This is a genomic window from Xenorhabdus innexi (assembly GCF_002632485.1).
In the GTDB taxonomy this organism is placed as follows: domain Bacteria; phylum Pseudomonadota; class Gammaproteobacteria; order Enterobacterales; family Enterobacteriaceae; genus Xenorhabdus; species Xenorhabdus innexi.
On sequence record NZ_NIBU01000003.1, the window covers coordinates 57,672 to 115,342 of the forward strand.

Annotated in this window: 51 protein-coding genes and 8 tRNA genes (2 of these 59 cut by a window edge); 35 read left to right on the top strand and 24 right to left on the bottom strand. The window is 41.4% G+C overall.

The window, feature by feature from the left end; all coding sequences use genetic code 11:
- The 12 genes from Xinn_RS01970 to der all read left to right on the top strand — a co-directional run.
- Positions 1–1,375, top strand: the 3' portion of a protein-coding gene (locus Xinn_RS01970; protein WP_422645985.1) for an alpha-2-macroglobulin family protein. 3,671 nt of this gene lie to the left of the window's left edge; 1,375 of the gene's 5,046 nt are visible here — the last part of the coding sequence; the start codon falls outside the window, past its left edge; it ends in the stop codon at positions 1,373–1,375.
- 80 nt (positions 1,376–1,455) lie between these two features.
- Positions 1,456–3,777 carry a peptidoglycan glycosyltransferase PbpC gene (gene pbpC, locus Xinn_RS01975; protein WP_086956085.1) on the top strand — a complete coding sequence of 774 codons (2,322 nt, stop codon included), beginning with the start codon at positions 1,456–1,458 and terminating at the stop codon, positions 3,775–3,777.
- 183 nt (positions 3,778–3,960) lie between these two features.
- On the top strand, positions 3,961–4,287 hold the full coding sequence (locus tag Xinn_RS22605) for a hypothetical protein (protein WP_244590113.1): 327 nt from the start codon (positions 3,961–3,963) through the stop codon (positions 4,285–4,287).
- A 421-nt stretch (positions 4,288–4,708) separates the two neighbouring features.
- On the top strand, positions 4,709–5,137 hold the full coding sequence (gene ndk, locus Xinn_RS01985) for a nucleoside-diphosphate kinase (RefSeq protein ID WP_086956086.1): 429 nt from the start codon (positions 4,709–4,711) through the stop codon (positions 5,135–5,137).
- Positions 5,138–5,459: 322 nt separating this feature from the next.
- Complete coding sequence (gene rlmN, locus Xinn_RS01990; RefSeq protein WP_086956087.1) at positions 5,460–6,638, top strand: dual-specificity RNA methyltransferase RlmN; 1,179 nt, start codon at positions 5,460–5,462, stop codon at positions 6,636–6,638.
- 71 nt (positions 6,639–6,709) lie between these two features.
- Positions 6,710–7,177 (top strand): fimbrial assembly protein, encoded by a 468-nt coding sequence (locus tag Xinn_RS01995; protein ID WP_244590114.1) that lies wholly within the window; start codon positions 6,710–6,712, stop codon positions 7,175–7,177.
- A 134-nt stretch (positions 7,178–7,311) separates the two neighbouring features.
- On the top strand, positions 7,312–8,379 hold the full coding sequence (gene rodZ, locus Xinn_RS02000) for a cytoskeleton protein RodZ (protein ID WP_086956088.1): 1,068 nt from the start codon (positions 7,312–7,314) through the stop codon (positions 8,377–8,379).
- Positions 8,380–8,559: 180 nt separating this feature from the next.
- Positions 8,560–9,681: a flavodoxin-dependent (E)-4-hydroxy-3-methylbut-2-enyl-diphosphate synthase gene (gene ispG / locus Xinn_RS02005; protein ID WP_086956089.1), complete on the top strand. Its 1,122-nt coding sequence runs from the start codon at positions 8,560–8,562 to the stop codon at positions 9,679–9,681.
- Between the two features lie 116 nt (positions 9,682–9,797).
- Positions 9,798–11,075, top strand: a complete 1,278-nt coding sequence (gene hisS / locus Xinn_RS02010; protein WP_086956090.1) for a histidine--tRNA ligase — start codon at positions 9,798–9,800, stop codon at positions 11,073–11,075.
- An 11-nt stretch (positions 11,076–11,086) separates the two neighbouring features.
- Positions 11,087–11,707: a YfgM family protein gene (locus Xinn_RS02015; RefSeq protein WP_086956091.1), complete on the top strand. Its 621-nt coding sequence runs from the start codon at positions 11,087–11,089 to the stop codon at positions 11,705–11,707.
- 14 nt (positions 11,708–11,721) lie between these two features.
- Positions 11,722–12,894 (top strand): outer membrane protein assembly factor BamB, encoded by a 1,173-nt coding sequence (bamB, locus tag Xinn_RS02020; RefSeq protein ID WP_086956092.1) that lies wholly within the window; start codon positions 11,722–11,724, stop codon positions 12,892–12,894.
- A gap of 179 nt (positions 12,895–13,073) precedes the next feature.
- Positions 13,074–14,564, top strand: coding sequence for a ribosome biogenesis GTPase Der (gene der / locus Xinn_RS02025; protein ID WP_086956093.1), 1,491 nt, complete (start codon positions 13,074–13,076; stop codon positions 14,562–14,564).
- A gap of 123 nt (positions 14,565–14,687) precedes the next feature.
- Here der and Xinn_RS02030 read toward each other — a convergent pair whose 3' ends face one another.
- The 4 genes from Xinn_RS02030 to hemF all read right to left on the bottom strand — a co-directional run bounded on the left by Xinn_RS02030 (position 14,688) and on the right by hemF (position 18,939).
- Entirely contained in the window at positions 14,688–14,885 is a 198-nt protein-coding gene (locus Xinn_RS02030) for a protealysin propeptide domain-containing protein (RefSeq protein ID WP_086956094.1), read from the bottom strand.
- 549 nt (positions 14,886–15,434) lie between these two features.
- A complete protein-coding gene (locus tag Xinn_RS02035) occupies positions 15,435–16,481 on the bottom strand; it encodes a M4 family metallopeptidase (protein WP_086956095.1) in 1,047 nt (348 codons plus the stop codon).
- Positions 16,482–16,679: 198 nt separating this feature from the next.
- The gene (locus Xinn_RS02040) at positions 16,680–17,774 is read right to left on the bottom strand and encodes a M4 family metallopeptidase (RefSeq protein WP_086956096.1); all 1,095 of its coding nucleotides are present in this window, start codon (positions 17,772–17,774) and stop codon (positions 16,680–16,682) included.
- Between the two features lie 256 nt (positions 17,775–18,030).
- Entirely contained in the window at positions 18,031–18,939 is a 909-nt protein-coding gene (hemF, locus tag Xinn_RS02045; protein ID WP_086956614.1) for an oxygen-dependent coproporphyrinogen oxidase, read from the bottom strand.
- 140 nt (positions 18,940–19,079) lie between these two features.
- Here hemF and Xinn_RS02050 point away from each other — a divergent pair, with 140 nt between their 5' ends.
- On the top strand, positions 19,080–19,502 hold the full coding sequence (locus Xinn_RS02050) for a GNAT family acetyltransferase (protein WP_086956097.1): 423 nt from the start codon (positions 19,080–19,082) through the stop codon (positions 19,500–19,502).
- Here the strand turns inward: Xinn_RS02050 and Xinn_RS02055 are convergent.
- Positions 19,492–19,974: a hypothetical protein gene (locus Xinn_RS02055; protein WP_143706546.1), complete on the bottom strand. Its 483-nt coding sequence runs from the start codon at positions 19,972–19,974 to the stop codon at positions 19,492–19,494. The two genes, Xinn_RS02050 and Xinn_RS02055, sit on opposite strands and share 11 nt — an antisense overlap.
- Positions 19,975–20,233: 259 nt before the next feature.
- Between Xinn_RS02055 and Xinn_RS02060 the strand changes: the two genes are divergently transcribed.
- From Xinn_RS02060 to cysM, 5 genes are all read left to right on the top strand, one after another.
- A complete protein-coding gene (locus tag Xinn_RS02060; protein ID WP_244590115.1) occupies positions 20,234–20,812 on the top strand; it encodes an RpoE-regulated lipoprotein in 579 nt (192 codons plus the stop codon).
- Between the two features lie 343 nt (positions 20,813–21,155).
- Positions 21,156–21,989: a sulfate/thiosulfate ABC transporter permease CysT gene (gene cysT / locus Xinn_RS02065; RefSeq protein WP_086956100.1), complete on the top strand. Its 834-nt coding sequence runs from the start codon at positions 21,156–21,158 to the stop codon at positions 21,987–21,989.
- The gene (gene cysW, locus Xinn_RS02070; RefSeq protein ID WP_086956101.1) at positions 21,989–22,825 is read left to right on the top strand and encodes a sulfate/thiosulfate ABC transporter permease CysW; all 837 of its coding nucleotides are present in this window, start codon (positions 21,989–21,991) and stop codon (positions 22,823–22,825) included. The genes cysT and cysW overlap by 1 nt, the downstream gene beginning before the upstream one ends.
- 49 nt (positions 22,826–22,874) lie before the next feature.
- Positions 22,875–23,963, top strand: a complete 1,089-nt coding sequence (cysA, locus tag Xinn_RS02075) for a sulfate/thiosulfate ABC transporter ATP-binding protein CysA (protein WP_086956102.1) — start codon at positions 22,875–22,877, stop codon at positions 23,961–23,963.
- A 135-nt stretch (positions 23,964–24,098) separates the two neighbouring features.
- Complete coding sequence (cysM, locus tag Xinn_RS02080; RefSeq protein ID WP_086956103.1) at positions 24,099–24,980, top strand: cysteine synthase CysM; 882 nt, start codon at positions 24,099–24,101, stop codon at positions 24,978–24,980.
- Positions 24,981–25,130: 150 nt separating this feature from the next.
- Here the strand turns inward: cysM and crr are convergent, their stop codons facing one another.
- The 5 genes from crr to cysZ all read right to left on the bottom strand — a co-directional run bounded on the left by crr (position 25,131) and on the right by cysZ (position 30,108).
- The gene (gene crr, locus Xinn_RS02085) at positions 25,131–25,640 is read right to left on the bottom strand and encodes a PTS glucose transporter subunit IIA (RefSeq protein WP_086956104.1); all 510 of its coding nucleotides are present in this window, start codon (positions 25,638–25,640) and stop codon (positions 25,131–25,133) included.
- Positions 25,641–25,705: 65 nt separating this feature from the next.
- Complete coding sequence (gene ptsI, locus Xinn_RS02090) at positions 25,706–27,433, bottom strand: phosphoenolpyruvate-protein phosphotransferase PtsI (RefSeq protein ID WP_086956105.1); 1,728 nt, start codon at positions 27,431–27,433, stop codon at positions 25,706–25,708.
- Positions 27,434–27,558: 125 nt separating this feature from the next.
- On the bottom strand, positions 27,559–27,816 hold the full coding sequence (ptsH, locus tag Xinn_RS02095; protein ID WP_038262654.1) for a phosphocarrier protein Hpr: 258 nt from the start codon (positions 27,814–27,816) through the stop codon (positions 27,559–27,561).
- A 462-nt stretch (positions 27,817–28,278) separates the two neighbouring features.
- The gene (gene cysK / locus Xinn_RS02100; protein WP_086956106.1) at positions 28,279–29,232 is read right to left on the bottom strand and encodes a cysteine synthase A; all 954 of its coding nucleotides are present in this window, start codon (positions 29,230–29,232) and stop codon (positions 28,279–28,281) included.
- 108 nt (positions 29,233–29,340) lie between these two features.
- A complete protein-coding gene (cysZ, locus tag Xinn_RS02105; protein WP_086956107.1) occupies positions 29,341–30,108 on the bottom strand; it encodes a sulfate transporter CysZ in 768 nt (255 codons plus the stop codon).
- A gap of 219 nt (positions 30,109–30,327) precedes the next feature.
- Here cysZ and zipA point away from each other — a divergent pair, with 219 nt between their 5' ends.
- The 4 genes from zipA to Xinn_RS02125 all read left to right on the top strand — a co-directional run bounded on the left by zipA (position 30,328) and on the right by Xinn_RS02125 (position 35,070).
- Entirely contained in the window at positions 30,328–31,245 is a 918-nt protein-coding gene (gene zipA, locus Xinn_RS02110) for a cell division protein ZipA (protein ID WP_169923516.1), read from the top strand.
- Positions 31,246–31,308: 63 nt separating this feature from the next.
- Entirely contained in the window at positions 31,309–33,342 is a 2,034-nt protein-coding gene (ligA, locus tag Xinn_RS02115; RefSeq protein WP_086956108.1) for an NAD-dependent DNA ligase LigA, read from the top strand.
- Between the two features lie 248 nt (positions 33,343–33,590).
- A complete protein-coding gene (locus Xinn_RS02120; protein WP_086956109.1) occupies positions 33,591–34,781 on the top strand; it encodes a NupC/NupG family nucleoside CNT transporter in 1,191 nt (396 codons plus the stop codon).
- A gap of 73 nt (positions 34,782–34,854) precedes the next feature.
- Positions 34,855–35,070, top strand: a complete 216-nt coding sequence (locus tag Xinn_RS02125; RefSeq protein WP_086956110.1) for a DUF3820 family protein — start codon at positions 34,855–34,857, stop codon at positions 35,068–35,070.
- On the opposite strand, the gene Xinn_RS02130 is transcribed toward Xinn_RS02125, so the two are convergent.
- Both Xinn_RS02130 and Xinn_RS02135 read right to left on the bottom strand, forming a co-directional pair.
- Complete coding sequence (locus tag Xinn_RS02130; protein WP_086956111.1) at positions 35,071–35,448, bottom strand: VOC family protein; 378 nt, start codon at positions 35,446–35,448, stop codon at positions 35,071–35,073. It lies immediately after the preceding gene.
- A 95-nt stretch (positions 35,449–35,543) separates the two neighbouring features.
- Entirely contained in the window at positions 35,544–36,911 is a 1,368-nt protein-coding gene (locus Xinn_RS02135) for an MATE family efflux transporter (protein ID WP_280176126.1), read from the bottom strand.
- Positions 36,912–37,380: 469 nt separating this feature from the next.
- On the opposite strand from Xinn_RS02135, the gene Xinn_RS02140 reads away from it, so the two are divergent.
- Complete coding sequence (locus tag Xinn_RS02140; protein ID WP_086956113.1) at positions 37,381–38,655, top strand: hypothetical protein; 1,275 nt, start codon at positions 37,381–37,383, stop codon at positions 38,653–38,655.
- 104 nt (positions 38,656–38,759) lie between these two features.
- Here Xinn_RS02140 and Xinn_RS02145 read toward each other — a convergent pair.
- From Xinn_RS02145 to gltX, 3 genes are all read right to left on the bottom strand, one after another.
- Positions 38,760–38,835: transfer RNA gene (locus Xinn_RS02145), tRNA-Ala, on the bottom strand.
- Between the two features lie 30 nt (positions 38,836–38,865).
- Positions 38,866–38,941, bottom strand: a tRNA-Ala gene (locus Xinn_RS02150).
- A 164-nt stretch (positions 38,942–39,105) separates the two neighbouring features.
- Positions 39,106–40,521 (bottom strand): glutamate--tRNA ligase, encoded by a 1,416-nt coding sequence (gltX, locus tag Xinn_RS02155; protein ID WP_086956114.1) that lies wholly within the window; start codon positions 40,519–40,521, stop codon positions 39,106–39,108.
- A gap of 281 nt (positions 40,522–40,802) precedes the next feature.
- Between gltX and Xinn_RS02160 the strand changes: the two genes are divergently transcribed.
- The 6 genes from Xinn_RS02160 (at position 40,803) to Xinn_RS02185 (ending at position 41,495) form a co-directional block, all read left to right on the top strand.
- A tRNA-Val gene (locus Xinn_RS02160) sits at positions 40,803–40,878 on the top strand.
- A 58-nt stretch (positions 40,879–40,936) separates the two neighbouring features.
- A tRNA-Val gene (locus Xinn_RS02165) sits at positions 40,937–41,012 on the top strand.
- 77 nt (positions 41,013–41,089) lie between these two features.
- Positions 41,090–41,165: transfer RNA gene (locus tag Xinn_RS02170), tRNA-Val, on the top strand.
- A 54-nt stretch (positions 41,166–41,219) separates the two neighbouring features.
- Positions 41,220–41,295, top strand: a tRNA-Lys gene (locus tag Xinn_RS02175).
- A gap of 30 nt (positions 41,296–41,325) precedes the next feature.
- Positions 41,326–41,401, top strand: a tRNA-Lys gene (locus Xinn_RS02180).
- Positions 41,402–41,419: 18 nt separating this feature from the next.
- Positions 41,420–41,495: transfer RNA gene (locus Xinn_RS02185), tRNA-Val, on the top strand.
- A 165-nt stretch (positions 41,496–41,660) separates the two neighbouring features.
- Here the strand turns inward: Xinn_RS02185 and Xinn_RS02190 are convergent.
- From Xinn_RS02190 to Xinn_RS02220, 7 genes are all read right to left on the bottom strand, one after another.
- Positions 41,661–42,332, bottom strand: coding sequence for an L-fuculose-phosphate aldolase (locus tag Xinn_RS02190; protein WP_086956115.1), 672 nt, complete (start codon positions 42,330–42,332; stop codon positions 41,661–41,663).
- A gap of 12 nt (positions 42,333–42,344) precedes the next feature.
- Positions 42,345–43,448 carry an S-methyl-5-thioribose-1-phosphate isomerase gene (gene mtnA, locus Xinn_RS02195; RefSeq protein ID WP_086956116.1) on the bottom strand — a complete coding sequence of 368 codons (1,104 nt, stop codon included), beginning with the start codon at positions 43,446–43,448 and terminating at the stop codon, positions 42,345–42,347.
- Positions 43,449–43,463: 15 nt separating this feature from the next.
- Positions 43,464–44,723, bottom strand: coding sequence for an S-methyl-5-thioribose kinase (gene mtnK / locus Xinn_RS02200; RefSeq protein WP_086956117.1), 1,260 nt, complete (start codon positions 44,721–44,723; stop codon positions 43,464–43,466).
- A gap of 228 nt (positions 44,724–44,951) precedes the next feature.
- Positions 44,952–45,317: a YkgJ family cysteine cluster protein gene (locus Xinn_RS02205; protein ID WP_086956118.1), complete on the bottom strand. Its 366-nt coding sequence runs from the start codon at positions 45,315–45,317 to the stop codon at positions 44,952–44,954.
- A 231-nt stretch (positions 45,318–45,548) separates the two neighbouring features.
- Entirely contained in the window at positions 45,549–46,586 is a 1,038-nt protein-coding gene (locus Xinn_RS02210; RefSeq protein WP_086956119.1) for an alpha/beta hydrolase family protein, read from the bottom strand.
- 77 nt (positions 46,587–46,663) lie between these two features.
- A complete protein-coding gene (locus Xinn_RS02215) occupies positions 46,664–47,470 on the bottom strand; it encodes an isocitrate lyase/PEP mutase family protein (RefSeq protein WP_169923517.1) in 807 nt (268 codons plus the stop codon).
- A 371-nt stretch (positions 47,471–47,841) separates the two neighbouring features.
- The gene (locus Xinn_RS02220; protein WP_086956121.1) at positions 47,842–48,837 is read right to left on the bottom strand and encodes a glycosyltransferase family 9 protein; all 996 of its coding nucleotides are present in this window, start codon (positions 48,835–48,837) and stop codon (positions 47,842–47,844) included.
- Positions 48,838–48,979: 142 nt separating this feature from the next.
- Here Xinn_RS02220 and Xinn_RS02225 point away from each other — a divergent pair, with 142 nt between their 5' ends.
- Together Xinn_RS02225 and mlaA are read left to right on the top strand one after the other, a co-directional pair.
- Entirely contained in the window at positions 48,980–49,483 is a 504-nt protein-coding gene (locus Xinn_RS02225; RefSeq protein ID WP_086956122.1) for a hypothetical protein, read from the top strand.
- A gap of 218 nt (positions 49,484–49,701) precedes the next feature.
- Entirely contained in the window at positions 49,702–50,454 is a 753-nt protein-coding gene (gene mlaA / locus Xinn_RS02230; RefSeq protein WP_086956123.1) for a phospholipid-binding lipoprotein MlaA, read from the top strand.
- Positions 50,455–50,516: 62 nt separating this feature from the next.
- On the opposite strand, the gene fadL is transcribed toward mlaA, so the two are convergent.
- Positions 50,517–51,851, bottom strand: coding sequence for a long-chain fatty acid transporter FadL (gene fadL / locus Xinn_RS02235; RefSeq protein ID WP_086956124.1), 1,335 nt, complete (start codon positions 51,849–51,851; stop codon positions 50,517–50,519).
- 350 nt (positions 51,852–52,201) lie between these two features.
- Here fadL and Xinn_RS02240 point away from each other — a divergent pair, with 350 nt between their 5' ends.
- The 4 genes from Xinn_RS02240 to sixA all read left to right on the top strand — a co-directional run bounded on the left by Xinn_RS02240 (position 52,202) and on the right by sixA (position 57,141).
- On the top strand, positions 52,202–52,498 hold the full coding sequence (locus Xinn_RS02240) for a YfcZ/YiiS family protein (RefSeq protein ID WP_086956125.1): 297 nt from the start codon (positions 52,202–52,204) through the stop codon (positions 52,496–52,498).
- A gap of 294 nt (positions 52,499–52,792) precedes the next feature.
- Positions 52,793–54,103: an acetyl-CoA C-acyltransferase FadI gene (gene fadI, locus Xinn_RS02245; RefSeq protein WP_086956126.1), complete on the top strand. Its 1,311-nt coding sequence runs from the start codon at positions 52,793–52,795 to the stop codon at positions 54,101–54,103.
- Complete coding sequence (fadJ, locus tag Xinn_RS02250) at positions 54,103–56,277, top strand: fatty acid oxidation complex subunit alpha FadJ (protein ID WP_086956127.1); 2,175 nt, start codon at positions 54,103–54,105, stop codon at positions 56,275–56,277. The genes fadI and fadJ overlap by 1 nt, the downstream gene beginning before the upstream one ends.
- Positions 56,278–56,670: 393 nt before the next feature.
- On the top strand, positions 56,671–57,141 hold the full coding sequence (gene sixA / locus Xinn_RS02255; RefSeq protein WP_086956128.1) for a phosphohistidine phosphatase SixA: 471 nt from the start codon (positions 56,671–56,673) through the stop codon (positions 57,139–57,141).
- Between the two features lie 39 nt (positions 57,142–57,180).
- Here sixA and smrB read toward each other — a convergent pair whose 3' ends face one another.
- Positions 57,181–57,671, bottom strand: the 3' portion of a protein-coding gene (gene smrB, locus Xinn_RS02260) for an endonuclease SmrB (protein WP_086956129.1). 52 nt of this gene lie beyond the right edge of the window; 491 of the gene's 543 nt are visible here — the last part of the coding sequence; its start codon lies beyond the right edge, outside the window; its stop codon occupies positions 57,181–57,183.

Genomic DNA, 57,671 nt, shown 5'->3' on the forward strand with positions numbered 1-57,671 from the left:
TCCGTCGCTCTATTCCAATGAAGCTGAACTGAAAAAACTGGGCATTCATACTCAAACTGATGAAAAACGCCGGGCAGCCATTGAAGCTGGTATCACGCACTTACTCAGTATGCAGCGCTATGATGGCAGTTTTTCTCTGTGGGATCGCAATGGTGACGAAGAGTATTGGTTAACCGCATATGCGGCAGACTTCCTATTCCGTGCCAATCAGCAGGGTTACAGCATTCCGGTTGATGCCCTGAAAGCAGCCAATGAACGGTTGCTGCGTTATTTACAGGATAAAAATATCATCAATGATCGCTACAGTGATTCGCACAATGCAACACAGTTTTCCACACGGGCTTACGCAGGATTGGTTTTAGCCAGCCAGCAGAAAGCGCCACTAAGTAGCCTGAGACAACTCTATGAGCAACGGGAACAGACTCGCAGTGGTCTCTCTCTGGTGCAATTAGGTATCGCATTAAAAATGATGGGAGATAATGATCGCGGAAACGAAGCCATTCACTTGGGTGTGTCTGAATCCCGCCAGTCTGGTTATGGGCTGGATGATTATGGCAGCACGATACGTGATGATGCATGGATTGTCTCTCTGCTGGCGGAAAATAAAATCTTGCCTAAGGAACGGGATGAAAAGCTGCTTAAGTTATCCAATGAAATCTCGTCCCAAAAATACTTTTCAACACAGGAAAGTAATGCGCTTTATCTGGCCGGACGTTATTTTATTGATGCCAGTGAACAACCGTGGCAAGCAGTTATTAGCCGACAAATACCACCGATTAACCGTGATAGTGCATTAAATAATACGTTGGATGCGAAACAGCTTCTGAATGGTGTTGAGATAAGCAATCGGGGAGATAATACCTTGTATTCACGGCTGAATGTGGTGGGTTATCCTCTGCAAAAACCAGAACCTTATTCAAATATTCTGAATATCAAGCGTACCTATCTTGATTTATCGGGTAAACCTTACTCTCCAGAGCGTCTGAGCAGTGGCGAACTACTTCTGGTAAAACTGGAAATCAGAGCTACTCAGTCTGTTTCAGATGCTCTGGTTGTCGATCTCCTGCCTGCCGGACTGGAGCTTGAAAACCAAAACCTGGCATACAGCAGTGCCAGCCTGAGTGAAAGTGCACCTAACTTGTCGGATATGGTTTACAAAATGCAGCAGGCGCATATTCGCCATATGGAATTCAGGGATGATCGTTTTGTTGCCGCAGTTTCTGTTCAACCCTACCAGCCAGTTACCCTGCTATATTTAGCCCGAGCTGTTGCACCGGGAATTTACCAGATCCCGCCTCCACAGGTTGAATCCATGTACGTACCTGACTGGCGCGCAGTGGGTGAAACAGGTGAAAAACTGGAAGTTGTCCGGTAATCGGGACTGATTTTCAATCATGATTTATGAACAGCCCTTATATCTGATGATAAGGGCTGTTTTTTTCGGATTCCGCTTTAATGAAAAGATTTTTCTACCGCATCGGTCTGATCACATCGACGATATTACTAACCTTGTTCGCCACCTTATGGCTGGCCGACAGAATCTGGCCTTTGCCATTAAAAAACGTCACCGCCGCACGGGTTGTGGTGGGGGCAGATGGTTCACCGTTATGGCGTTTTGCTGACAGTGAAGGGATCTGGCGTTATCCCGTTACGTTAGAACAAGTTTCTCCTGAGTATATTCAGGCACTGTTAACTTATGAAGATCGCTGGTTTTATCAACATCCGGGGGTGAACCCGCTCTCATTGTTACGGGCAGCATGGCAGGATATACGTGCCGGAAAAATCGTATCGGGAGGAAGCACGATTTCTATGCAGGTTGCCCGTTTGGTTGATCCTCACTCACGTACTTTTGGTGGGAAGTTCAAACAGCTTTGGCGGACTCTGCAATTAGAGTGGTATTACTCCAAAGATGAAATTCTGGAGATGTATCTGAATCGGGCACCATTTGGCAGTACATTGCAGGGCGTTGGTGCGGCAAGCTGGGCATATCTGGGTAAGCCACCGTCAGATTTGTCATCGGGTGAAGCGGCATTATTGGCAGTATTGCCACAGGCTCCGAGCCGTTTAAGGCCGGATCGTTACCCTGAGCTGGCTCAGGCCGCACGTGATAAAGTATTGCAGCGACTGGCGCAATATGGTGTCTGGTCAGCGGAAAAAGTGGCGGATATAGAGGAAGAAAATTTGTGGCTGGCTCCCCGTCAGGTTCCTCAGCTTGCTCCTCTGCTGGCAAGGAGAATGGCACACAATAACCAGCAGGAAATCATCCGAACAACGATTGATACAGGCTTACAGCGCCAACTGGAAGATATGGTGCTTAACTGGAAACATCAATTGCCGGAAAAAACATCAATGGGTGTGCTGGTGGTTGACCATACAGATATGACGGTGAAGGCTTATATTGGCTCGGCGGATTTTAAGGATAACAGCCGCTTTGGTCATGTTGATATGGTCAGTTCATGGCGATCCCCCGGTTCTACTTTAAAACCTTTTCTGTATGCAATGGCGCTGGATGATGGGCTGATCCACGCTGAATCTCTTTTACAGGATGTTCCCCGCCGTTTTGATAACTATCGACCGGGAAACTTTGACAGTGGGTTTAATGGCCCGGTTAGTGCCAGCGAGGCATTGACGCGCTCATTAAATTTGCCTGTGGTACAGCTTCTGGAAGCCTATGGCGCGAAACGGTTTACTGCTAATTTACGTAATGCAGGAATGGTGCTGCGCTTTCCTCTGGGAAGTGAGCCGAATCTGGCGCTGATTCTGGGAGGGACATCTGTTCGTATGGATCAATTAGTTGCTGTTTATAGCGCGTTTGCCCGTCAGGGCAAAGTTTCTCCGGTACGGTTTACAACAGAGCAGAACCTCAGGGACAGGCAGCTTTTCACAGCGGGAGCTGCCTGGATTGTCAGGCGGATCATGGCAGGAGAAAGCCGCCCGTTGCCGGATAATATTTTACCTGCCGAAGTACCGCTGGCATGGAAAACCGGCACCAGCTATGGCTATCGTGATGCATGGGCAATTGGCCTGAATGCTCGTTATACCATCGGTGTATGGGTCGGAAGGCCGGACGGAACACCGGTTGTGGGGCAATCCGGTTATGCTACTGCGATTCCTGTCATGAACCAGATTAATGGATTATTGATGGCTGGCCTGCACTATGGTTCGCAGCATATTCCTGTTGATCCGAGACCGGAGAGTGTCAGTCAGGCAGTTATCTGCTGGCCGGGCGGTACAGCATTCCGGGCAGAAGACAAGAACTGCCGTCAGCGACGTTTGAGCTGGATTCTGGACAATACGATCCCGCCGACACTGCCTTCTGTGGGGCAGGAATCAGTTTCAGGTATCAATGAAAAGATATGGGTAGATAAAAATGGTTTGCGTGTAGCCGCAGATTGCCCTGATGTCAGACCGGAAACAATCGCTCTGTGGCCAATTACGCTGGAAGCGTGGTTACCAGAGAAAGAGCGCCGTGCGAATCGTCTGCCTGCTATTAATCCTCAATGCCCGCCAATGAAAACAGATGAGGCACCATTATTGATCACAGGTATTCGGGAAGGAGATATTCTGACACGCTTGCCCGGTAAACGGACGTTAGATCTACGAATAGCAACACAGGGTGGTTATGGTCAGCAATGGTGGTTTTTGAATGGTGAGCAGATTACCGTGACTGAAAATAACCAGTCGTGGACTAAAACATTATCGCAGTCGGGAAAATACCAGATCAGTGTTTTGGATATGAGTGGGCAAATCAGCATAATCAATTTTGTATTAAAATGATTCAATTACGATTTGTGAGATGGACGAGCATTTTGCCATAAAAAGAAAACTCATCCGGTTTTTTGTTTTAAAGTAAATTTATTACTGTTTTAGACAGATCGCATTGATATTTTAATATGTTAAGTCAGTAAGTTGCAATTTATCTAATAGATGTATGTTAATTAAACCAGTGAGGAAATAAAGATGAAAGTTGTTTCATATGCGTTGTTACTGGGCTTATTTTATGTACCAATTTCTTTAGCAGACACACCGGCAGAAGGTGTTGACACTCAAATAGTAACTAAAGAAGTCATTAAGCAGGGAGCATTGAAAAAATGCACACATCTATTACCTGAAGGACACAAATATACTATTAGTATTATCGGCACTTCTGATAAGACAACTAAAGACAATAGTAAGCAGTTTACCGGGCAATTTGACGTGTCTGATGAAACCCAAAAACCATTGGATGAGAAAAGAAAAGAGCAGGTTAAGCCCTTTATAGAGTGTGTAAAAAACACGGTTTTGTAACTGATACTGCTTAAATAATGATATAAAACATTAAGTCAATGATCTTGATCAGAATGCCTATGCGGGAAATCATCGCCTGCATAGGCATTATTTTATAACATGAACCAATAAGACAGATCATATCGATAGAAAAGTAAGATATTTGAAATAGGGGTTATTACTGAAAATACGTTTGACCCGCAGTGTCTTTAATTGGTTTTTACTGTAAAAATGTGATTTATGCTAAAAAATTATCATTTTCGCTAAGAATGTTTTAATAAAATGTTGTGTTTTTTGTAGGCAAGCTGAAAGTCTCCTCCTATAATCAACGCCTATTTTTATTCCTGTCAGGAAAACAGGATAAATTCTGTCCTTCTGTTTTATCAGGGGGGAACAAAAAATTAAAATGAATCATCGCTGAAAGTGCCAAAGGGGTTATCCAATGACGATTGAACGTACTTTTTCCATTATTAAACCTAATGCTGTGAAGAAAGATGTGATCGGTTCCATCTATGCTCGTTTTGAAAGTGCCGGTTTTAAAATCATCGCCGCTAAAATGCTGCATTTAACTCGTGAACAGGCTGAAGGTTTTTATGCTGAGCACAAAGGCCGTCCTTTCTTTGATGGTCTGGTAGAGTTCATGACATCCGGCCCAATCATGGTACAGGTTCTGGAAGGTGAAAATGCAGTTCAGCGTCACCGTGATCTGATGGGTGCAACTAACCCGGACAACGCGCTGGCAGGTACTCTGCGAGCTGATTATGCAGACAGCTTTACTGAAAATGCGGTACATGGTTCAGATTCCATTGAATCTGCAAACCGTGAAATTGCTTACTTTTTCAGTGATGATGAAGTTTTCTCTCGTAGCTGATATTCAATAAGTTTCGAGCCACTTCAAAAAGACTGCCTGAAAGATGGCCGGGATGTGTAGTTCTCGTAGCATCTGAACAGTAAAGTTTGTACAATGTCGCGCCCCACTGATTTGATTTAGTGGGGCGTTTATTATTTCATTTCAATAGACAATTAACGCTGGATGTGTTTTCGCAAAAGGACACATTTATTGAGCTATGTTCATTGAATATGAAGTCTGTTTACTGAATCAGTAGCCACCGCATGAAAACTTAGTGCTGAAATGAAATCAGCACAGAGCCGAAAGTGTAACAACGAGGCGATGTAACAATATGTCCCAGACAATGTCCCAACTTAACTCAGCCGAACCATCTTCAACTTCTGTCACTTCTTTCACACCTGATAAGACAAGCGGCAAAATTAATCTGCTTGATCTTAACCGCAAACAAATGCGCCAGTTTTTCATTGAAATGGGGGAAAAACCGTTTCGTGCCGATCAGGTCATGAAATGGATGTACCACTATTGCTATGACGATTTTGAGCAAATGACTGACATCAATAAAGTGCTCAGATCAAAACTACAACAGGTTGCTGAAATCAGAGCACCCGAAGTTGCAGAAGAACAGCGTTCTTCGGATGGCACTATCAAGTGGGCAATTACTGTAGGAGATCAACAGGTTGAAACGGTTTATATTCCCGAAGATGACCGTGCGACGCTGTGTGTCTCATCTCAGGTTGGGTGTGCTTTAGAATGTAAGTTCTGTTCTACTGCCCAGCAGGGGTTTAACCGCAACCTGCGGGTTTCTGAAATTATTGGTCAGGTCTGGCGTGCGGCTAAAATTATTGGCTCGCTGAAATCCAGCGGTCGCCGCCCAATCACCAATGTGGTGATGATGGGGATGGGTGAGCCATTACTGAACCTGAACAATGTGGTGCCAGCCATGGAAATCATGATGGATGATTTTGGCTTTGGCCTGTCAAAACGGCGCGTAACCCTGTCAACATCCGGCGTAGTGCCTGCTCTGGATAAACTGGGCGATATGATCGACGTTGCACTGGCAATTTCCCTCCATGCTCCGACTGACGATATCCGTGATGAAATTGTACCGATTAACCGCAAGTACAATATTGAAGAGTTTCTGGCTGGTGTCCGTCGTTATCTGACGAAATCCAACGCTAATCAGGGGCGTGTCACAGTAGAGTACGTGATGCTTGATCATGTGAATGACAGCGTTGAGCAGGCTCACCAATTAGCCGAATGTCTGAAAGATACGCCAAGCAAAATCAACCTGATCCCTTGGAATCCGTTCCCCGGCGCACCGTACGGGCGCAGCTCCAACAGCCGGATTGACCGTTTTTCCAAAGTTCTGATGGGATATGGCTTTACCACTATTGTGCGTAAAACCAGAGGGGATGATATCGATGCAGCCTGTGGGCAATTAGCGGGTGATGTTATCGACAGAACAAAACGAACGATGAGAAAACGTTTAGCAGGTGAACCTATTCAGGTAAAAACAGTCTAATTTTTTGTCCAATTCCGGTAATTGGCTAAAAATCTGGTGAAGTTTGACATATCCTTATAAATGAAAATGATATGATACGGAAATCAATAATTTGGTCTATAGTTTGTCTTAGTCTGATGACAGGTTGTGCGGAATACTCCCAGAACCGGTCTCATCATGCTGTTGCAGTAGATACCCGATTACAGCTAGGGAAAGCATATCTGGCAGAACGGAATTTACCGGCTGCCAGATTTCATTTTCAGAAAATTCTATTAGCTGAACCTCGTCACTCACAAGCACATTTGGGAATGGCGTTACATGAACAATATGCAGATCAGCCTGAATCTGCCGACCGTCATTACAGAATGGCAATGCGGTATGGAGCAGGAGATGATACTGTAAGAGTTCATTATTATGCTTTTCTCTGTGAACAAAAACGGTACAAAGAAGCTAAAAATTTGGTTGCGGATCGCGTGATCACAGATAATTTGCTCACAGAGAGTTTAGCTATAAAAAGTAATACCGGCTCCTATTCCCGTTGTGGTGAATCATCGCAATAAGTAGGAGTTGTAAATGACTACCTGCGTTTGACGCAGGATGAAATGATTTCGCTACATAAGTTAACTAATTGTAATTGATGATTAATTAATTTGTGTGAATATTTTAACCTGAACAGTACCAGTGCCCTTAGATAATGAAGACTGAAACTTACCCAGAAGAAGCTAATCTGACAGCGGGTCAGATCTTGCGTCAGGCTCGTGAAAAACTTGAACTTTCTCAGCAGACTGTGGCAGATCGCTTGTGTCTTAAAGTGTCCACTGTTCGTGATATTGAAGAAGATAATGCTCCTGACAATATCGTACCAACATTCTTTCGCGGTTATATTCGTGCTTATGCGAAACTTGTTCAGGTGCCAGAGGCTGAGATTTTAGCCAAGTTAGATGCACAGATGCCACATAAGGCGCTAAAAACATCTCAGATGCAGAGTTTTTCTGCCCAAAAAATACGTAAAAAGCGTGATGGCTGGCTGATGAAATTCACATGGCTTGTCATTATTGTATTGCTGGGCATGACAGGCGTATGGTGGTGGCAGAATTATCAGGTTTCGCAAAAAGATCTGGTTTCAATGACTGAGCAGTCTGATGCTCAGGTACAAAAATCTGCCAATGAACAGTCTGATACCAATTCTGTCGCAATCAGCCCTTCCCTAAATGCGAAAGAGCAATCCGGTACAGCCAAAACAGAAAAAAATGCACTGCTGCCATTAAACAGTGCGACTACAGATAGTCAGGCACAATTACCTTCCGGTACGCCTGCTCCCTCACAAACTCAGACTAACTCAGTTTCAGTATCGGCTAGTCAGTCACCGGCAGCTTCCGGTAATACCACTTCTACAGGTATTACCTCAGTAAATCAGGGTACAGAGAACCCAGCAGCGCCAGCAACGAATACAGCGCCAGCAGATTCTGTGTCGCCAACGAATCCTCTCTCTACAAGTGCGAATCAGGCCAGTGCTGTGAATAGCAATGAGCTGGTATTTAACTTCAAAGGCAGATGCTGGCTGGAAGTTAGAGATAGCAAAGGTAAAGTACTGTTTAGTGGCACAAAATATAAGGGAAACAGCCTGAAAGTATCCGGCTCTTTACCTTATTCACTTAATGTTGGGGTTCCTTCCCAGGTTGAGATAGAGTTTCAGGGAAAACGTGTGAATATGGATGCGTTTATTAAGAAAGGCACCAATGCCAAACTGACACTGCCATAAGTGAATTTTGATTTTGACACGTTTATTGGGTACATACTTTGAGGCGAAGATTCTTTGAGACGAATGTCCTTTGAAACGAATATTGAACTGGGGTTCAGGTTCGCCTATATGTATTATTCACCACAGCATAGTTGTAATTTTTATAAATAAAATACAGGGATGTAGGGGAGTAATGTAAAAATGCATAATGAATCACCGATAAAAAGACGTAAATCCACACGTATCTATGTCGGTAATGTACCTATTGGGGATAACGCACCTATTGCGGTGCAGTCAATGACGAATACACGGACAACAGACGTTGAGGCGACCGTTAATCAGATCAAATCGCTGGAACGTGTAGGTGTTGATATTGTCCGTGTTTCGGTGCCAACCATGGATGCGGCGGAAGCCTTTAAACACATCAAACAACAAGTCAATGTTCCGCTGGTTGCCGATATCCACTTTGATTACCGTATTGCATTAAAAGTTGCCGAATATGGTGTTGATTGTCTGCGTATTAATCCCGGCAATATAGGTAATGAAGAGCGGATTCGTCAGGTTGTAGATTGTGCACGCCATCATAATATACCTATCCGTATTGGGGTTAATGGCGGCTCTTTGGAAAAAGATTTACAGGAAAAGTATGGCGAGCCGACACCGGAAGCATTGGTTGAATCAGCGATGCGCCATGTCGATATCCTTGACCGTCTTAACTTTGATCAGTTCAAAGTCAGTGTTAAAGCATCTGACGTGTTTCTCGCCGTAGGTGCCTATCGTTTGCTGGCTCAGAAAATTGATCAGCCTCTGCATTTAGGGATTACCGAAGCAGGGGGTGCCCGCGCAGGTGCGGTGAAATCCTCAATTGGTTTGGGCATGCTGTTATCCGAAGGGATCGGGGACACACTGCGTATCTCTCTGGCAGCCGATCCTGTGGAAGAAGTTAAAGTTGGCTTCGATATTCTGAAAGCACTGCGTATCCGTTCAAGGGGCATTAATTTTATTGCCTGCCCGACCTGCTCCCGTCAGGAATTTGATGTTATCGGTACAGTTAACGCGCTTGAACAACGTCTTGAAGATTTGATCACTCCGATGGATGTCTCCATCATCGGCTGCGTTGTCAATGGTCCCGGAGAAGCTGAAGTTTCCACATTGGGTGTGACCGGCGCGAAAACGAAAAGTGGTTTTTATGAAGATGGCGTCCGTCAGAAAGAGCGCCTCGATAATAATGATTTGATTGACCAGCTTGAAGCGAAAATCCGGGCCAAGGCCGTGATCCTTGATGCCAGTAAACGGATCAGCATCAATCAGCTTGAGAAGTAAAATTTAATACCGGCTCATGCTATTTGAGTCGGTATTATTTTGTTTGCTGATTGAACCCTGAGAATATTCGCTTTTATAATCGACTCTATTGTAAAAATATTAATAAGAGATAAAACATGGCAAAAAACATTTCGGCTATTCGTGGCATGAACGACTGCCTTCCTGCTGAAACAGCGATTTGGCAACGTGTTGAATCTACAATAAAACGTGTGCTGGCTGGTTATGGCTTCAGTGAAATCAGAACACCGATTGTAGAGCAGACCCCGTTATTCAAACGAGCTATCGGGGAAGTGACTGATGTGGTCGAAAAAGAGATGTACACCTTTAATGACCGCAACGGAGAAAGTCTGACCCTGCGCCCGGAAAACACAGCTGGCTGTGTTCGTGCCGGTATCGAACATGGTCTGCTGTACAATCAGGAACAGCGTTTATGGTACATTGGCCAGATGTTCCGTTATGAACGCCCACAAAAAGGTCGTTATCGCCAGTTTCATCAGTTAGGCGCTGAAGTGTTTGGTCTTCAGGGGCCTGATATTGATGCCGAAATGATCCTGATGACTGCGCGCTGGTGGCGGGAGTTGGGTATTTCTGATCATGTGACACTCGAGTTGAATTCCATCGGTTCTCTGGAAGCTCGTGCAAATTATCGTGATGCGCTGGTTGCTTTCCTTGAGCAGCATAAGGATAAACTGGACGAAGACTGTCTGCGCCGCATGTATACGAACCCACTGCGTGTTCTGGATTCCAAAAATCCTGATATTCAGGCACTGCTTAATGATGCTCCGGCTCTGTTTGATTATCTTGATGCAGAGTCAAAAGAACACTTTGACGGTCTGTGCCGAATTCTGGATGCAGCAGGTATTCAGTACCGTATCAACCAGCGTCTGGTGCGTGGTCTTGACTACTACAACCGCACAGTTTTCGAATGGGTCACTTCTGCATTGGGTGCTCAGGGTACAGTCTGCGCTGGTGGGCGTTATGATGGTCTGGTTGAACAACTGGGCGGGAAATCAACACCAGCAGTCGGCTTTGCAATGGGTATGGAACGAATGATCCTGCTGGTTCAGGAAGTGAATCCTGAATTTGTTGCCGATCTCACCGTCGCTGATGTTTACCTTTCTTCCTTTGGTGAAGGCAGCCAACAGGCCGCACTGATTCTGGCAGAGAAAATCCGTGATGAATTACCGGCGTTACGCCTGATGACCAATCACGGTGGTGGTAACTTTAAGAAACAATTGGGGCGTGCGGGTAAGCATGGTGCCAAAATTGCCCTGCTCTTAGGGGAAGATGAAATTAGTACAGGTAATGTCACTGTGAAAGACTTACGTAATGGTGAACAACAAACATTACCACAACAAACGATCGCAGCACGTTTGAGCGAACTGTTAGGCTAAGGAGAGACTCTGTGGAAGTCTATACCACTGAAACTGAACAAGTTGATGCAATAAAGCGTTTTTTCGTTAACAACGGTAAATATATTGCTGTTGGTTTAGTACTGGGGATTGGGGCAATTGTTGGCTGGCGCTACTGGCAATCTCATCAAACAAACCAGTTACAGGATACTGCAATAGCATTTGAACAAATGAACCAGTCATTAGCATCAGGTTCTAAAGAAGGTCTCTCTGCCGCAGAGAAATTCGCTAACGAAACGAATAATATCTACGGTGTGATGACCGATATGGAACTGGCAAAACAGGCTGCTGATAAGAATGATCTGGCTCAGGCAGAGAAATATTTGCTGACCGCTTCGGGTAAAGCTAAGGATAAGGATATGCAGGCCTTGTCTGATATTCGTCTGGCGCGGGTTCAATTAGCAGAAGGCAAAACTGATGCAGCATTAAAAACGCTGGAGCAGGTTAAAAGTAAAGGATGGCAGCTTGCAGTTGAGAGTATCCGGGGTGATATTCTGGCTAAGAAAGGGGATACAGCAGGTGCGCGTGAGGCATATTCCAGAGGGTTGGAATCTCAAGGGACTCAGGCTTTGAAAGAGATGATTCAAGTTAAACTAGATAATTTATCCAACTAAGGGAGCCAACTCTAATGCAACTGCGAAAAACACTTCTGGTTGGACTGGTTGCTTCTGTTCTGCTGGCGGGTTGCTCAAGCGAACAGGATACGGTCATAATGTCCCCGTTGCCAAAGGTTGAAAACCAATTCAACCCTCATGTCGTGTGGGATAAGTCAGTTGGAAGTGGAGTTGGTCATTATTACTCTCACTTATCACCTGCATGGCAGGGTTCTGCTGTTTATGTTGCTGACCGGAATGGTCTGGTCAAAGCATTTGATATAGATAGCGGCAAAGAGTTGTGGTCAACAGATCTGTCAGAGAAAACAGGCCTGCTGTCATCACGTTTGCCTGCGCTGTTGTCCGGTGGTTTGACGGTATCGGGTGATCGTCTGTATGTTGGTACAGAAAAAGCCAAAGTTATCGCATTAGATACAACAAGCGGCAAAGTTGAGTGGGAAGCTCAGGTTGCTGGTGAAGCCTTATCCCGTCCGGTATTAAGTGATGGCCTTATCCTGATTCATACCGGTAACGGGATGTTGCAGGCATTGAATGAAAAGGATGGTTCTATTGCCTGGTCCATCAATATGGATACGCCGCCGTTGTCTGTCCGTGGTGAGTCAGCGCCTGCTGTGGCATATGGTGCTGCGATTGTCGGTGGTGACAATGGTCGTGTCAGCGCTGTACTGCTTTCTCAGGGGCAACTTATTTGGCAACAGCGTATTTCTCAGGTGACTGGAGCAACTGAAATCGATCGTTTGAATGATGTTGATATGACTCCGGTCATTTCTGATAATGTCATTTATGCCATCGCTTATAATGGCAATCTGGTTGCGATGGATATGCGTTCTGGTCAGGTTATCTGGAAGCGAGAACTTGGTTCCATCAATGATATGGTTGTCACTGACAACAATATTTTTGTTGTCGACCAGGATGATCGTATCTTATCCCTGCGTAAAAGTGATGGGGTAACAATTTGGTCTCAGAATGATCTGTTGCATCGTAATCTGACTGCACCGGAAATGTATAACGGCTATCTGGTTGTGGGTGATGGAGAAGGTTACCTGCACTGGCTGAATATGGGAGATGGTCAGTTTGTGGCTCAACATAAAGTTGATAGCTCCGGTCTGTTGAGTCGTCCGGTCATTGCCAGTGATAAGCTGATGGTGCAGGCAAAGAATGGTACAGTTTACCTGTATACACGCTGATATACAGAAACAAAATATGTTTTAATACGTTTTATCTGGACACGGCTCCTGTAATGACAGGAGCCGTGTCGTCTTTTTAGTATCTTGCAGCTATGAGAAGAAGATTTTGTTGTGAACGAACTTCAAGCGCCTCTTTTTTTGCAGGATATCGATTTACATTTAGTCATGAGGCATCAAAAATGATACCTGTCGTTGCGCTGGTTGGGCGCCCCAATGTCGGCAAATCTACTTTATTTAACCGATTAACCCGTACCAGAGATGCATTGGTCGCGGATTTCCCCGGTTTAACCCGCGATCGTAAATATGGCCGTGCAGAAGTTGAAGGGAAAGAATTTATTATCGTTGATACCGGTGGTATTGACGGAACAGAAGAGGGCGTAGAAACACACATGGCTGCGCAGTCTCTGATGGCAATCGAAGAGGCAGATATCGTTCTGTTTATGGTTGATGCCAGATCCGGGCTGATGCCTGCTGATCACGCGATTGCAAAGCATTTGCGCAGTCGTAAAAAATCAACTTTTTTAGTAGCAAATAAGACCGACGGTATTGATATTGATACATCCGTTGCTGAGTTTTATTCACTGGGTTTGGGTGATATACACTCCATCGCTGCTTCTCATGGGCGTGGTGTAACACAGTTGATTGAACATTCTCTGTTGCCTTTCTATGGAGAGGAGAAAGAAGAGGAAGTTGAATTAACCGAGGAAGAGGCTAATGCAGCCTATTGGGCTGAGTTGGAACAGGCTGAACAAGAAGCTGCTGAAGAAGCAGAACAGGAAGATGATTTTGATCCGACAACATTGCCATTGAAATTAGCGATAGTCGGGCGTCCAAATGTGGGTAAATCCACACTGACTAACCGTATTCTGGGTGAAGAACGTGTTGTTGTCTTCGATATGCCGGGCACAACCCGTGACAGTATTTATATTCCGATGGAACGTGACGGCCGTGAATATGTTCTGATTGACACGGCTGGAGTTCGTAAACGTGGCAAGGTAACAGAAACAGTAGAGAAATTCTCCGTTATCAAAACACTTCAGGCAATTGAAGATGCTAACGTTGTGCTGCTGGTGGTTGATGCCCGTGAAGGCATTTCGGATCAGGATCTTTCCCTGCTTGGCTTTATTCTTAACAGTGGTCGTTCCTTAGTCATTGCTGTGAATAAATGGGATGGTATGACACAAGAAGACCGTGATCATGTTAAGGACATGCTGGATTTACGTCTGGGCTTTGTTGATTTCGCCCGTGTCCATTTTATTTCTGCGCTACATGGCAGTGGGGTAGGGAACTTGTTTGATTCGATTCTGGAAGCCTATGAAAGTGCAACCCGTCGTATTAATACCTCTATGCTCACCCGCATCATGCGTATGGCTGAAGATGATCATCAGCCACCAGTAATACGCGGGCGCAGGGTTAAAATGAAATATGCGCATGCCGGAGGATATAATCCGCCAATCGTTGTTATTCACGGCAATCAGGTAACAGATTTGCCTGATTCATATAAGCGTTACTTAATGAATTATTTCCGCCGTTCTTTAAAAGTGATGGGTACACCTATTCGCATTCAGTTTAAAGAAGGGGCTAACCCATATGCGGGTAAGAAAAATACATTAACAGCAACACAGCTTCGCAAACGTAAGCGTTTGATGGAACATTTGAAAAAGCGTTAATTAAGTAAAAATTAATAAAATAAAGAGCTATAAATAGCTCTTTATTTTAGTTTAATATTATTCATCACTCTGATGAATAATTGAATTGATTATCTTCTGGATTATATTTTTATCATCGAATGATTAATTACTTTTTTCTTTATCAGTTTTAGTTATATCTTTTTTTTGTAATGGAGGTTTTTGGGCTGATTTGCTCATTAAGCTATTAACATGCTCTAATGTTCTTAGCACATATTCCTTATCTTTTTCATCACAGTGCTTTGCAATATATTCCAGCAAATGAGGTGGAACTATACAGCGTTGATTGGTTGAATTGCACATAATATACCTAACTTGTTAGTGTGTGAGCTTAGCATCTATATACCCGACATCTCTCAAGTCACCTAAAATTTTGTTGGCTTTACTGACTTACCCCTGTCACCATCACCGTTTTTATAAATATACGATGAAGTTTATACTGTTGGGGATTAATGAGAAGCACCTACATCTCACCGGAGAGCAGCCTTTGGCTGGGTAAACTCGTTCTTGGTGAATTTGTCATACCCTTGCCACATGATGTATTGAAATTCATTGAGTATAATCTACCTTGCTAGTCTAAATATTAGTCAAAATAATTAAACCAGTCATTACTAGAAATGTAAATTTTTTTATTCATTTATTTTGTTAATTCTATATGTGATAAGTAGATAAGATTTAAGAACCATAATGAATTATATACCATTGGTAATTCATACAATTAAGAAAATTGTTTCAGGTAGAACGGATATAATGAGAAAAAATAATAACCTGTGAAGTGGGGAAAATAGAAATATATATGAGGATAAAAACAGGGGTTTTCCCAACCCCCGTACCAATAGTATTATTTTATTATCAGCGCAGGACACCTACTTGATTCCACGCATCAGTAACATGATTTGAAACACTTTTACCAAAGAGTTTGTTGGCATTATTTACAGTCAATTTCGCAAAATCATCAAAACTTGCTTTGTTAGACAGGTTGTTATCTGTCAAAGTGTTATACCAGATTTTACCGGCCTGATCCCATGAATACCCTCCCAAATCCGTTGCTAACAGATAGAATGCTTTGTTTGGAATTCCTGAATATTTATGAACTCCACCGTTATCATTTGAAAAAGGAAGCTCTTCGTACTGATCCATGTGACCGACTTGATCATCGTCAGAATAGGCGGCTCCCGGATTTTTGAACGAGCGCAGTGCAAGGTTGGGATCATTATCAGGGTTCATTTTTGGCCCGAAAATTCCCTGACCTATCAGCCAGTCAGATTCAGTGGATTTCTGATTATTGGAAAATTGTTTCACCATAATACCGAATACATCTGAAATAGACTCATTGAGTGCACCGGCTTGATAGGCATAGTCAAGGTCTGCTTCATATTGAGTGACGCCGTGTGTCATCTCATGCGCTGTAACATCAATACAGGATGTGAAACGATTAAAGTATGGTTTCATTCCATCACCAAAAACCATCTGATTATCTGCCCAAAATGCATTTGCATAATTTTCAAGATAATGCACTGTAGCGACTAACTTAAGTCCTTTATTATCAATTGAATTACGACCAAAAATTTCTTTATAGAATTGATAAGTTATACCAAGATGCTCATAGGCCTCATTAATACTAATATCTCTACTTTCAGAAGAACCTTCAGTCCGCACTATTTTTGTACCAGGATACTTATCTGTATTTTTGGCATCATATATTATTCTGTCCAAATTTTTGTCAGATCCTGGATTATATACCAATGATGAACTTCCTATGCCAGCATAATAATTCATTAAATTATAAGTATGATTTAATGCTTTTAATATTGGTGCCTTATCCTTTTCATCACAATTTTTAATAATATATTCGAATAAGTTTGGAGGAATAATGTTGTGTATCGTGTTTTTGCACATAATGATACCCCGATTTATTTTTTGAATGCTGTGTGTTTTTGGGATCCCAATTAAATTATTAGCCTAAGTTGCACAGTTTTCTACTAATTAAATGCTTTTTCCTTTTTTCAAGTTTATTAAATTGTAAATGTAATAGTGAATTTAACGAATGATTTTATGTTAATATAATGATTAAAATGAAATTAATGTTGTCATTCGTCAAGATATTATATTAATATTTTTACTGTCGTTTTTGGGTAACAATACACCGACTTCTTTCCAGCACTGACTGGTAATGTGGGCGATATTTTTTCCAAATAATCGTTCTGCACTCTTAATAGTTAATGTGGCAAACTCATCAAAAGTAGCATATGAAGATAAGTCGTCATCCAACAAAGTTTCATACCAGATTTTGCCAGCTCGTTCCCATGAATAACCCCCCAGAGCAATGGCTAGCAGGTAAAATGCTTTGTTAGGAATTCCTGAATATATATGAACTCCTCCATTATCCAGTGTAATTGGTAACTCTTCATACTGATCCATATGAGCAACCTGTCTGTCGTTAGAAAATGCAGTGCCCGGTTTTATAAATGAACGTAAGGCAATATCGGATTTATTCTCTGGATTAAAATGGGGGCCAAGTATCTCTTTCCCTAATAACCAGTCGGATTCATCCGCTCTTTGGTGATTGGCATATTGCTTTACCATTATGCCAAATGCATCTGAAATGGACTCATTCAGAGCACCAGACTGATAGGCATAATAGAGATTAACTTCGTTTTGAATAACTCCATGCGTTAATTCATGTGCGATTACATCAATAGCGGAGGTAAAACGGTTGAAGTACTGACCATCGCCATCACCGAAAACCATTTGCTTTCTTGACCAGAACGCATTTAAATAATTTTTACCATAATGAACGGTCGCAACTAATTTAAGTCCTCGATTATCGAGTGAATTACGACCAAAGATCTTATTGTAAAACTCATGGGTTTTTCCAAGATACTCATAGGCTTCATTGACGGCAATATCATCGCTGTCTGGCATACCTTCATTTCGGACTAATTTACCTCCGGGGAATTCTTCTTTTTGTTCGGCATCATAGATAGTTCTGTTTGGTTTTATTGTTTCATCAGATTCTGTTTCATATTCTGTCTGTGAAGCATTTTCTAAGTCCGTAATTTTCATTAAACTATAAACATGATCTAATGTTTTTAATACATGTTGATTAGTATACTCATCACAGTGATTTGATATTTGCTCTAAGACAAATGGAGGGATTAAACAACATCTGCTAATTTCTTGTTTTTTCATAATAATTACCTTTTTTTGCCAGTATTATGTTTGTTGTTTTGGGCGCCCATTTGCATACTATCTATAATTTAAGTGACAGTCATTAGGTTAAATATTGACTTTTTATAACAGAATATTATTAATGAAAAATGATTAAGAAAATTATCAATCCATTGATATGAAAATGGAGTGGTAATATTTTATTTGAAATTTAGATTAGAATAGTGATAAATAACCCAATAGCATAAATATGCTACTGAGTTATTTTTGAGTTTACTTATATCCAATCTTTTTTTATCAGAAATGATGTGTAGAGTTCTTCTTCCTGAGAATTTGGCTCAGGAGAATAATTATACTCCCAGCGAACTAAAGGAGGCATAGACATCAGTATAGATTCGGTTCGCCCGCCACTTTGCAGGCCGAATAGCGTTCCTCTGTCCCAGACTAAATTAAATTCGACATAGCGGCCACGGCGATATAATTGGAATTGTCTTTCTCTTTCTCCCCAACTGATATCTTTTCTTCTTTCAACAATAGGTAGGTAGGCTGACAGAAAACCATTCCCCACAGCCTGTGTGAAATCAAAACAAGTATCAAAATTCGGACTATTTAAATCGTCATAAAATAAACCTCCAATACCGCGAGGTTCATTACGATGCTTAATAAAGAAGTAATCATCACACCATTTTTTATATTTCGGATAAATATCATCACCAAATGGCTGACATAACGTACTGGCAACGGTATGCCAGTGAACGGCATCTTCTTTAAAACCATAATAGGGAGTGAGATCAAATCCGCCACCAAACCACCAGATGGGGGATTCACCTTCTTTTTCTGCAATGAAAAAGCGTACATTTGCATGACTGGTCGGAACATAAGGGTTCAGGGGATGAATAACAAGAGAAACGCCCATTGCCTGATAGCTGCGCCCCGACAGTTCAGGGCGGTGAGCGGTTGCTGAGGAAGGCAGAGAATCCCCTGAGACATGGGAAAAGTTCACTCCTGCCTGCTCAAAAACCTTACCCGATGTTAAAACCCGGCTGCGTCCACCACCCCCTTCTTCTCGCTGCCAGCACTCTTCTATGAAATGGGAATGATCATCCAGACGTTCAAGTTGTTTACAGATTTCATCTTGTAATGAGAGGAAAAAATTCTTAACTTGAGATATATTAGCTATATTCATTTCTGCTTTCATTCTGGTTAGTTTATGGCTATAGGCAGTATACCTGTTAGTATCAATGAACGCATTTTCATATTGATTCTGAAATGAAAGTAGTGCTTATTGACATTGAACTAATTGCTTATTGAACAGGCTGGCTAACTATGGAAATTAGAGTATTTCGGCAAGAAGATTTTGAAGCCGTTATCACACTTTGGGAGCGTTGTGATTTGATTAATCCCGGTGATGATCCGGAACTCGATATTGAGCGTAAATTAACTCATGATGCTGATTTATTTCTGGTTGCTGAAGTGGCTGGAGAAGTTGTCGGGACAGTAATGGGTGGCTACGATGGGCATCGAGGTCATGCTTATTATTTAGGTGTTCATCCCGAATTCAGAGGGAGGGGCATTGCTAATGCATTGGTTTCCCGCCTTGAAAAAAAATTATTGGCTAGAGGCTGCCCCAGTATCTTAATCATGGTTCCAGAAGAGAATGATGCGACAATTTGTATGTGTGAAAAAATGGAATACGATTATTGGGGACAGGAGCATGCTATATTTAATAAGCGCCTAATTATTGCTTAAATATCAATGGTAACTGGCTGAAATAGATTATCTGTTCGGCCATTAATGGTATCTTCTTCAGAAGGTTTAGTAGATTTCTTGCTATTTTCTTTATTATATGATTAAGTCCAGACTGATATTTGATTTTTTTGATGGTATGTTTTGATATTAAACTATTTTTCTCTGTATTTTTAGGAATGATTGCAACTCTGACTTTCTCATGGTTAGTCTTAAATAAATGGTAATGGTATTTAAGTGATAATTTTTGGTTTTTTATCAAAACTTTCCAATTAGGTAGAGAAAGGTTACAGATTATATTGTTATTTTCAATCCTGTATGTTTTTTTATTATGCTGAATAATAATGTTTTTTCTTATATCATTTCTTAGATATAGAATTTGGGGTGTTGCTGTATTTGTCATAACCTGTGTTGTTAAAAAACTATTTATTACAACAGGGGAAATTGAAAAATCAATAAATAATATTGGAAGCATTTTCGCCACCATGGGGTTTAACAATTGGTTTATATTTATTCCATAGTCAATATGATATTGGTGTTTTTGTAAACGATCTTATAACAGGATTATAAAATTATGCTGTTATTTATTTTTTTACATACCTCTGTATCAAGAAGGTAGTTTATTTATAATTATCTGAAGGATATTGTGAATAATAAGACGGTAAGATAAACAAAGGTAACAAGTTGTGATGAAAAGATATTCTATATTTAACTTATTTTTTAAAAAAAGGATTATGGCACTCAGTGGCCTTATAGGGAGCTCACTGTTATTAACAGCCTGTGCAGGAACATCTGGATTTTCATGGTCTTCCCTGTCTCCCTCCAATTGGTTCAGTCATGCTTTGGAGGTATCTGAATTGGGAATAGGGGGAGTCAACAAACAAACCGATATGAACTTATCGGCTATTAAGCAGGGGCTGGATAATCGATATCGTCTGCGTAGCGGCATGGAGATTAAAAATGGCAAATTATTCAGTGTAGTACAGGGAATGGAAGCGGGGCAGGTCAGAATTGAATTATCGGGTCAGAACCATGGAAAAGTGGATAAGATTATTATTCTGGATGAAAAGGTGAAAACTATTTGGGGAACAAAAATAGGAATGCCTTTCTCCACTGTGTATGACAAAGCTTATGGCTCCTGCCATCATTCCGGTGATTCAACTATGCAGCAGAAGGTTATCTGTGTTGCTCCCCAAAGCCGAAATATCAGTTATGTATTTACTGGCATATGGAATGGCTCGGAAGAGTTGATGCCTCCAGATGATGTGCTGAGAACATGGAAAGTTTCTGGCATTATCTGGAAAGCCAAATAAAAATACAGGTAGTATTTTAAAGATAATCTCCCGGCCTACTGAATCATCTTCAGGTCGGGAGTTAATTCCTTCTCCCTCATTTAGTAACCCTATATTTTTTATAGCTTATCTCGTTTTATCATTTCTCATGAAAATTCGGTATATAAAACAGGGGTTAGTTAACTATCCTGTTATAAATATTCTGGATACAGTATGGATAAATTATTGTTAAAAAACTCTTGCTGAATAGCTTGACGGGTAAGGTTTGAATGAAGGGTTTGGCCGGATTACTGAGTAACTCTGATAAAAATCTGCTTCAACACGGGCAGTGTAATGGCGCACTTTTGCTAAAAGGGTGCCAATAATGTTTATTGCATCCACTAAACGAGTATTACCCGGATTTGGGCTGAGTCTGGGTTGTAGCCTGCTTTATATCTGCCTGATTTTGTTATTGCCATTAAGCGCTTTAGTCGTGCAGCTTTCCAGCATGACATGGGAACAATATTGGCAGGTCATTGCGAATCCACAGGTTGTTGCAGCTTATCAGGTGACTTTACTGGCGGCGGCTGTTGCCAGCTTATTCAATATGTTTTTCGGAATGCTCATGGCATGGATACTAACCCGTTATCGTTTTCCCGGCCGCAATCTGCTTGATGGATTAATGGATTTACCCTTTGCGCTACCGACAGCAGTGGCTGGGCTAACGCTGGCAACTCTGTTTTCTGCAACCGGATGGTATGGTTCCTGGCTTGCTCATTTTGATATTAAGGTCGCAAATACCTGGCTGGGCATTGCGGTTGCAATGGCATTCACCAGCCTGCCTTTTGTTGTTCGTACTGTTCAGCCGGTACTTGAAGAATTAGGCCCTGAATATGAAGAAGCCGCTCAGACATTGGGAGCGAACCGCTGGCAGACTTTTCGGCGGGTTATCCTGCAAGAAGTCTCTCCTGCATTGATGGCAGGCACGGTGCTTTCTTTCACGCGTAGTCTGGGAGAATTCGGAGCAGTCATTTTCATTGCGGGAAATATTGCGTGGCAAACCGAAGTAGCTTCCCTGATGATTTTCGTCCGGTTGCAGGAATTCGATTATCCCGCAGCTAGTGCAATTGCGTCCGTGATTCTGGCGGTATCACTGTTATTGCTGTTTAGCGTCAATTTATTGCAAAGTCGCTTTGGCAAGCGGATCGGAGGGCGCTAATGACTGAATTTTCTGAATATACGCAGGTACAGCGCCCCTCAATAAACTGGGGGAAATGGTTACTGATTGGAGCGGGAATTGTTATCTCCGTCCTGTTTCTGGTCATTCCGATAGCGTGGATTTTTCTGACTGCTTTTTCACAGGGAGTTGATATCCTTGCCCAGAATCTTTTTGACTCCGATATGCTTCATGCTATCTGGCTGACCGTGCTGATTGCTTTGATTACAGTTCCTATCAATCTGATTTTTGGAGTCGTCACCGCATGGCTGGTCACTCGCTTCCAATTCCCCGGCAGGCAACTGTTGCTGACATTAATTGATATTCCATTCGCGGTTTCACCTGTTGTGGCTGGGTTGCTTTATCTGCTGTTTTACGGTGCTAACGGTTGGATGGGGGAGTGGCTGGGGGATTATGACATCCAGCTAATGTTTTCATGGCCGGGTATGGTGCTGGTCACAGTGTTTGTTACCTGTCCGTTTGTTGTCCGTGAATTGGTGCCGGTAATGCTGAGTCAGGGCAGTCAGGAAGATGAAGCGGCAATATTATTGGGTGCTTCCGGCTGGCAAATGTTCTGGCGTGTAACTCTGCCAAATATTCGTTGGGCATTACTGTATGGCATTGTTTTAACGAATGCACGGGCAATTGGTGAATTTGGTGCGGTATCCGTGGTATCCGGTGCGATCAGAGGAGAAACGTACACATTACCTTTGCAGGTTGAACTGCTTTATCAGGATTACAACACGGTTGGTGCATTTGTGGCGGCGGCTTTATTGGCAGTTATGGCAATTATTACCCTGATTGTCAAAAGTGCTTTGCAGTGGCGTTTGAGTCGTTAATAGCGTTTGAATCGTCAGTATATGAAGGTCAGGAGCACAGGAGCAGGATATGAGTATTGAAATCAGCGAAATCAGTAAATCTTTTGGTCGTGTTCAAATACTGAATGATATATCACTGAATATTGATTCTGGTGAAATGGTGGCTTTGCTTGGCCCATCCGGCTCCGGCAAGACGACACTACTGAGGATTATCGCTGGGCTTGAACAGCAGAGTGCAGGGCACTTGAAGTTTCACGGCAAGGATGTCAGTCAGGTACATGCAAAAGATCGGCAGGTTGGTTTTGTTTTTCAGCATTATGCTCTGTTTCGTCATATGAGCGTGTTTGATAACGTTGCTTTTGGGTTAACTGTGCTTCCCCGACGCCAGCGACCTACCCGAGAGGCACTTCGCCGGAAAGTAATGTCATTACTTGATATGGTGCAGTTATCTCATCTTGCAGAGCGCTATCCGTCTCAGCTTTCTGGCGGGCAGAAACAGCGGGTTGCACTGGCAAGAGCACTGGCTGTTGAGCCACAGATCCTTCTACTGGATGAGCCGTTTGGTGCTCTGGATGCACAGGTTCGAATGGAATTACGCCGTTGGTTACGCCAGCTTCATGAAGAACTGCAATTTACCAGTGTATTTGTCACTCATGATCAGGAAGAGGCAATGGAAGTTGCTGATCGGATTGTAGTCATGAATCAGGGTGCCATAGAGCAGGTTGGCACACCACAGCAAGTATGGAAAGAGCCGGAAAGCCGTTTTGTACTGGAATTTATGGGCGAAGTGAATCAGTTAAATGGTGAGGTCAGAGGCTCTCAGTTGTGGGTTGGCGGAAAAGTTTTTCCACTGGAGGTGAAACCACTGCATCAGGGAAATGTTGATGTATTTCTGCGCCCGTGGGAGATGAATCTCAGCACACAGCAAACATCATCCTGCCCTTTGCCTGTTAAAGTGACGGAAGTCAATCCGCGAGGGCATTTTTCGCTATTGTCTGTTCAGCCGGTGGGTTGGGGAGATGGTAGTTTATCGATTATCTGGCCGGATAGCTCATCCGTTCCTGTTCGGGGAAGCCGGTATTTTATGGGAGGCAAAGGCGCTCGCCTTTATGAAGGAAATGCACCGCTAAAAGTATTAAAACTCGCCGAATCCGCTTAATTTTTCATTATTCTTATCACATTGGTTTTCCCTGTCTTCTTGAAGAAAACAGGGTTTTTTTATTTAAGAGCTTGCGACAGTTTTCTGAATACGATTATTCTGTTGCCTATTCTCATATGTGATTCAGGTAATGCGGTGGCAAGCTTAGAAAATTTTATCGGTAATACTCCGTTGGTAAAATTACAACGAGTTACTGAAAGTGTTGATGCAGAAGTTTGGGTGAAACTGGAGGGCAATAACCCTGCTGGCTCAGTAAAAGACAGGGCCGCTCTTTCAATGATCCAACAAGCTGAATTGCGCGGAGAGATCTCACCGGGTGATGTTCTGATTGAGGCCACAAGCGGCAACACAGGCATTGCACTGGCTATGATTGCAGCAGTAAAGGGTTATCAGCTTAAGCTACTGATGCCTGAAAATATGAGCCTTGAGCGTCAGGCATCAATGCGGGCTTATGGTGCCGAGCTAATTCTGGTCAGTAAAGAATTGGGAATGGAAGGCGCCAGAGATTTGGCACAAAAAATGGAGTTGAATGGCGAAGGTAAAGTACTTGATCAATTTAATAATACAGATAATTCGTTGGCACACTTCAAAACAACAGGGCCGGAAATTTGGCAGCAGACACAGGGGCGAATTACCCACTTTGTTTCCAGCATGGGCACAACAGGTACTATTACCGGTGTGAGCCGTTACCTGAAATCTCAATCAGATAATATACAAACTATAGGGCTACAACCGGCAGAAAACAGCCATATTCCCGGTATTCGACGCTGGTCCCCCGCATACATGCCCGGAATTTATCAAAAAGAGCTAGTGGATCAGATACTGGATATTAACCAGAATGAGGCGGAAACGATGATACGTTTGCTGGCACAGAAAGAAGGTATTTTTTGTGGAGTTAGCTCTGGTGGAGCAGTATCCGGTGCGTTACGTATTGCGGCTGAAAACCCGGGGGCAATAATTGTGGTAATTATTTGCGATCGCGGTGATAGATATTTATCTACTGGTGTGTTTAATTAATTTTTTTACTGATTCCAAAATGAATGATTAAAAGAGTGAAACCCATTTTTGGACTCTTTACAAAGAAACCGCCCTGTTTTATCAGATATTTTTATGCTTACCTGATAAAACAGAGACGATCCATATACAGTTTACAAGTGATTTATGCAGTTACTTCTTGATTCGCATTATAACAGACTCACCAACGACCACAGATCCACTGACTTTAGATAATTCTTTGATTTCATCCATATTAGAAATAACAACAGGAGTTAAGGTTGACTTAGCTCTTTCTTCCAGAAATGCTAAATCAAACTCTAAAACCAGATCACCTTTCTGCACCCGCTGGCCTTCTTCGGCAATTCGTTTAAAGCCTTCACCTTTCAACTCAACGGTATCAATGCCGAAGTGAACGAACAGCTCTACCCCGCTATCGGACTCGATAGAGAAAGCGTGATTAGTTTCGAAGATTTTACCAATGGTGCCATCAACAGGAGAGACAATCTTATTACCTGTAGGTTTGATAGCAATACCATCACCTACAATCTTTTCCGCGAAAACAACATCCGGAACATCTTCGATATTAACTATCTCACCTGATAATGGGGCGATAATTTCAATACTGCCGCTGTTTTTTTTATCATCTGAAACTAATGATTTCAGTTTATCAAGCAGACCCATAAATCTTCTCCTAATTGTTTTAATGGGACCGTGTACTGGCTAAGGTGCTGTCTTGGTCAATTTACTCAGCAGAGCGTTTTCTCTCTGATAAAGGTATCAACCAATTCCATCAACTCCTGTGCAGTTGGCTGAGTTAAGGCCTGTTCCGCCAGCGCTTTTGCATCACCGTAATTCGCATTACGGATGATTTTCTTAATGCGTGGAATTGATATTGCACTCATACTGAATTCATCCAATCCCATGCCCAGAAGCAATAGTGTAGCACGTTCATCTCCAGCCAGCTCACCGCACATGCCTGTCCATTTACCCTCTGCGTGTGAGGCGTCAATCACCTGTTTGATCAGGTTCAGTACAGCTGGTGACATCGGGTTATAAAGATGAGAGATCAGCTCATTACCACGGTCTACCGCAAGAGTATACTGAGTTAGATCGTTTGTCCCAATACTAAAAAAGTCAACTTCTTTTGCAAGATGTTTAGCCATGGTTGCAGCAGCAGGCGTTTCAACCATAATGCCGACTTCAATCGACTCATCAAACGCCTTATTTTCATTGCGTAGCTGTTCTTTAAGCATCATCAGTTCTGCTTTCAGTTCCCGGATTTCTTCAACAGAAATAATCATTGGGAACATGATACGCAGTTTACCAAATGCAGAGGCTCGCAGAATAGCACGCAACTGAGAATGTAATATTTCTTTGCGATCCAGACAAATACGGATTGCCCGCCAGCCAAGGAATGGGTTCTCTTCTTTGGGCAGGTTCATGTAAGGCAGCTCTTTATCACCACCGATATCCATCGTGCGGATAATAACGGCCTGATTACCCACTGACTCAGCAACAGCCTTATAGGCTTCAAACTGCTCTTCTTCAGTGGGCAGAGAATCGCGATCCATAAACAGGAATTCGGTGCGGTATAAACCCACGCCTTCCGCTCCATTACGCTCTGCACCTGCGATATCACGGACTGTACCGATATTGGCACAGACTTCTACCTGATGACCATCCAGCGTAATGGCAGGTAAATCCTTCAGTTTTGCCAGTTCGGTTTTTTCTGACAGATATTCATTTTTTATTTTTTTGAGTTGTTCAATTTCAGTATCAGATGGATCTACGTAGATATGATTATTAACAGCATCCAGAATAAGGTAACTGCCGTTTTTAATCTGAGTTGTTGCGTTGCTTGTCCCGACAATCGCAGGCAGCTCCAGAGAACGCGCCATAATTGAAGTGTGAGATGTCCGGCCACCTAAATCGGTAATGAACCCCAGCACGTTATCCAGATTGAGCTGTGCGGTTTCAGAAGGTGTCAGGTCATTTGCAACCAGAATAACTTTTTCTGCAATGGAGCCTAAGTCAATAATCGGCATACCCAGAATATTTTTCAGCAGGCGTTTGCCAATATCACGAACATCGGCCGCACGCTCTTTCAAATATTCATCATCCAGCTCTTCCAGTGCCTTGGCCTGATCTTCGATCACAGAGTGAACAGCGGCATCTGCTGTAGCCAGATTTTTCTTTATCAGCGTAACTATTTCCTGTTCCAGTTCCTCATCTTCCAGCAACATGATGTGGCCTTCGAAGATTTCAGCTTTTTCTGCCCCCAGATTTTTTTCGGCTGTATTTCTGATGACGTCTAGCTGAGCAGAAGCTTTATCCCGGCCTTGTTTAAAACGGGAGATCTCTTGTTCGACCTGTTCAGGGATGATTTTTTTATGATTGATGATGATGGGGTCTTCTTTCAGCAACAACGCCTTACCGAAAGCAATACCGGGTGATACTAAGATGCCTGAAATCATACTATATGACCTTAACTGCGGGTGATTATATTTCATTGCGCCTTCAGAGGCAGGCTCTAAATATCCCCAGATATTGTACTCTGGGGATGGAACTAGATGAAATAGTCTGGCTTATACGTGGATGATTATTCCAATTCACCCATCAATTTCACTAAATGTTCAACAGCCTGCTGTTCATCTTCACCTTCAGCAGAGATTGTAACAACAGTTCCTTGAGTCAGTCCCAGCGTTTGCAGTTTAAACAGACTTTTCGCACTGGCAGATTTGCCGCCGGAAGTAAGAGTAATATCAGAAGAAAAACCCTTTGCTTCTTTGACAAATTGTGCAGCAGGGCGAGTATGAAGGCCATTTGGTGCAGTAATAGTAACTTCTTGCTGGAACATAGTATTTCCTCAATAACTTAAATTTTCGTTGGTAAGCCAAGAGAATACTAAAACTAGTTTAGCTGGATTAATCCTGACTTGTACAACCGTTAAATTAATAATGATATAAGCCTTTACTCTTTCAGCGTGTCATTTAGCGGCTTTATATATTTTCGGCCTTGATGTAACACTAAATTCATAGATATAAAATGCATTAAATCATTATCAAAAAATTAACATATTTGATGCCGCTCTATTGTTGATTGGATGTTAATACACATTAACCCAATATGAGTTGAACCAAACAAGATTTTTTATCCCAGTCTGGCGATTAATTTCGTGCATCAAAATAATTACTGGTTAAATACTAAAGCTACCTGAATAAATCATCTAGGAAAGCTTTAAACTTTGATCTGATGCACAAAAAAGCACCCTGGAGATGCTTTTTTGTCAATAAAATTGAAAAGGGAATTAAGCGAAGGTTTAATCGCTTGCTAAATCAGCAAACAGAGCTGTGCTCAGGTAACGCTCAGCAGAAGAGGGCAGAATGACAACAATATTCTTATCCTGATACTGCTCTTCCTGCGAGAGCTTAATGGCCGCAGCAACAGCAGCGCCGGAAGAAATTCCAGAAAGAATTCCTTCTTTTTCAGTAACTTCACGAGCTATTTCGATGGCTTCTTCGTTACTGATTTTAAATACACGGTCAACTAATGTTAAATCCAGGTTATCAGGGATAAAACCTGCACCAATTCCCTGAATTTTGTGCGGACCCGGTTTCAGTTCCTCACCGGCCAGTTTTTGGCTGATGACTGGTGAATCTTCCGGCTCTACGGCAACAATTGTTACCTGTTTACCCTGTGTTTTTTTCAGATAGCGGGCAACACCGGTAATAGTGCCACCTGTACCTACACCAGCGACAAAAACGTCAACATTTCCATCGGTATCTTCCCAAATTTCCGGGCCGGTCGTTTTTTCGTGGATTTCAGGATTTGCCGGGTTGCTGAACTGCTGTAGCAGCACATAACGTTCAGGAGCACTGTCATGGATCTCATTCGCTTTATCGATAGCGCCTTTCATACCTTTAGCGCCTTCGGTCAGGACTAAATTTGCTCCCAGTGCTTTTAACAGCTTACGGCGTTCTAAACTCATGGTTTCCGGCATTGTTAATGTCAGTTTGTAGCCACGAGCAGCTGCGACATAAGCAAGAGCAATACCTGTATTACCACTGGTCGGTTCGATCAGTTCTTTATCCTTTGTCAGAACGCCACGCTTTTCTGCATCCCAAATCATGTTGGCACCGATGCGGCATTTCACACTGAAACTTGGGTTACGGGACTCTATTTTGCCCAGAATACGACCATTGCCGAAATTTTTCAGGCGTACCAGCGGAGTGTGACCGATGGTCAACGAATTATCTTCATAAATTTTGCTCATTGTCCGATTGCCCTTAAGATGCTCATGAATTGTGATTAATTAACCATACGCGAACAGCTTATGAATGGAAATAAAGTTTCAGTCTATTCTTATTATATAAAAGAATATTTAACGATTTCTTAAAGCATGCTGAGCGCGATAACGATCAACCCACATCGCGGTAGCACCACAAACCGCAACAGGCATAATGAACAGATTAATGATCGGTATCATCGTTAATATACTTACAGCCGCACCAAATTGAAGGTTGTCAATTTTGTCTTGTCGCAGGGTATTACGCATACCTGAAAAACTGACTTTATGGTTATCAAAAGGATAATCACAATATTGGATAGCCAGCATCCAGGCACTGAAAATAAACCAGAGAACGGGGGCAACGGTCTGCCCGATACCCGGAATAAAGTACAATAATAATAGAGCGAGAGCGCGTGGAAGGTAGTAGAGGATTTTGACTATCTCACGTTTCAGAATACGGGGAGTATCCTGCAGTAAATCAAGAATGCCGGTGTCCGGTGCGGGGATACCCGTTAATTGTGATTCCAGTTTCTCTGCTAATAATCCGTTAAAGGGTGACGCAATAAAATTTGCCAGTGTGCTGAAAAAATAGGTAAAAATCAGCAAAACAGAAATAACAGCCAGCGGCCATAATAAATAGCTGAGCCACTGCATCCAGTCGGGTATTTTATCGAGAGCCCATTGTATCCAACCATCCATTTTCTGGTATAACCACCAGAAAGCACCGCCAATCAATAAGATATTAGCCAGTAAAGGCAATAAAACGAATCTTTTGATGCCCGGGCGGGTTACCAGATGCCAACCTTGTACAATATAATGAAATCCGCCTAAGTGTTTTGGCAATTTTGTCGAATTCGTCATATTTTCTTATTCTCTCCTGTGTGATTGAGACGGTATGATATAGGCAGCATTTTCCACTGACCAGTGGTTTTATGTGTAAAAAATACTCGAAAAACAGGGGGTATCTCTCTTTATGATAAGAAAAGTACGTCGAGGCTTGCACTTGTGCTATTTGACAAATACTCTTATCTAAAGAATATTCAGCCGTGGTGGCAATTAATTTAAACAACAGAGATAGCAATGATGCAGGATTTGCGTCTGATATTAATCGTTGTTGGTGCGATAGCCATAATAGCTTTGCTATTACATGGGTTGTGGACCAGCCGTAAAGAGCGTTCGTCACTCTTTCGTGATCGCCCAGTGAAACGTCGTAAGCAGGAGCGTCAGAAAGAGTCAGAGGATAATGATGGCGATGAGCTGTTTGATAATTCGTCAAATTCACCTGTTCATGAATCAGCAAAATCTCGTCGTGAACATCGTGAAGAGCCGGTTATTGAGCGTAGTGCACCTGATTTGTCAGAAGTAACATCGGATAATGGAATTGATCCTTTACTCTCAAAACAGCAACCTGAAGCGTCAGTGGAACAAGTAAAAGCCACTGATGAAAGCCAGAAAGAATCACAGCTTGGTCTGTTTGAATCTGCTGAGCAAAATAGTGCGGAAGGTATGGAAACAGAGGCTGTCAGTGAACAGTCTGAGCTGGAAAATGCCGCGAAAGCTGAAGTTGAGCAAGCTAAAAAAGAGACTGTGCTGGTACTGCACGTAGCAGCTCATCATGGTCAGGAGCTGAATGGCGAAGTATTGCTTCAGAGCATTTTACAGTCTGGTTTCCGTTTTGGGGATATGAATATTTTCCACCGTCATATGAATCCATCGGGTAGCGGAGCTGTGTTGTTCAGTCTGGCTAATATGGTTAAGCCGGGGTCATTTGATCCAGAGCGTATGACAGATTTCAGTACTCCGGGGGTCTCCATGTTTATGCTCGTTCCTTCATATGGTGATTCTAATCAGAACTTTAAACTGATGTTGCAGGCAGCACAGCGTATTGCTTCTGATGTGGGAGGCGTTGTATTAGACGCTGAGCGTAAGATACTGACACCGCAAATGATCGAAAATTATAAGGCACGTATTCGTAATACACTCAGTGCTCAGGAATAAATTTTCTTTTTAATATTAAACCCTCGACTAGTTCGGGGGTTTTTCATCTCTGGTGAAAAAATCATGAAAAATATTACTCAAAAAATTAACGAACTAAGAACAACATTGCGTCATCATGAGTATTTATACCATGTGATGGATGCACCAGAGATCCCTGATGCGGAATATGATCGCTTAATGCGGGAGTTAAAATCACTGGAAGAACAGCATCCGGAACTGATTACAGCGGATTCACCTACCCAAAGGGTCGGGGCTGCGCCATTAACTGCGTTTGAGCAGGTTCGTCATGAAATTCCGATGCTGTCTCTGGATAACGTATTTGATGAAGAAAGTTATCTGGCATTTGATAAACGTGTCCGTGACCGCCTGAAAGATAGCCGGGAGCTGGTATTTTGCTGCGAACTTAAACTTGATGGTCTGGCTGTCAGTCTGCTGTATGAAAACGGCGAATTAGTACAGGCAGCTACTCGTGGCGATGGGACTACGGGGGAAAATATAACCGCTAACGTTCGTACAATCCGCGCCATTCCTCTGCGTTTGAAAGGAGACAATATCCCTGCTCGTGTTGAGATACGTGGTGAGGTCTTTATGAAGCAGGCTGGTTTTGAAAAACTTAACGAAGAAGCGCGCCGCACTGGTAATAAAGTATTCGCTAACCCACGTAATGCCGCAGCCGGATCACTACGCCAACTCGATCCGCGTATTACCGCCAAACGTCCACTGACTTTTTATTGCTATGGTATTGGCATTATTGAAGGCGAAGGTTTTGAAAACGGAAGGCTGTCAGCAAGCCATTACGGACATTTGATGCAGTTCAGAGAGTGGGGGCTTCCGGTTAGTGACAAAGTGAAATTATGTCAGGGAACCGGGCAAGTATTAGACTTTTACCGTCAGATAGAGCAGCAGCGGCCTGAACTGGGTTTCGATATTGACGGTGTTGTTATCAAAGTGGATTCCCTTGAATTGCAGGAAACTCTAGGGTTTGTAGCCAAAGCGCCTCGCTGGGCAACAGCATTTAAGTTTCCGGCACAGGAACAGATAACGATCGTGCGGGATGTTGAGTTTCAGGTAGGGCGTACCGGCGCAATTACACCCGTTGCACGTCTGGAGCCGGTACAGGTTGCAGGAGTAACTGTCAGTAATGCCACACTGCATAATGCAGATGAAATTGAGCGTCTGGGGCTGCGCATCGGTGATACCGTTATTATCCGTCGTGCCGGTGACGTTATTCCGCAGGTTGTTGGTGTCATTCAGGAACAAAGACCAACAGAGAGTCAGGAAGTCATTTTTCCGCAACATTGTCCGGTTTGTGGCTCTGATATCGAGCGTGTTGAGGGAGAAGCGGTAGCACGTTGTACTGGCGGGTTATTCTGTGGCGCGCAGCGTAAAGAAGCGCTAAGGCATTTTGTTTCCCGCCGAGCAATGGATGTGGATGGAATGGGTGAGAAAATTATTGAGCAGTTGGTTGATAAAGAATATGTCAAAACGCCAGCTGACCTTTTCCGTCTTACCGCTGGGAAATTAACCGGACTTGAGCGAATGGGGCCAAAATCTGCTCAGAATGTGGTGAATGCGCTGGAAAAATCCAAGAAAACAACCTTTGCCCGTTTCATGTATTCTCTGGGAATTCGTGAAGTAGGCGAAGCGACTGCTGCTAATTTAGTTGCTCATTTCGGCACACTGGAAAAATTGCGGGCGGCAGATACGCAAGCCCTGATAGCTGTTCAGGATGTGGGAGAAGTTGTTGCCAGCCATGTGGTTAATTTCTTTAATGAACCACATAATCAGGCAGTAATTGATGATCTCGTCAATAATATTGGTATCCACTGGGAATCGGTAGAAGCTGCGCAAGCAGCAGATACGGATAGTCCATTCGCTGGTAAAACGGTGGTATTAACCGGGTCATTAAACCGTTTATCCCGGGATGAGGCTAAAGACAAACTGGCTGCGTTAGGTGCTAAAGTTACAGGCAGTGTTTCCAAAAAAACTGATCTGGTGATTGCTGGTGAAGCAGCAGGCTCCAAATTAGTCAAAGCCACAGAGTTGGGAATAACTGTGATTGATGAAGAAGAAATGCTTCGTCTTTTAGGTGAGTAATCAAAGAGGACGATATTCTCAGGAAAGGTGCGATCAGAACTTTTACTAGTCAATATTGGTCGCTCCTTTAATGGAATATTCTGCATATATGATAGCCACACTCTGGCTAAAAGTGTGATCAAGTTTGCTAAACTGAAATTTGTTACATTCTGCACAATAAATTAATGTGATAATAATCACAATTTATTATTATGCATTGAGAAAACGCGATTATAAATTTGCACCTCGTCAGATTTGGAGTTCTTTTTATGTCTCATATTTTTCATTTTGTGCTCGCTTTAGTGGTCATTGGTGGCCTGGCGATTTTGGCGAGTAATAACCGGAAGGGTATACGAATTCGGTATATTATTCAGTTGATTGTCATTGAACTTGTTCTGGCTTGGTTTTTCCTGAATTCGAATGCCGGATTAGGGGTCGTCAAAGGGTTTGATAACCTATTTGTACATTTGTTGTCCTATGCCGCGCAAGGTACTAACTTTGTTTTCGGTGGTATGATTGACGCAAAACTGGCGTTTTTCTTCCTGAATGTACTCTGTCCTATCATTTTTATTTCCGCTCTGATTGGTATTCTGCAACACATTAAAATTCTGCCAATTGTCATTCGTGCGATTGGTACTGTTTTGTCCAAAGTTAATGGCATGGGGAAACTGGAATCTTTCAATGCGGTCAGTTCATTAATTTTGGGGCAGTCAGAGAATTTCATTGCTTATAAAGATGTTCTGGACAAAATGTCTGAGCGTCGAATGTACACTATGGCAGCAACAGCGATGTCTACAGTATCCATGTCTATTGTGGGTGCTTATATGACGATGCTGGATGCAAAATATGTGGTTGCAGCTCTGATACTTAATATGTTCAGCACCTTTATCGTCCTGTCCCTGATCAACCCTTACTCTGTTAAGAGTGAAGGGGATATTCATATGAGCAATTTGCATGAAGGACAAAGCTTCTTTGAAATGCTGGGTGAATATATTCTGGCTGGTTTCAAAGTGGCACTGATCGTATCAGCCATGTTGATCGGTTTTATTGCTCTGATTGCGGCTATCAATGCTGTTTTTGATATGATATTCGGTATTACATTTCAGGAAGTACTGGGTTATGTTTTCTATCCTCTGGCCTGGATTATTGGTATTCCTGCTGATGAAGCACTGAAAGTAGGCAGCATTATGGCGACCAAGCTGGTTTCTAATGAATTCGTTGCGATGCAGGGTTTACAGGAAATTGCAGGGCAATTGAGTGAACGTTCAAAAGGTATTCTGTCAGTATTTCTGGTTTCTTTTGCCAACTTCTCTTCTATTGGAATTGTCGCCGGAGCTATCAAGGGGCTGAATGAGAAACAGGGGAATACAGTTGCACGTTTTGGCCTGAAACTCTTGTTTGGTTCAACATTGGTGAGTTTCCTGTCCGCAGCAATTACCGGGCTGGTAATGAGTTTTTAAGTTCACAGCGATCTATGGTTTAGAAATGGCATCTACAAGGTGCCATTTTTTATATACAGTAAAGGGTTAAGTAATGAATAAAGAAAACCTGTTGGAAATTGCCAACACAGTGATGCCATTCGGAAAATATAAGGGCAGAATGTTAATTGATCTTCCCGAAGAATACCTGCTTTGGTTTGCTCGTAAGGGAGAATTTCCACAAGGAAAACTGGGGGCACTCATGGAAATGACCCTTGCAATTAAGATGGAAGGGCTGGATTCATTGGTAAAACCACTGAAAAAGTCTTAGCTAACTATAAGCTGGGTCAAATGGAGCCGTTGGTGATGAAATATCGATCAGGGCACCACTGTTATCTTTGATTAACAGGCGATGTTGCCCATAAGGTAAGTCGCGTGGTGTTTCGATAATATCCAGATTAAGTATTTTTGCTTTTGTAAAATAAGGTTCAACATCTTCAACAACAAAAGTGATAATCACACCCTGACAAGGCTTCTGATATGGTTCTGGAATAAATTCACTTGTTCTTAAAAAAGCAGAAACGTGCCCATGTAACTCAGAATGCATGGTTATAAACCAATCAGATTTATATTCAATATTGAAATTCAATAGATTAACAAATAGATTTTTTGTACTTATCAAGTCATCAGTCATAATATTAGTTAACATAGGGTATTACCTTTAAATAAGATTTTGACTAAGTTGGTTTGTGATTTATTTTTGGGCTGCTTTACCTGCTTGTACAGTTCATGATAGCTTACCTGTCATACACTTTTCAGTAATCTTTTGAATTTTAATCTCAATATTATTGAAAGTGTTATGCAGTTTGTAAGCAGGCCAAAAACAAGTCCATACCAAAAACCGACTAACCCCATTTTTTCGGTAATAAAGTCTGTTAACCCTAACGTAAAAGCCAGAGGAACACCGATAACCCAATAGCCAAAAATAGGAACATAGAAGACTACTTTTGTCTCATGAAATCCCCGTAATATACCCGCCAAAATGAAGTGAATCGTATCAATAAATTGAAAAATAAATAAAAACAGTGTAATCCCAATCGCGATTTTTATTACCAGCAGATCATTTGTATAAAGACCAATGATAGAGTCAACATACAGATAAAAAATAATTCCTAATAGAAAAGTAATAAGTACCCCTGATGTTAATGAAAGTAAACTAAAACGGAGTGTTGCTGCATAATCTTTTATAGCATTTAAGTAACTGATTCTCACTGTTGTAACCGAAGAAATTCCACCTCCAATAGTCAATACCATAGCGGTCATAATAAACATAATATTATGGGCTGCAATATACACTGGCCCCAGAGTTGCAATGCCAAGTGAAATGACATCGATAAAGATCGTTTCGACAAAGATTGCTAACCCACTTGGTATTCCAATAGCAAACAAATTTTTTAATTCTGGACTAAATTTAAGAGATAGCTTGACTCTGTACTTTTCATATCCTTTATTTTTTAAAAAGTAAACAATCAGCAAGACAGCACTGAAAGTATTGATCACTGCGGTTGTAATACCAGCACCTACTCCACCCATTTCAGGAACACCAAATTTACCGAAAACGAAAATATAGTTGAGTGGTATGTTCACAAGAAACGAAAAAATGGAAATATACATTGCTACTTTGGTATTTTCCAATCCCTGTAATAACGAGCGGAATACATTGAATATCATCAATCCTGGCACACCAAATGCCATCGCAGTAATATAATTTTTTGTAATATCTACAACATTTTCATCGATACCAATAAAATATAAAATCTGAACGGCTAATAATAAGAAAATGATAATAGGAACTGATAAAATCAGTGCGGCATAGATGTAATTATTAACACTTTCTTTAATTCCATCAGTGTCATTATTCGCTCTGTGTTTTGCAACATCAGCAGATAGCATTATAATAACACCGAACCCCAGAACAAAGATAGGGAACCAAATACTGCTACCTAAAGAGACAGCCGCAAGATCATTTGTTGAGTAGTGACCCGATACAATAGCATCTACAGCACTCATCGACATTCTGGCAAGCTGCGTTATTATAATAGGAGTTGATAATAAAAATAGATATTTAAATTCATTTAATAAAGTTGTTTTTTTCATAATATTCTTTATCAATTGTTTTTTTTGATTATTCTTAATGAATATTAATGTTAGTATGACTATTGAGCGGTTTTAGTGGTTTTTTATGGAGAGTTACTGCTGAATAATGGATAAAAAAACTAAAATATTTTATTGGGTATTATAAAACCAATGTATTTACGTTTATAAAGTCAAAGTTTATTATAATCACAAAATAGAAATTAATACAACATATTTACTGAGGTTTTTTTAAAAAATTACACGTATCAAGGTTGAATGAGTGGGTTGATTTAATTTATTGATAGTTGTATGAATTTATTATTGTAGATATCGATTTAAAGTTTGTAGTTTAATTTCCGTGATTGTGTTTTTAGGTGATAACTATTTTTCATTACCAAAGTAATTTGAAATTTATTAAAGTACTTTTTGTGTAACATTATCTTTAGATTTTTTTAATTATATTGCTTTCATTTATTTTACAAAAATACTATTTCAAGGTGATGATATGAATATTAATACAGTTTTATCTGATAAAAAAGAAAGTGTATCTCCTATTACCGTTTCCATACCAGATGGTGCTGATGTTATTGTTGGCCAGCATTGCTATCTGGTAGTCACAGTTAAATCCCCACAAATTAAATCTATTAAGAGTATTTCAATAGAAGTACCAAATAAAGACATAGTTGTGAAACAGGAAAAGGATTGGAAACTTATAGATGATGCTTCTGGGGAAGCTATATTTATGTTAGAGGTTGATGGTAAATTATTACCAAATACATCGATCAGCTATACGGTTCATGCCTATTCGGATACGAATGTAGATGTGGAGGGAATCACACCGCTGACAGTTGGTTACACTACAAAAAGAATGAAGAAGGATAGTGTTATTTTATTAAGTACAGACATAGAGATTCTTGCTACAACCGATATACCTAATCCTATCGATAATCCCAATACCAAATATAATGTTTATTCTGGAGTAATAACTGATGAGAATGGTAGTCCATTAAAAAATACTCAGGTAATAATATCATCACTATCAACACCACACTCAATACAGCTTGCTAATATCACAACAAACCCTATAAATGGTAATGCACCTGAAATTATTAAACCGCAAGAAAGAACGAATCAACCTGATTTTATTACTATCAATAGTGATGATAATGGAAATATTGAATTTCGTGTTTATGCAAAACAGTCTATGAGTGTAACAATTAAATTTACTACTGAAATATTTGGAGTAATTTATCCAACATATGTTGCATCCGCATATCTTGTTGCAGGTTATGGTAGTGATGGGCTTCTTCAGATTCCATCTATACTTGACATATCTTCAGGAGGAGTGGTTAAAAAAAGAATTGGCATTGAAAAATTTAGAGTAGGAGTTCCAAGTTATAGTTCTCCCGTGGCAGGAGATACTATTATCTTTTTAATTAAAGATGAAAATAATAAAGTCATCCAGCTTAAACCAACAAGTTATGTTGAATCCAGAGGAACAAACCTTGGTGGTCATAGTTTTACATTATCATATGAAAAAATACCATTTAATAAAAGATTAGAATTTTATTATCTAGTTGTTCTTATAGGAGGTTATGGTGTCTTTTCTAAGAAACTAAACGTTATCTTTGAAGATGATTCTGGAAATAAGGGAGGAACTGGAGGAACTGGAGGCCACAAAAACGACTGTGACAACGGTCTCTATAACAAAGTCGATGTAGATTCAAGTTATGAGGATGGGAAATTTAGTTTAAAAATAAAAAGTATCACACTGATTTGATTTGTTTAAATCGCCAGAAAGTTAGAAGAAAAGCAGGGCCGCCTTACTGGATTTGACCATAAGAAAAATCCCTGAAAACTTGCGCTTTCAGGGATTCAGAATTTTGGTGGAGCTAAGCGGGATCGAACCGCTGACCTCTTGCATGCCATGCAAGCGCTCTCCCAGCTGAGCTATAGCCCCACAAATGTGGCGTTCCGAATTAAGAGTATTTGGTGGAGCTAAGCGGGATCGAACCGCTGACCTCTTGCATGCCATGCAAGCGCTCTCCCAGCTGAGCTATAGCCCCAAATCAAAACTCTGTGGAACGGAGCGCATCATATGAAACCCGGAGAATTCTGTCAACGGATTCATTAGTATTCGTAGTGTAAGCGCTGAAAAATCCATCAGTAAAAAAGAAAGGCACGACAATATACTGTGTGCCTTTAACTCATTTCAGTCTGTTAATGCTAATTATTGCGCTTCACGCTGAGCAATATAAGCCAGAGCTTTATCAATACGAGAAAGTGAACGCGCCTGATTGATCGCGTGGATAGTGACATCAACACTAGGTGACTGACCAGCACCGGTAACAGCAACACGCAATGGCATGCCCACTTTACCCATTCCCACTTCCAGCTCATCAGCTGTTGCCTGAATTGCGTGGTGAATATTTTCAGGAGTCCATTCGGTAATTGCAGCCAGTTTAGCGCGTACAACTTCTAATGGCTGACGAGCAACCGGGCGCAGGTGTTTCTTCGCTGCGTCAGCATCAAACTCTGCAAATTCTTCATAGAAATAACGGCAGGAAGTGGCCATTTCTTTCAGTGTCTTGCAGCGCTCACCCAATAGTTTGATCAGCTCAGCTAACTCAGGGCCGGTACGGGTATCAATACCCTGTTGTTCAATATGCCATGCTAAATGAACGGCAACTTTTTCTGCTGGCAGGGTATTAATATAGTGATGGTTCAGCCATAACAATTTTTCAGTATTGAAAGCACTGGCTGATTTGCTGATAGCGTCAAGGCCGAACAGCTCAGTCATTTCTTCGATAGTGAAAATTTCCTGATCGCCGTGTGACCAGCCTAAACGAACCAGATAGTTCAACAAGGCTTCCGGCAGATAACCATCATCACGATATTGCATTACGCTGACTGCTCCATGACGTTTGGACAGTTTTTTACCATCATCGCCGAGGATCATCGAAACATGGGCATATTCCGGCACTGGTGCATTGAGTGCTTTCAGAATATTAATCTGACGTGGTGTGTTGTTGATATGGTCTTCACCACGAATAACGTGAGTGATTTCCATATCCCAGTCATCAATAACCACACAGAAGTTATAAGTGGGTGAACCATCAGTACGGCGGATGATCAAATCATCCAGTTCCTGATTGCTGAATTCAATCGGGCCACGGATGCTATCATTAAAAATTACAGAACCTTCCTGTGGGTTGCGAAAACGCACAACATGCGGCTCATCATGGCTATGTTTGCACTCGCTGTCACGGCAACGACCGTCATAACGAGGTTTTTCACCATTCGCCATCTGAGTTTCACGCAACTGCTCCAGGTGTTCTTTGGAACAGTAACAACGATAGGCTGTACCATTTACCAGCATTTCATCAATAACCTGATTATAGCGGTCGAAACGTTTGGTCTGATAATAAGGGCCTTCATCCCAATTCAGATTTAACCAGTTCATTCCGTCCATAATCGCATCAATGGCTTCTTGGGTTGAACGCTCCAGATCAGTGTCTTCAATACGCAGAACAAATTCACCTTTGTTATGGCGACTGTATAGCCAGGAATAAAGGGCTGTGCGTGCGCCACCAACGTGAAGATAGCCAGTAGGACTTGGCGCAAAACGGGTTTTTATTTTACTCATCGGGAGTTGCCTTAATGACGTTCTGTTTTTCAGAGAACGTTTTGGATGATTGAAGTAACAATTAAAATAACAATAGTGGGGGGCATTTTATCACTGGACTTCAATTCCTCAATGGCGTTAATGATAGGTTATTGAGAAAAGCTAAAATTCATTGTCTAAATGATAACCCAGTGTGACTATAATTGTTTCATTCTGTGTAATTTTGCGACGAACGGAAATTTTAGCAATAAAAACCGTTGACTCACTTCGAACTATCCCTATAATGCGACTCCATCACGACGGGGCGATTAGCTCAGTTGGTAGAGCATCTCCCTTACAAGGAGGGGGTCATCAGTTCGAATCTGGTATCGCCCACCACTCTCAGTGATAAGCTGAAAGGGGTAAGACCGTAGTGATAAAAAATGATTTCATGATTGGGCGATTAGCTCAGTTGGTAGAGCATCTCCCTTACAAGGAGGGGGTCATCAGTTCGAATCTGGTATCGCCCACCAATCATAAGTCAGTGATAGATGTTGTTACAGGTAATTAATCAGTAATAATCATCACGCAGTAATAGTCATCATGAAGTGGGCGATTAGCTCAGTTGGTAGAGCATCTCCCTTACAAGGAGGGGGTCATCAGTTCGAATCTGGTATCGCCCACCACTTCATTAGATTGTTCCGCAGTATCACATTGGTAGTTATGATAAATAGTAAGATGGGTCGTTAGCTCAGTCGGTAGAGCAGTTGACTTTTAATCAATTGGTCGCAGGTTCGAATCCTGCACGACCCACCATTTAGATATCAAAATCAGAATTACCTAATCGGGTCGTTAGCTCAGTCGGTAGAGCAGTTGACTTTTAATCAATTGGTCGCAGGTTCGAATCCTGCACGACCCACCATTTAGGTAGCCATGAAGTGGGCGATTAGCTCAGTTGGTAGAGCATCTCCCTTACAAGGAGGGGGTCATCAGTTCGAATCTGGTATCGCCCACCACTTCATCTAAATCCCCCAAGAACCCATTAGAAAATATAAAATCCAGTAAGATTTTGATTCACGTTTTATTTGTAACGTTGCTTGTTTATATAGCTAGTTCGTTATGTCAATAAAACAGCATTATCTTTAAGTGAAATCAGAATATGCTGTTTTCTAAATATGCTATTACGCTTTTAATCCATAACTTTTAAACTTTATCAATACCTTCTGCATTTCTTCGGGCGAAAGAACAGGAAGCCGTTCTGCAATATTCTCTACAGAATTTCCCATTACGGGGAGTATTTTCAAATAAAGCTGTGCCAATATCTCGACTTCGTTAGCCAGCCATAGTGCTTTTTCCAAACTGACTTCCATCGCAATCATACCGTGATGCTGCATTAACAGTGCCTTGCTGTGTCTGATCCCTGTTTTTACACTTTCTGCCAGTTTCTGTGTTCCGAAGGTTGAGTAGGGAATACACGGTACATGGTCTGTTCCTGTCACTGCCACCATATAATGAATTGCAGGGATGTCATGATTAAGAATAGAAACCGCAGTTGCATTAACAGCATGATTATGTACAACAGCATTTAATTCAGGGCGCGCCTGATAGCAGGATAGGTGAAAGTGCCATTCGCTTGAGGGAATTTTATCTGGCTCTGCTTTTCCAGAATAATTTATGTGGACAATTTGCTCTGGAGTCAATTTTTCATAGGAGACTCCGCTGGGGGTGATAAGAAATCCATCTTGATAGCGGGCACTAATATTACCAGATGTGCCTTGGTTTAAACCCAGCGCACTCATCTTAAGGCAAGTTTCGATAATTGCTTGGGAAATATGTTCTCTACTTACTGTCATAAGAAATAATCATTATAAATTTTGTGGATATAAATCAGGAAAAAGCATACGCAAGCCTTCTGCACTGGCATCACAAATTCCACGTTCTGTAATCAATCCGGTAACTAATTCTGCCGGGGTAACATCAAAAGCATAATTCCCGCAAACCGTTCCCTGAGGTACTGTATTGACCCAATGGTGTTTCCCTTCAGCAGTTATTCCGTAGACATGGGATTGTTCATCGCCTGAACGTTGCTCAATAGGGATCTCTTTTACGCCATCCCAGACGGTAAAATCTAATGTTGGTGAGGGTAAGGCAACATAAAATGGTACCTGATTCGCTTTTGCAGCCAGTGCCTTAAGGTAAGTGCCAATTTTATTACACACATCCCCTCTTGCAGTTGTCCGGTCTGTACCGACGATGCACATATCCACTTCGCCATGCTGCATCAAATGTCCACCGGCATTATCAGCGATTAAAGTATGAGGTACACCATGAGAGCCTAATTCAAAAGCCGTCAGCCCTCCCTGATTACGGGGGCGAGTTTCATCAACCCAGACGTGAATTTTGATACCCGCATCATGCGCCATATAAATGGGTGATAATGCTGTTCCCCAATCCACAGTTGCCAGCCATCCGGCGTTGCAGTGCGTTAATATATTGACTACTTCGCCTGCTGATTTTTTTGCAGCAATTTCCTGTATGATTTTTAAGCCATGCTCACCAATTTTATGACACAGCTCGACATCTTCATCTGCAATTTCTTTGGCAATACGATAAGCAGTTTCTACACGGTGAGTGGAGGATGTGCTTTTTAAGGCCTGATATGTGCGATCCAGCGCCCATTTTAAGTTAATGGCAGTTGGTCGGGTTTTCACTAAAAAATCATAAGCTATTTGCAGATTTTCATTACTGCTATTTTGACGCATTGCCAGTGCCATACCATACGCAGCAACTGCGCCAATTAAAGGAGCACCTCTCACCCACATATCTTTGATGGCTATTGCAGCATCCTGAAAGGTATTCAATTGAATAACTTTTAACTCAAAAGGTAATTTAGTTTGGTCGAAAATTTCGACAGTATATCCATCGTCAGCAAGCCAAACAGAGCGATAATGGATTCCATTAATTTTCATCTCAGTTTCTTAACCTTATGTGATATGACGTTTAATTTGTGAAAAATTTTGGTACTTATGTTTGTTGACAATTAACTCACGTGCCAGTTTTAGTGCCTGTTTTTCACAATCGGCTCGTAGTTTCGGATCACTAATCTGTTTAAAATCAGCAACACCGGCGAAGCCTATAATGCGTCGATTAATTTCAAGCCCGGCATAAACCAGAGTTTCTTCGAATAAATTGGAGAAAAAATCATCTTGAGCCGCTTTAAGGAATGATGAGCTGAAAACGCCTTGTTGGTAAATAGTGACAGGATAGGCTTCTCCGATTGTTTTTTCATTCCATAATTGACGAAAACGACGTTCAAATACTGCCCATGTTGTTTCAATTTGCGCGAAGAGCCATGACTGATAATCAGTACATTGTTCTTTATTTTCCCGCAGGGCCGGTTGGGCAAAATAAGCCATAAACAGATTACCGACATAATTGCCTATGTCGAATGCCATTGGGCCCATAAAGCTAAATTCTGGATCAATCACCTTTGTGGAATCGGGTGTCACCATAATGGAGCCTGAATGGAGATCCCCATGCAACAATGCCTGTGATTCACTCATAAATTTGAATTTATACTGCATTGCAGTTTGGATCATCGCCTGGTCCTGCCAAACGGCATGAATATCATGATCAAGCTGAGGGGAAGTCCAGCTATTTCTTTCAGAATTAAAATAGGGTTCAGTGAAGATCAGGTCTTCAGTGATTTTACAAAGTTCATGATTATTGGAAAAACGGCTTACCAGCTCTTTTTTTTCCTTGCTGTCCATGCCGATATCAGAGGTATGGAACAGTGTATCAGCGAGAAAAATTCCGATATCTTCGGCCAAGTGAAGAAATTTTTTACCAGAAATCAAATTATTGCGTAAGATGATATGTTTATCTAAATACTCCATCGCAAACAAAGACATTTCTTCATCATAAAAATAGATATCGGGTACATACTGGCAGGCAAATTTCCTTTCTTCCAGCAGGGCATGATATTCGAAATAGGTTCGGACAAGAGAAAGCTGCCATGATTCACCCGCAGCCCGGACATAAGGTAAGGATTGTTTGACTACAATAGTTTTTTCTGTTCCGGCAACAATAAAAACTAAATTCAGGTTTCCGTCACCGACTTCCTGTATCTGCCAGGTTTCGGGCAATCCTCCGAGTGAGATAGTTGGGGGCAAATTTTTCGCAAGATAATGTGGTAAAGATTCACAGGACTGGGGGATATACTCAGTAGGAACATAAACGGACATTATTTTTTATCCTGATAATATCATGAAGGATAGTTCATAAAATGAACCGTGATAACACATTCTGCGGTAATGGATTTTTACAGTTGTTAACTATAAGTATACAAAAGTAAACTGTCTGTGATGAAAATAACGAATACAGCCAGATCAAATAAGTAACTTGAAAGACGACGGGTATATCCAATAGATTCAAATTACCTTACGATGACAAGGATATAACAAAGTGCATAATCAGGTTTCTGGCTTTGCCAGTGGAGGAAGGCCATAAGCGGCTCTGGCACGATCACAGGCCTCATTGTAATTGTCAGTTTCCCAAGCCTGAGAAAATTCCCGGCAAGGAGAGGGTCGCTTGTCATAAATAGCACAGGAAACGGAGTGACCAATTTCACCTTGTAAATTTATGCAACGCGGATGAGGTTCATTTGTACCCTTCATGCAGCACATAAAATCGTTCAGTTTTTCAGTGGAAGAAATCGGTACTGTACCTCCTCCATCTTCAGCTTCTGCCCAATAAAATGAAACACGAAAAAATGCACAGCAGGCACCACAGTTGATGCAGGAATTATTTTGTGATCGAATATTTAATGTATCACTCATACCAGATGTCTCTATCTTATTATTGAAGATATGCGCTCAGATAGAAAAGGAGTTCACTTTGTCATATAAAGATAATCTCTTTGAGGATAGATTATCTTTGTAGATAATGGCGAATTTCAAGAGAAACTCTATTTATTATTTGAATACAATCATTAAAAAATAAAAACTGCCTTATTCAAAGACAGTTTTCTATTTAATTAACAAATTGTTACTTTCAAATGAGTAAAAATTTTATTTTGGTAATACTTTTTGAAAAAAGATAAGGATATGATTCAGTATCTCACTATGAATTTCTTCCCGGCTTCTGTCTCCACCATCCTTACAAATAATTCCATCTCCCGGATTATACTTTTCGATAAGAGCGATTGCATTGGGTTTACAATTCTGCATAAAGCTAAAATGCATTGCATCGTCAATAACAATGTATTTTGAAGTTTCTTGTGGAAGATTTTTTGCCAGATATTCAGACTCAAGCTCGGCAGGCATATCTCCAACATCAATGCCGGCGGCTATCACGAGTATTGGTGTTTTCACCATACTTAAAGTTTGCGGTGAAAAACCTCTGGCTAATCCGAGATCAAGAGAAACAACGGCTTTAATTCTCTGGTCCCCCAAATCCCCATCTAAGTTTGCTTTGGCAACTTTACTTTTACCTATCTTTAAATCAGTTAATATGTTGCAAGAGGAAAGGATTTTATTGGTCTTACAGTCAGTAACCAATAAATCTGAATTGAATCTGGCACCTGTGAGTTCTACAACAGACCAGCCACCTAATGAGTGACCAATTGCTGCTATTCGTTCTTTATCAACTAACTGAGCAAAATCAGGTTGCTCCAGAATAAAGTCAATAACTCGGCTTAGATCCTTTGGTCTTTCCCATAGTTGTACAGCAGACAGGGGATTTCTATCTTCTGTTGTTGTGCCGGGATGGTTTGGAGCAGCTACAATAAAGCCTTTTTTGACCAATTCACCAGCCAGCCAGTTAAGATTTCGCCAATTCCCGCCATATCCATGAGACAGAACAACAAGAGGATATTTTTTTTGGGAAGGCGTTGCCTCTTTTATTACCGGAATACCATAAAAAGCGGGATTTTCACCAATAATTACAGATTCGCCAATATTATTAGCTGGATACCATATCACGGCATGTAACGGGCGTTCGCTATTTTTATCTAAATATATTTCACGAAAACCGATACTTTCTGATGAATAACTATTAAAGGAAAAGAAAAGAAGAAGAAAAACAGTTGTTATTATCCGTTTAAGCATTATATCCTCATGAAGCTAAAACTAGTCATTTTTAATAAAACCCTGCTCGGTAGAATAAGTAAATTATATAATCACTATTATCTTTCATTAAGCAATGCATTTAACGTGGTATAGTTTAACTTTGATTGCTCATTATGCTTTAGCAGGCCGTCACGCAAAAAATGTTCCATACCTGTCAATGTAGAAGCATAGGCCTGTTCAGCAAAGAAAGCTCCACCAGAAATTCTTCTTGCGCCAGCGGCAAAAAATTCTTTTACACTGGGTGCTCCGACCTGAGCCATAATATTTAACGGGCCATTTATACGTGAGCTGATAGCTCTGCATACTGATAGGTCAGTTAATCCGGGGATGAAAATACCATCAGCACCGGCAGCAAGATAAGTATTAGCGCGAGAAATTAAATGTTCGGGATCGGTATTTTCTCCGCGCAGCCATGAATCTATACGTGCATTAATGAATAAACTGTAGTGTATTTTATTGGCTGCGGTACGTACAGAAGCAATACGTTCAGCTCCTGCGTCTATTGGCAGTGATTTGCCATTTTTAGTATCTTCAATATTAATACCGACACACCCGACAAAATATAAATCTTCTACAAGATCATCCATACTTTCGTCAGGAGTCAATAGGCCGTCTTCAACATCCGCTGTTACAGGGAGATTGGTGCTGGCCGTAATTAAACTAAGTGCTTTCATTATTACTTTTCGATCAGCTAATTGATTATCCGGGTACCCCAAACTCCAGGATATTCCTGCACTGGTTGTTGCAATGGCTTTGACTCCACATTGTTCTGCTAAACGGGTACTCATAACGTCCCATGAATTGGCTAATATGAGTTTTCCTTCTTCATGTAATTGGCTAAAAATCTGAATTTTTTCATCCAAGCTTATTTTTCTCATGTTGGTTTCTCAATGTTTTCTTATAAATATATTCCATAATTGTAAATATCATGGATATGCGTTTTTAGAATGTTGTTAAATCATTGCACTGTATATTTATATAGTCAATATTTTTTATCGATAAAAAACAATCGAAATTAAAGCTGTAATATCATTATTGCGCTTATTATTATTTCAATTGAAAGTATATGTGCGTGACTGAGTTTTATTTTATATTGTTTTATTCATTTATCAGTATTAGAGTTGATGGCATATTTATGATCTGTTTTTTTTAACCCATAAAATAGAAATCCCCTGCTATGCGGCGGGGGTATTTACTTATGGCAAATAAATTATGGAATGAGTAATTAATTATACTATTTTTCAAGTAGATGAAGTATTGCGTCAGTAACTTGGATTAAAGGAATGTTGTTAACATTTTTGGGATCATGCAGGGTAATGCACATGTTTTTTGATGCCAGTGGAGACCAGTTCTCAGGCTTTGTAACACCATAAAGAGCAACAAGTTTTTTGTTTAGTGCTGCGGCTAAATGGCAAATGCCACCATCACCAACGATAATCAAATTCATTTCATTTAATAATGACAAAAAAGAATTTAATGAATCACAGATAACAACCTGACTATTACCCTTTATACGGGAAATGAGATCGTTAGCCAAATTAACATCATTAGGTAGGGCAGAAATAATAAATTTTGCAGTAGGGTGTTTTTCTGAAATTTTACCTGCAATTAATTCCAGATAATCATTACTGATTAAACTGTTTTTTCTATTATTGGAAACAGAAAATAATATTAATGGATTTCCTGAATGAGAGGGTTTTGATTTATTAGTCAGCTTTATTTTAGGGAATAAATCGGGTGTTAAAAATTGCTCATTGGGTGAAATAGTACGTAATACCTTTAGTGCCTGATGATAACCTTTGAGCATCCTTGTATTAGTAGGATAGTTAATTAATTTGGAATCCCATTTTTTATCAGCAACGACAGCATAACGTTTTTTAGCGCCAAGCAGCCATAGAAATAAATTATTCAATTTCATTGGGCTTGGTTTGGCTGAAATAGCAATATCAAAATTTTTCTTACGGAACTTTAGGGCAGTCTTGATGATAGAAAAATATTTGTTCCCCTGAGGAAGGATATTGATATCTACATCAGGGCATACATATTTGGCGAGATCCTGATTATTCTGTTCTATAAACAGGCTAATCTTTGCGTTTGGGTATTTTTTTTGTAGAAATTTTATTAATGGCTGGGTGCAGATAAGATCACCAAGCCCATTTCTGCGTAATATAGCTATTTTCATATTGAGTGATAAAAGAGAACTCTTTCTTCTTAATGAGAGATATGGCATCTAAAAATAAATCATTTATGTATCATATTCAATGTATTATATCTTAAGTTTCACATTTCTGTTTTTTATGCTGATGAGATAGTTTACTCCTTTTGATTGACTATAATCTAATCTATCTGATGTTAACTGAAGGAAAAATCCAATGACTATGTTGAAAGAGAGACAACATATGATTATTCGGGCTATGAATGATAAAAATCATTTGATGAAACCTATCAGCAAGGAAAAACTGCAATTTCTTGGGGAAGCATTTGGATGGGATAATTTAGCTGACGATATAAATTATTTAGTAAAAGTAGGTTTAGTTAATCACTATGCGATCCATTTTGATGATAATGGAGCTTATGGTTTTAACCCTGACTCAATGGCTCTTACTGCTGCCGGTGTGGATTACGCTAACATGGATACAATGGATGATGAGATGAAATCATTCACGATAAAGGTTCATAAAAATGCATTTGAGCAGATTGAAACAGTTATTAAAATGGCAAATATTACAAAGGCCGAAAAGCAAATTATATTAGAATTTATTAAAAATCAAGGTGTTGAAGCTGCGCTTGGTAAGTGTATAGATACCCTGCTGACAAAGTCTGATCTTATTATAGCCTTGTTTTCTGAAGCCGCTAAAATGAAAGAAAATGGGTAGAAAAGATGACGCCCTGTCCAGAAAGTTTTTACTTTTTAAATAGTTATTCTTATTTTCTGGTATAAGATGTAACTGATTTTTTGTCTATATAATCACCATTATTTTGATTACCATTAAAGAAAAATTGGCAGTATATTTAGAGCGTATGATGCCCATTAACTGAATTACATTAACGAGTGAAAGTAGGCAATGGCAAAAGTGATTATATGGAGAACAGTATGAAGTATCGTCTGAGCGGGGTTGCTCTTACAGCAGTGCTACTGGCGGGGTGCGCAAATTCATCAAATAATTATGAGCAAGGGCGTTCTGATCCGCTGGAAGGGTTTAACCGGACTATGTTCAACTTTAACTATGATGTTCTCGATCCTTATATTTTACGGCCTGTTGCTGTTGTCTGGCATGATTATGTACCAATGCCAGCACGAAATGGTATTGGCAATTTTATGAGTAACTTGGAAGAGCCTGCCAGTATGGTGAACAGTTTTTTGCGCGGGAATATAAAAGAAGGCGCAAAACATTTTAACCGATTTTTTTTGAATACCATTCTGGGTATGGGAGGGCTGATTGATGTTGCTTCAATGGCAAACCCTAAACTGGCAAAAGAGGAACCAATGCGTTTTGGTAGCACGCTTGGGTACTATAACGTTGGTTATGGCCCTTATGTTGTCTTACCGGGATATGGGAGTTTTACTGCGCGTGATGAAGGGGGGGATATGGCAGATATGACTTACCCTGTGCTGAGTTATCTTACCCCTTGGATGGCTGTTGGAAAGTGGGTATTTCAGGGGATTGAAACCCGGGCGCGTCTGCTGGATTCAGATGGCCTGATAAAAAATTCATCAGACCCGTATCTGATGATGCGTGAAGCTTACTTCCAGCGCCATGATTTTCTGGCTAACGGAGGCAAGTTGATTCCGGAAGAAAACCCTAATGCCTCTGTTATTCAGGATGAGCTGGATTCCATCGATTAAGCCTTATTACGAGGAATAAAAAAGGATAGCGCAGGCTATCCTTTTTAGATCACAGAAGACGATTAGAATGCGTAGTTAAGGCCAACACCAGCCAACCATGCAGTTCCTTTGGAGTCGAATTCGTATGAAGTTCCAAAAGGACCTTTTTGAACTTCTTTTGGTAATTTTTCACTTACATGCACTTTTTTACCACGCATATAGGAAACACCCACATCTACAGAGGTATCTTTATTAAATGCGTAAGTCGTTCCTACACTTAACCATATACGATTCTGGTCCGGGATGGAGATAGAACGATTTTGGGCAGGTACTGGGCTTTCATCGAAAGCGATACCGGTACGGAAAGTCCAGTTATCGTCGTGGTAGTAAGTTGTTCCCAATGAAATACGGTAGGCATTGCGGAAGCCTTCATGTTTTTCGAATAGATCCCCTCCACCATTTTTAGCTTTCCCTCTTAATTCTTTAAAGTTATTCCACCCTGTGTAGAGGAAGCTGTAATGGATCGCCCACTGAGGTGCAACTCGGTTATAACCAGAGATTTCCCACATATCAGGTAGGTTCAGATCCAATGTACCTTTAATCGTTTTTCCGTTAAGTCCCGCAATTTTTAGGCTAGGAAAATCAATATTCGGTAGTTCGTTACTGTAATCGCCGTTTTTAAATTTAACTTTAACTTTTGAGCGGTAAGTTAAGCTATAGCGGTTATTTTCATCAAATTGGTAAAGCAGGCCTGCATTCCAGCCATAACCCCAGTCTTTGCCTTCCAAACGGGCTATTTCTGTACTTGCTGGTATATTAACTTTTCCACCAGTTTGTGTTGCTAAGAATGGCCCAACTTCACCCATATGACGAACGATTTCAGCATCAGCATAAATGGCATTTAAACCCAAGCCAAAACTAAACTGATCATTAAATTTATACGCACCAGCCAGATTAAAGTTCACAGTCTTGAGTGATGTTTTTCCGCCAATTGAGCCGGCTGCATAGTTGTTGCTGAAATCTGTGGCTAAACCAAAGTTACTTGTAGCTGATGCACCAACAAACAACTCATCTGTGAGTGGTGTAATAAAATGCAGATTTGGTACCGGTGCATTTGGCGCGATATTTTTTGCGTCAGTACTATTGTGAGTTATAGGTGACTCACCAGTAATATCAACCATTGGTTTAACATAAATAAGACCGCCAGAAAATGATGGGCGATCAAATAGGGTCATGGCGGCGGGGTTGCGGCTGCCTTCAGAGGCGTCTTCCGCAACAGCACCAGCCCCAGAAAATGCACGACCGAGTCCTGATGATGAATATTCATTCAATTGAAAACCTGCAGCACCAGCGTTAGATGAAATAATTGCAATCGCCACTGCTAATGCTGAACGTGAAAGTAGGTTTTTCTGGTTCATAACCAAAACCTCATTGTTTAATTATTATTTAACATGCTACTCAAGTAGCTGAGAGCGCGGGATTGTAGAGTCGGTTCGTCACAATGACAAATCAGACCAGTGTGAGAAGTATAGGCCTGACATCGCAATGTGTTGCAAGAATGTTTTTAAAATATTACGGAAATGATTACTAAAATGGGACTTGCTTAACAAAAAATAGGCAATTTATGTTAATGGGGTGTAAACATTACTTAATTAACGTGCTGAGATCAATAAATAGTGAAATAAATGGTATTACGCAGTGTAAATACTGGTTATTAAAGGAAAGTACAACGTAAAATCAGATTTGTTTTTATTGTCGGAGAAATAAGATGACCGATGTAATTAAGCGCCAGAGAGCCAACGAAACGGCGGCTTGTTGTTGTGTTGATGTTGGTACAGTCATTGATAATCAAGAGAGTACAGCTTCTTATCAACAGGTTTTTGCCAGCCGCCAGGAAGCAGATGTAATGCTTAATGCATTGACAGAAAAAGCAAAAAAGGTGGAATCTGATCCTTGCATCATCAGCCATAAAATAGAAGAAGTTAATGGTGGTATGCAATTGACCATAGATTTTACATTTAGTTGTCAGGCAGAAGCGATGATATTTCAGTTGGGTTTGCGTTAACTCTTTTCAGCATTACTGTTTTCCCATTGTGGCTAAAAGTAATTATAACAATGGGAAAACCAGTGATTATTTGTTGTAATCAATAAGTATTTCTTCATATTTTTTCGCATGCTATCTATTCAGGTTGTATAAATTATAAATATATTAAAGTTGCGCTTGCTCGCATTTTTAGTTTATTCCTGTTTGCTATTTACCAACATTACGTTAACAATGCTCCATCAGGTCTGACCTCTTTCGAGGTGAGTAAATAATTTTAATCAGTTGATTTAATTAATGATTATTTCAGGAGTTGCTATGAGTCGTTCTTCAACAAAAGTGGCACAACAAAAGGAACGAGTGGCTATTGTCAGTGGGTTGCGCCTCCCTTTTGCTAAACAGGCAACGAACTACCACGGTATTCCGGCTGTTGACTTGGGGAAAGCTGTTGTCAGTGAGTTGGTCATCAGAAGTGGGCTGCCACCAGAGAAGATCGACCAATTGGTCTTTGGTCAGGTTGTTCAGATGCCTGAAGCCCCAAATATTGCGCGGGAAATCGTGTTAGGTGCGGGTTTAAGCGTGGGTACAGATGCGTACAGCGTTTCCCGGGCCTGTGCTACCAGTTTTCAGGCGATAGCAAATGTAGCAGAAAGTATTATGGCAGGAACTGTAAATGTGGGAATTGCCGGTGGCGCTGATTCTTCATCTGTTCTGCCAATCGGGGTGACCAAATCATTGGCTCGTACTTTGGTTGATATGAGTAAAGCCAAAAGCCTGCCGCAACGCCTTAAATTACTGAGTAAATTGAAATTAAAGGATTTACTACCGGTATCCCCTGCGGTTGCTGAATATTCCACCGGGTTAAGAATGGGTGATACGGCTGAACAAATGGCAAAAACCTACCATATCAGCCGTGAAGATCAGGATGAATTAGCACATCGTTCTCATCTGATGGCGGCTAAAGCCTGGGAAAAAGGTCTATTGCGTGATGAAGTGATAGCGGCTCATTTTCCTCCATACCGTGAATCTTTGCTGGAAGATAATAATATCCGTAAAAACTCAGAACTTACGTCTTATGCGAAATTACGCCCGGCTTTTGATCGCAAATATGGTTCAGTAACTGCGGCCAACAGCACTCCGTTGACGGATGGTGCAGCGGCCGTCATTTTAATGAGTGAATCCGCCGCTAAAGAGCTTGGGATGACTCCATTAGGCTATTTGCGCAGTTATGCATTTGCTGCCATTGATGTCTGGCAGGACATGTTACTGGGGCCGTCATATGCAACCCCGCTGGCGCTGGACAGAGCGGGTATTACGCTGAATGAGCTTTCCCTCATTGATATGCATGAAGCGTTTGCTGCTCAGACTCTGACAAATCTGAAAATGTTTGCCAGCGCCAAGTTTGCCCGCGAAAAATTGGGGCGCTCTCAGGCGATGGGTGAGGTTGATATGGATAAATTCAATGTATTGGGCGGTTCAATTGCGTATGGGCACCCATTTGCTGCTACCGGCGCCAGAATGGTGACTCAGACTTTGAATGAACTGCGTCGCCGTGGAGGCGGGTTAGGCTTAACAACAGCCTGTGCAGCGGGTGGTTTGGGTGCAGCGATGGTATTGGAGGTGGAATAATGGCTCTGGGTGAAAGAGAGATAATCATATCAGCAGCACAATCAGTATTCAGTTTTTCTGTCAGAGATGACAGAGTCGGAGTGATTACTATTGATGTGCCGGATGAGAAAGTTAATACACTGAAAGCAGAGTTTGTTGAGCAATTTCTGGCGGTTTTTGAGCAGGCACAGCAGGTTTCCGATTTAAAAGGGCTAGTGATTATATCCGGTAAGCCCGATACATTTATTGCCGGTGCAGATATCACAATGATTGCTGGCTGCCAGACGCAACAGGAAGCAACGACACTGGCTGAAAAAGGTCAGGAGTTATTTGACCAGATTGCCAATTATTCTTTACCTATTGTTGCCGCTATTCATGGGGCATGCTTAGGAGGCGGGTTGGAATTTGCATTAGCCTGCCATGCACGTATTTGTTCTCTGGATGATAAAACCCGCCTTGGTTTACCCGAAGTACAGCTTGGGTTACTACCGGGTTCTGGCGGAACTCAGAGATTACCGCGTTTGATTGGTGTCAGCTCCGCACTGGATATGATTCTGACGGGCCGTCAGCTCAAAGCAAAACAGGCAAAACGACTGGGTGTTGTTGATGATGCAGTTCCTTTGGACATCCTGCTGGATGTAGCTGTTCAATATGTTAAGAAAGGAGTGGTTAAACGTAAACCTCTGGCATGGTCACAACGTTTTTTAGCTAGCTCTCTTGGCAGGCCATTATTATTCCGTATGGTGCAACAAAAAACGCGGGCAAAAACTCACGGTCATTACCCCGCACCAGAACGGATAATTGATGTGATTCGTATTGGTCTGGAAAAAGGGCAGAAAACCGGTCTTCAGGCAGAAGCCAAAGCATTTGGTGAACTGGCTATGTCGTCAGAATCGTCAGCATTGCGGAGTCTGTTTTTTGCTGCTACCTCATTAAAAAATGAGACAGGTTCCTCTGAACAACCAGCTCAGATCAGGCTCGTGGGAGTTTTGGGCGGTGGGTTGATGGGGGGCGGAATTGCTCATGTAACCGCAACCCGTGGCAATTTACCGGCACGTATCAAAGATATCAATGAGAAAGGTATCAATCAGGCGCTGAAATATACATGGGATACGCTTTCCAAGCGCGTCAGTCAACGGCGCTTGAAACCCTCTGAACGTTCTCGTCAAATGTCTTTGCTTTCTGGTACTACAGATTACAGTGGCTTTAAACAGGCTGATATTGTCGTTGAAGCTGTGTTTGAGGACTTGGTACTGAAACGTAAGATGGTCGGAGAAGTTGAAGCGAATACAAAACCGGAGGCTATTTTTGCGTCTAACACCTCTTCATTACCGATTCACCAGATTGCGGAAATTGCTAAACGGCCGGAGCAGGTTATCGGTCTTCACTACTTCAGTCCTGTCGATAAGATGCCATTAGTGGAAGTCATTCCACATGCAGGAACCAGTGAAAAAACCATAGCAACAGCAGTGGCACTGGCGAAAAAACAGGGCAAAACAGCCATTGTTGTCGGAGATAAAGCCGGGTTCTATGTTAACCGAATTTTATCTCCTTATATTAATGAAGCAGGTTATTGTCTGGTGGAAGGTGAGCCTATCGAGCATATTGATAAGGCGCTGGTTGATTTTGGCTTCCCGATTGGACCAATCAATTTGCTGGATGAAGTCGGTATTGATGTCGGAACAAAAATTATTCCTGTGCTGGTGGAACAGTTAGGAGATCGGTTTACTCCGCCAGCTATTTTGGATGCTGTCCTGAATGACAATCGTCAGGGTAAGAAAAATAGCCGGGGTTTTTACTCCTATGTAGCTAAAAAGAATAAATTTAAGTTCTGGCCGTCCAAAAAAGGTAATAAAGAGGTTGACCCTTCTATTTACACTCTGCTGAAGATTCAGCCTGCCGCCAAAATGTCTCGCTCAGATATTGCTCAGCGGTGTCTGATGCTGATGTTGAATGAGGCTGCCCGCTGTCTGGATGAGGGAATTATCCGAAGCCCCCGTGATGGTGATATTGGCGCAGTATTTGGTATCGGTTTTCCGCCATTCCTCGGAGGGCCATTCCGTTATATGGATAAACTTGGCAGCCGTAATGTCGTAGAAATTTTGCAACGGCTGGCTCAGCAGTACGGGAACAGATTTGCTCCCTGTGAGCGTCTGATTCAGATGGCTGAACAGGATAAAAAATTCTACGAATAACGTATATATTCTTGGCTTGAGTAGCGTACTGAAACATAAGCGATACCGGCCCTTTTAATTAAAGGGTCGGTTTTATCTGTAATTACTCATCAATATATTGTTTATAAAAATTTTTATTGTTAAGTTAGCGGGCTGATATAAGAGTCAAACAAAACATATATAACTCATTATTATTAATTTTATTTGGCTATATTTTGCGGCAGAATATCCTCAATTTTAATTGAAGCTCTTTATCAAAAATTCGCTCTCAATAATATTATTTTTCTTTCGAAATGAATTACCTAAAAACAGGTAACTTTAGTTCAGTTAATTGCCTGAAAATTTCAGGGTTATTTTTGGTAGAATGAAAGTAAATATTAGAATTAGTTCTGAAATTTAACTCAATGGTGAATTATGTACGTGTTTATTATGCGTCACGGTGATGCTGCTTTTGACTCAACCAGCGATGCAACGCGGGAGTTAACGCCGCAAGGCTATCAGGAATCCCAAAAAATGGCACTTTGGCTTGAACAACAACAGCCTGAAATTGATCGTATTCTGGTTAGTCCCTATATCCGAGCGAGGCAGACCCTGCAAGTGGTTCGTGAGAGCCTGACATTACCTGATAGTGAAGAAATGTTAGAGGAGTTAACACCATCAGGGGATGCTGCACTGGTGGCAAGTTACTTGCAGGTTTTGGCGGAGCAAGGAAATAAAGCCGTTTTGTTAGTCTCTCATTTACCTTTAGTGGGCTATTTAGTATCCGAACTTTGTCCTGTGCAAGTCCCTCCGATGTTTTCGACATCAAGTATTGCCTGTGTAGAACTGGATAATCAAACACAGAAAGGCTGCCTGTTATGGCAAACCTCCCCGGCACAATTGTGATAAAGCCCTGATTAGCCCGCAGGTTAAAAGTATTGAAGCCTAACGCTGTATAAACTCATCCTGTTCTATCAAAATGAGTAATGCAGCGTTTCCTCCCCATTCTTTAGGTGCCTGATGAAAAGCAATAATATCAGGGTGTTGGGCGAGCCATAGTGGTGTTTGCTGCTTAAGAATATGCTTACCATGACCGTGCATAATACAAGCACAATAGACACTTTCACGGCGGCAGGCTGCGATTAATGCTCCAATTTCCTGTTTAGCCTGTAATTGGGTTAACCCGTGTAAATCCAGAAACAGTTCTGGAGGATAATCACCGCGCCGTAGCTTTTTCAGTTCATAATGATTCGCGCCTTCACGAACATAACGAGTCGGGCCTTCCATATCCAGATTGGGCTGAAACTCATCAGAAAAATAGTAACTGGCATCGACCTGTTCTTGTATCAGGCGCTCAGGAGCCATTTGGCTGACTTTTTTTCTTTGGGGAGAGTGTAAGACTTTATCCTGAGTAATCCGACGGGTTCCCGTTACAG

Coding starts and splice junctions, on each gene's coding strand:
- Xinn_RS02040 (WP_086956096.1), bottom strand. CDS start 17,774: ATGAAAAAACAAGAAATTAGCAGATGTTGTTTAATCCCTCCATTTGTC.
- cysW (WP_086956101.1), top strand. CDS start 21,989: ATGACTGAATTTTCTGAATATACGCAGGTACAGCGCCCCTCAATAAAC.
- Xinn_RS02030 (WP_086956094.1), bottom strand. CDS start 14,885: ATGTGCAATTCAACCAATCAACGCTGTATAGTTCCACCTCATTTGCTG.
- sixA (WP_086956128.1), top strand. CDS start 56,671: ATGTACGTGTTTATTATGCGTCACGGTGATGCTGCTTTTGACTCAACC.
- mlaA (WP_086956123.1), top strand. CDS start 49,702: ATGAAGTATCGTCTGAGCGGGGTTGCTCTTACAGCAGTGCTACTGGCG.
- ndk (WP_086956086.1), top strand. CDS start 4,709: ATGACGATTGAACGTACTTTTTCCATTATTAAACCTAATGCTGTGAAG.
- fadL (WP_086956124.1), bottom strand. CDS start 51,851: ATGAACCAGAAAAACCTACTTTCACGTTCAGCATTAGCAGTGGCGATT.
- gltX (WP_086956114.1), bottom strand. CDS start 40,521: ATGAGTAAAATAAAAACCCGTTTTGCGCCAAGTCCTACTGGCTATCTT.
- fadI (WP_086956126.1), top strand. CDS start 52,793: ATGAGTCGTTCTTCAACAAAAGTGGCACAACAAAAGGAACGAGTGGCT.
- der (WP_086956093.1), top strand. CDS start 13,074: ATGATACCTGTCGTTGCGCTGGTTGGGCGCCCCAATGTCGGCAAATCT.
- hemF (WP_086956614.1), bottom strand. CDS start 18,939: ATGAATATAGCTAATATATCTCAAGTTAAGAATTTTTTCCTCTCATTA.
- mtnK (WP_086956117.1), bottom strand. CDS start 44,723: ATGTCCGTTTATGTTCCTACTGAGTATATCCCCCAGTCCTGTGAATCT.
- bamB (WP_086956092.1), top strand. CDS start 11,722: ATGCAACTGCGAAAAACACTTCTGGTTGGACTGGTTGCTTCTGTTCTG.
- Xinn_RS02205 (WP_086956118.1), bottom strand. CDS start 45,317: ATGAGTGATACATTAAATATTCGATCACAAAATAATTCCTGCATCAAC.
- rodZ (WP_086956088.1), top strand. CDS start 7,312: ATGAAGACTGAAACTTACCCAGAAGAAGCTAATCTGACAGCGGGTCAG.
- Xinn_RS02130 (WP_086956111.1), bottom strand. CDS start 35,448: ATGTTAACTAATATTATGACTGATGACTTGATAAGTACAAAAAATCTA.
- hisS (WP_086956090.1), top strand. CDS start 9,798: ATGGCAAAAAACATTTCGGCTATTCGTGGCATGAACGACTGCCTTCCT.
- cysZ (WP_086956107.1), bottom strand. CDS start 30,108: ATGACGAATTCGACAAAATTGCCAAAACACTTAGGCGGATTTCATTAT.
- zipA (WP_169923516.1), top strand. CDS start 30,328: ATGATGCAGGATTTGCGTCTGATATTAATCGTTGTTGGTGCGATAGCC.
- Xinn_RS02120 (WP_086956109.1), top strand. CDS start 33,591: ATGTCTCATATTTTTCATTTTGTGCTCGCTTTAGTGGTCATTGGTGGC.
- Xinn_RS02190 (WP_086956115.1), bottom strand. CDS start 42,332: ATGACAGTAAGTAGAGAACATATTTCCCAAGCAATTATCGAAACTTGC.
- Xinn_RS02060 (WP_244590115.1), top strand. CDS start 20,234: ATGGCACTCAGTGGCCTTATAGGGAGCTCACTGTTATTAACAGCCTGT.
- mtnA (WP_086956116.1), bottom strand. CDS start 43,448: ATGAAAATTAATGGAATCCATTATCGCTCTGTTTGGCTTGCTGACGAT.
- ispG (WP_086956089.1), top strand. CDS start 8,560: ATGCATAATGAATCACCGATAAAAAGACGTAAATCCACACGTATCTAT.
- ligA (WP_086956108.1), top strand. CDS start 31,309: ATGAAAAATATTACTCAAAAAATTAACGAACTAAGAACAACATTGCGT.
- Xinn_RS02220 (WP_086956121.1), bottom strand. CDS start 48,837: ATGCCATATCTCTCATTAAGAAGAAAGAGTTCTCTTTTATCACTCAAT.
- cysT (WP_086956100.1), top strand. CDS start 21,156: ATGTTTATTGCATCCACTAAACGAGTATTACCCGGATTTGGGCTGAGT.
- Xinn_RS02240 (WP_086956125.1), top strand. CDS start 52,202: ATGACCGATGTAATTAAGCGCCAGAGAGCCAACGAAACGGCGGCTTGT.
- Xinn_RS02035 (WP_086956095.1), bottom strand. CDS start 16,481: ATGTGCAAAAACACGATACACAACATTATTCCTCCAAACTTATTCGAA.
- pbpC (WP_086956085.1), top strand. CDS start 1,456: ATGAAAAGATTTTTCTACCGCATCGGTCTGATCACATCGACGATATTA.
- Xinn_RS02225 (WP_086956122.1), top strand. CDS start 48,980: ATGACTATGTTGAAAGAGAGACAACATATGATTATTCGGGCTATGAAT.
- crr (WP_086956104.1), bottom strand. CDS start 25,640: ATGGGTCTGCTTGATAAACTGAAATCATTAGTTTCAGATGATAAAAAA.
- Xinn_RS02125 (WP_086956110.1), top strand. CDS start 34,855: ATGAATAAAGAAAACCTGTTGGAAATTGCCAACACAGTGATGCCATTC.
- Xinn_RS02050 (WP_086956097.1), top strand. CDS start 19,080: ATGGAAATTAGAGTATTTCGGCAAGAAGATTTTGAAGCCGTTATCACA.
- Xinn_RS01995 (WP_244590114.1), top strand. CDS start 6,710: ATGATACGGAAATCAATAATTTGGTCTATAGTTTGTCTTAGTCTGATG.
- ptsH (WP_038262654.1), bottom strand. CDS start 27,816: ATGTTCCAGCAAGAAGTTACTATTACTGCACCAAATGGCCTTCATACT.
- Xinn_RS02210 (WP_086956119.1), bottom strand. CDS start 46,586: ATGCTTAAACGGATAATAACAACTGTTTTTCTTCTTCTTTTCTTTTCC.
- rlmN (WP_086956087.1), top strand. CDS start 5,460: ATGTCCCAACTTAACTCAGCCGAACCATCTTCAACTTCTGTCACTTCT.
- ptsI (WP_086956105.1), bottom strand. CDS start 27,433: ATGATTTCAGGCATCTTAGTATCACCCGGTATTGCTTTCGGTAAGGCG.
- cysA (WP_086956102.1), top strand. CDS start 22,875: ATGAGTATTGAAATCAGCGAAATCAGTAAATCTTTTGGTCGTGTTCAA.
- Xinn_RS02055 (WP_143706546.1), bottom strand. CDS start 19,974: ATGCTTCCAATATTATTTATTGATTTTTCAATTTCCCCTGTTGTAATA.
- Xinn_RS02140 (WP_086956113.1), top strand. CDS start 37,381: ATGAATATTAATACAGTTTTATCTGATAAAAAAGAAAGTGTATCTCCT.
- cysK (WP_086956106.1), bottom strand. CDS start 29,232: ATGAGCAAAATTTATGAAGATAATTCGTTGACCATCGGTCACACTCCG.
- Xinn_RS22605 (WP_244590113.1), top strand. CDS start 3,961: ATGAAAGTTGTTTCATATGCGTTGTTACTGGGCTTATTTTATGTACCA.
- fadJ (WP_086956127.1), top strand. CDS start 54,103: ATGGCTCTGGGTGAAAGAGAGATAATCATATCAGCAGCACAATCAGTA.